Source organism: Pseudomonas sp. NY11955 (assembly GCF_048068035.1).
Classification (GTDB): domain Bacteria; phylum Pseudomonadota; class Gammaproteobacteria; order Pseudomonadales; family Pseudomonadaceae; genus Aquipseudomonas.
Genome location: NZ_JBLUPS010000001.1, coordinates 401,950 through 459,620 on the forward strand (window position 1 = coordinate 401,950; position 57,671 = coordinate 459,620).

49 protein-coding genes and 1 pseudogene (2 of these 50 only partly in view) are annotated in these 57,671 nt (G+C 63.0%); 22 read left to right on the forward strand and 28 right to left on the reverse strand.

Translation table 11 applies throughout. The features are described from left to right. Positions 1-1,738: the 3' end of a hypothetical protein gene (locus ACNFBR_RS01780; protein WP_416733432.1), read on the forward strand. The gene continues 2,936 nt to the left of window position 1, outside the view; the window shows 1,738 of its 4,674 coding nt (coding positions 2,937-4,674); its start codon lies beyond the left edge, outside the window; its stop codon occupies positions 1,736-1,738. Between the two features lie 12 nt (positions 1,739-1,750). On the opposite strand, the gene ACNFBR_RS01785 is transcribed toward ACNFBR_RS01780, so the two are convergent. Next, positions 1,751-2,026 (reverse strand): polyhydroxyalkanoic acid system family protein, encoded by a 276-nt coding sequence (locus ACNFBR_RS01785; RefSeq protein ID WP_060509752.1) that lies wholly within the window; start codon positions 2,024-2,026, stop codon positions 1,751-1,753. Positions 2,027-2,150: 124 nt separating this feature from the next. Between ACNFBR_RS01785 and ubiE the strand changes: the two genes are divergently transcribed. The 11 genes and pseudogenes from ubiE to ACNFBR_RS01840 all read left to right on the forward strand — a co-directional run bounded on the left by ubiE (position 2,151) and on the right by ACNFBR_RS01840 (position 10,166). Then, positions 2,151-2,921, forward strand: a complete 771-nt coding sequence (gene ubiE, locus ACNFBR_RS01790) for a bifunctional demethylmenaquinone methyltransferase/2-methoxy-6-polyprenyl-1,4-benzoquinol methylase UbiE (protein WP_346645069.1) — start codon at positions 2,151-2,153, stop codon at positions 2,919-2,921. Continuing rightward, complete coding sequence (locus tag ACNFBR_RS01795) at positions 2,921-3,544, forward strand: ubiquinone biosynthesis accessory factor UbiJ (protein WP_416733433.1); 624 nt, start codon at positions 2,921-2,923, stop codon at positions 3,542-3,544. Before ubiE ends, ACNFBR_RS01795 begins: the two co-directional genes overlap by 1 nt. Next, positions 3,541-5,163: a ubiquinone biosynthesis regulatory protein kinase UbiB gene (gene ubiB / locus ACNFBR_RS01800; RefSeq protein WP_416733434.1), complete on the forward strand. Its 1,623-nt coding sequence runs from the start codon at positions 3,541-3,543 to the stop codon at positions 5,161-5,163. Before ACNFBR_RS01795 ends, ubiB begins: the two co-directional genes overlap by 4 nt. A 72-nt stretch (positions 5,164-5,235) precedes the next feature. Then, the gene (gene hisI / locus ACNFBR_RS01805) at positions 5,236-5,628 is read left to right on the forward strand and encodes a phosphoribosyl-AMP cyclohydrolase (protein ID WP_416733435.1); all 393 of its coding nucleotides are present in this window, start codon (positions 5,236-5,238) and stop codon (positions 5,626-5,628) included. Position 5,629: 1 nt separating this feature from the next. Further along, complete coding sequence (locus tag ACNFBR_RS01810; RefSeq protein ID WP_416733436.1) at positions 5,630-5,965, forward strand: phosphoribosyl-ATP diphosphatase; 336 nt, start codon at positions 5,630-5,632, stop codon at positions 5,963-5,965. Between the two features lie 25 nt (positions 5,966-5,990). Continuing rightward, positions 5,991-6,278: a twin-arginine translocase TatA/TatE family subunit gene (locus ACNFBR_RS01815; protein ID WP_416733437.1), complete on the forward strand. Its 288-nt coding sequence runs from the start codon at positions 5,991-5,993 to the stop codon at positions 6,276-6,278. A gap of 3 nt (positions 6,279-6,281) precedes the next feature. After that, positions 6,282-6,659 carry a Sec-independent protein translocase protein TatB gene (gene tatB, locus ACNFBR_RS01820; RefSeq protein WP_416733438.1) on the forward strand — a complete coding sequence of 126 codons (378 nt, stop codon included), beginning with the start codon at positions 6,282-6,284 and terminating at the stop codon, positions 6,657-6,659. Further along, positions 6,656-7,444: a twin-arginine translocase subunit TatC gene (gene tatC / locus ACNFBR_RS01825; protein WP_416733439.1), complete on the forward strand. Its 789-nt coding sequence runs from the start codon at positions 6,656-6,658 to the stop codon at positions 7,442-7,444. Before tatB ends, tatC begins: the two co-directional genes overlap by 4 nt. Next, entirely contained in the window at positions 7,441-8,148 is a 708-nt protein-coding gene (locus ACNFBR_RS01830; RefSeq protein WP_416733440.1) for a 16S rRNA (uracil(1498)-N(3))-methyltransferase, read from the forward strand. Before tatC ends, ACNFBR_RS01830 begins: the two co-directional genes overlap by 4 nt. Before the next feature lie 101 nt (positions 8,149-8,249). Beyond that, a pseudogene (locus ACNFBR_RS01835) lies at positions 8,250-9,311 on the forward strand (methyl-accepting chemotaxis protein); the annotation flags it as partial. 141 nt (positions 9,312-9,452) lie between these two features. After that, entirely contained in the window at positions 9,453-10,166 is a 714-nt protein-coding gene (locus ACNFBR_RS01840; protein WP_416733608.1) for a methyl-accepting chemotaxis protein, read from the forward strand. A 171-nt stretch (positions 10,167-10,337) separates the two neighbouring features. On the opposite strand, the gene ACNFBR_RS01845 is transcribed toward ACNFBR_RS01840, so the two are convergent. The 14 genes from ACNFBR_RS01845 to hutC form a co-directional block, all read right to left on the reverse strand. Continuing rightward, positions 10,338-11,072: an amino acid ABC transporter ATP-binding protein gene (locus ACNFBR_RS01845; RefSeq protein WP_416733609.1), complete on the reverse strand. Its 735-nt coding sequence runs from the start codon at positions 11,070-11,072 to the stop codon at positions 10,338-10,340. Then, entirely contained in the window at positions 11,065-12,027 is a 963-nt protein-coding gene (locus ACNFBR_RS01850) for an amino acid ABC transporter permease (protein WP_416733441.1), read from the reverse strand. The genes ACNFBR_RS01845 and ACNFBR_RS01850 overlap by 8 nt, the downstream gene beginning before the upstream one ends. A gap of 79 nt (positions 12,028-12,106) precedes the next feature. After that, complete coding sequence (locus tag ACNFBR_RS01855) at positions 12,107-12,904, reverse strand: transporter substrate-binding domain-containing protein (protein WP_025752328.1); 798 nt, start codon at positions 12,902-12,904, stop codon at positions 12,107-12,109. A 238-nt stretch (positions 12,905-13,142) separates the two neighbouring features. Continuing rightward, positions 13,143-15,716: a glucans biosynthesis glucosyltransferase MdoH gene (gene mdoH / locus ACNFBR_RS01860; protein WP_416733442.1), complete on the reverse strand. Its 2,574-nt coding sequence runs from the start codon at positions 15,714-15,716 to the stop codon at positions 13,143-13,145. Beyond that, positions 15,709-17,430: a glucan biosynthesis protein G gene (locus ACNFBR_RS01865; RefSeq protein ID WP_416733443.1), complete on the reverse strand. Its 1,722-nt coding sequence runs from the start codon at positions 17,428-17,430 to the stop codon at positions 15,709-15,711. The genes mdoH and ACNFBR_RS01865 overlap by 8 nt, the downstream gene beginning before the upstream one ends. Positions 17,431-17,693: 263 nt before the next feature. After that, entirely contained in the window at positions 17,694-18,131 is a 438-nt protein-coding gene (gene dtd / locus ACNFBR_RS01870; RefSeq protein ID WP_416733444.1) for a D-aminoacyl-tRNA deacylase, read from the reverse strand. Further along, on the reverse strand, positions 18,128-19,099 hold the full coding sequence (gene pip / locus ACNFBR_RS01875; protein WP_416733445.1) for a prolyl aminopeptidase: 972 nt from the start codon (positions 19,097-19,099) through the stop codon (positions 18,128-18,130). Before pip ends, dtd begins: the two co-directional genes overlap by 4 nt. 77 nt (positions 19,100-19,176) lie before the next feature. Then, positions 19,177-19,980, reverse strand: a complete 804-nt coding sequence (gene hutG, locus ACNFBR_RS01880) for an N-formylglutamate deformylase (protein WP_416733446.1) — start codon at positions 19,978-19,980, stop codon at positions 19,177-19,179. Between the two features lie 10 nt (positions 19,981-19,990). Continuing rightward, positions 19,991-21,196, reverse strand: coding sequence for an imidazolonepropionase (gene hutI / locus ACNFBR_RS01885; protein ID WP_416733447.1), 1,206 nt, complete (start codon positions 21,194-21,196; stop codon positions 19,991-19,993). Positions 21,197-21,211: 15 nt separating this feature from the next. Beyond that, positions 21,212-22,615 (reverse strand): amino acid permease, encoded by a 1,404-nt coding sequence (locus ACNFBR_RS01890; RefSeq protein WP_416733448.1) that lies wholly within the window; start codon positions 22,613-22,615, stop codon positions 21,212-21,214. Positions 22,616-22,762: 147 nt separating this feature from the next. Further along, entirely contained in the window at positions 22,763-24,295 is a 1,533-nt protein-coding gene (hutH, locus tag ACNFBR_RS01895; RefSeq protein ID WP_416733449.1) for a histidine ammonia-lyase, read from the reverse strand. A gap of 107 nt (positions 24,296-24,402) precedes the next feature. Continuing rightward, a complete protein-coding gene (gene hutU / locus ACNFBR_RS01900; RefSeq protein ID WP_416733450.1) occupies positions 24,403-26,076 on the reverse strand; it encodes a urocanate hydratase in 1,674 nt (557 codons plus the stop codon). A gap of 391 nt (positions 26,077-26,467) precedes the next feature. After that, on the reverse strand, positions 26,468-27,040 hold the full coding sequence (locus tag ACNFBR_RS01905; protein WP_416733451.1) for a HutD family protein: 573 nt from the start codon (positions 27,038-27,040) through the stop codon (positions 26,468-26,470). Further along, positions 27,037-27,747: a histidine utilization repressor gene (gene hutC, locus ACNFBR_RS01910; protein WP_416733610.1), complete on the reverse strand. Its 711-nt coding sequence runs from the start codon at positions 27,745-27,747 to the stop codon at positions 27,037-27,039. Before hutC ends, ACNFBR_RS01905 begins: the two co-directional genes overlap by 4 nt. 144 nt (positions 27,748-27,891) lie before the next feature. Between hutC and ACNFBR_RS01915 the strand changes: the two genes are divergently transcribed. After that, on the forward strand, positions 27,892-29,256 hold the full coding sequence (locus ACNFBR_RS01915) for a formimidoylglutamate deiminase (RefSeq protein WP_416733452.1): 1,365 nt from the start codon (positions 27,892-27,894) through the stop codon (positions 29,254-29,256). 70 nt (positions 29,257-29,326) lie between these two features. Here ACNFBR_RS01915 and ACNFBR_RS01920 read toward each other — a convergent pair whose 3' ends face one another. From ACNFBR_RS01920 to ACNFBR_RS01940, 5 genes are all read right to left on the reverse strand, one after another. Continuing rightward, positions 29,327-29,899, reverse strand: coding sequence for a lipocalin family protein (locus tag ACNFBR_RS01920; protein WP_416733453.1), 573 nt, complete (start codon positions 29,897-29,899; stop codon positions 29,327-29,329). Beyond that, the gene (gene bamE / locus ACNFBR_RS01925; RefSeq protein WP_003249234.1) at positions 29,896-30,150 is read right to left on the reverse strand and encodes an outer membrane protein assembly factor BamE domain-containing protein; all 255 of its coding nucleotides are present in this window, start codon (positions 30,148-30,150) and stop codon (positions 29,896-29,898) included. Before bamE ends, ACNFBR_RS01920 begins: the two co-directional genes overlap by 4 nt. A gap of 284 nt (positions 30,151-30,434) precedes the next feature. Beyond that, positions 30,435-31,031, reverse strand: a complete 597-nt coding sequence (locus tag ACNFBR_RS01930) for a DUF924 family protein (protein WP_416733454.1) — start codon at positions 31,029-31,031, stop codon at positions 30,435-30,437. A gap of 3 nt (positions 31,032-31,034) precedes the next feature. Continuing rightward, positions 31,035-32,045, reverse strand: a complete 1,011-nt coding sequence (locus ACNFBR_RS01935) for a class 1 fructose-bisphosphatase (protein WP_011536096.1) — start codon at positions 32,043-32,045, stop codon at positions 31,035-31,037. A 183-nt stretch (positions 32,046-32,228) separates the two neighbouring features. Further along, positions 32,229-34,679, reverse strand: coding sequence for a glycogen/starch/alpha-glucan phosphorylase (locus tag ACNFBR_RS01940; protein ID WP_416733455.1), 2,451 nt, complete (start codon positions 34,677-34,679; stop codon positions 32,229-32,231). A 184-nt stretch (positions 34,680-34,863) separates the two neighbouring features. On the opposite strand from ACNFBR_RS01940, the gene ACNFBR_RS01945 reads away from it, so the two are divergent. Further along, complete coding sequence (locus tag ACNFBR_RS01945; protein WP_003249225.1) at positions 34,864-35,268, forward strand: YkgJ family cysteine cluster protein; 405 nt, start codon at positions 34,864-34,866, stop codon at positions 35,266-35,268. A 198-nt stretch (positions 35,269-35,466) separates the two neighbouring features. Here ACNFBR_RS01945 and typA read toward each other — a convergent pair whose 3' ends face one another. Together typA and thiI are read right to left on the reverse strand one after the other, a co-directional pair. Beyond that, positions 35,467-37,287: a translational GTPase TypA gene (typA, locus tag ACNFBR_RS01950; RefSeq protein ID WP_016712460.1), complete on the reverse strand. Its 1,821-nt coding sequence runs from the start codon at positions 37,285-37,287 to the stop codon at positions 35,467-35,469. Between the two features lie 128 nt (positions 37,288-37,415). After that, a complete protein-coding gene (gene thiI / locus ACNFBR_RS01955) occupies positions 37,416-38,870 on the reverse strand; it encodes a tRNA uracil 4-sulfurtransferase ThiI (RefSeq protein WP_416733456.1) in 1,455 nt (484 codons plus the stop codon). A 613-nt stretch (positions 38,871-39,483) separates the two neighbouring features. Between thiI and glnA the strand changes: the two genes are divergently transcribed. The 3 genes from glnA (at position 39,484) to ntrC (ending at position 43,774) form a co-directional block, all read left to right on the forward strand. Further along, positions 39,484-40,890, forward strand: a complete 1,407-nt coding sequence (glnA, locus tag ACNFBR_RS01960) for a type I glutamate--ammonia ligase (protein WP_012274602.1) — start codon at positions 39,484-39,486, stop codon at positions 40,888-40,890. 365 nt (positions 40,891-41,255) lie between these two features. Next, positions 41,256-42,341 (forward strand): nitrogen regulation protein NR(II), encoded by a 1,086-nt coding sequence (gene glnL / locus ACNFBR_RS01965; protein ID WP_025340937.1) that lies wholly within the window; start codon positions 41,256-41,258, stop codon positions 42,339-42,341. Continuing rightward, positions 42,338-43,774 carry a nitrogen regulation protein NR(I) gene (gene ntrC, locus ACNFBR_RS01970; RefSeq protein ID WP_416733457.1) on the forward strand — a complete coding sequence of 479 codons (1,437 nt, stop codon included), beginning with the start codon at positions 42,338-42,340 and terminating at the stop codon, positions 43,772-43,774. Before glnL ends, ntrC begins: the two co-directional genes overlap by 4 nt. A gap of 441 nt (positions 43,775-44,215) precedes the next feature. On the opposite strand, the gene ACNFBR_RS01975 is transcribed toward ntrC, so the two are convergent. Beyond that, positions 44,216-44,653, reverse strand: a complete 438-nt coding sequence (locus tag ACNFBR_RS01975) for a hypothetical protein (protein WP_416733458.1) — start codon at positions 44,651-44,653, stop codon at positions 44,216-44,218. Between ACNFBR_RS01975 and trmL the strand changes: the two genes are divergently transcribed. Then, positions 44,652-45,113 (forward strand): tRNA (uridine(34)/cytosine(34)/5-carboxymethylaminomethyluridine(34)-2'-O)-methyltransferase TrmL, encoded by a 462-nt coding sequence (gene trmL, locus ACNFBR_RS01980; RefSeq protein WP_012274606.1) that lies wholly within the window; start codon positions 44,652-44,654, stop codon positions 45,111-45,113. The two genes, ACNFBR_RS01975 and trmL, sit on opposite strands and share 2 nt — an antisense overlap. Positions 45,114-45,214: 101 nt before the next feature. On the opposite strand, the gene secB is transcribed toward trmL, so the two are convergent. Genes secB through ACNFBR_RS01995 form a run of 3 tightly spaced genes read right to left on the reverse strand, consistent with a single transcriptional unit; the run spans position 45,215 to position 46,409 of the window. Beyond that, positions 45,215-45,700, reverse strand: a complete 486-nt coding sequence (gene secB / locus ACNFBR_RS01985) for a protein-export chaperone SecB (RefSeq protein WP_416733459.1) — start codon at positions 45,698-45,700, stop codon at positions 45,215-45,217. Positions 45,701-45,739: 39 nt separating this feature from the next. Further along, a complete protein-coding gene (gene grxC / locus ACNFBR_RS01990; RefSeq protein ID WP_003249204.1) occupies positions 45,740-45,994 on the reverse strand; it encodes a glutaredoxin 3 in 255 nt (84 codons plus the stop codon). Position 45,995: 1 nt separating this feature from the next. Then, a complete protein-coding gene (locus ACNFBR_RS01995; RefSeq protein WP_416733460.1) occupies positions 45,996-46,409 on the reverse strand; it encodes a rhodanese-like domain-containing protein in 414 nt (137 codons plus the stop codon). A 207-nt stretch (positions 46,410-46,616) separates the two neighbouring features. On the opposite strand from ACNFBR_RS01995, the gene gpmI reads away from it, so the two are divergent. The 4 genes from gpmI (at position 46,617) to ACNFBR_RS02015 (ending at position 51,865) form a co-directional block, all read left to right on the forward strand. After that, entirely contained in the window at positions 46,617-48,152 is a 1,536-nt protein-coding gene (gene gpmI, locus ACNFBR_RS02000; RefSeq protein WP_416733461.1) for a 2,3-bisphosphoglycerate-independent phosphoglycerate mutase, read from the forward strand. Positions 48,153-48,379: 227 nt separating this feature from the next. After that, a complete protein-coding gene (locus ACNFBR_RS02005; RefSeq protein WP_416733462.1) occupies positions 48,380-49,696 on the forward strand; it encodes a murein hydrolase activator EnvC family protein in 1,317 nt (438 codons plus the stop codon). Between the two features lie 78 nt (positions 49,697-49,774). Then, on the forward strand, positions 49,775-51,091 hold the full coding sequence (locus ACNFBR_RS02010) for a S41 family peptidase (protein ID WP_416733463.1): 1,317 nt from the start codon (positions 49,775-49,777) through the stop codon (positions 51,089-51,091). A gap of 9 nt (positions 51,092-51,100) precedes the next feature. Continuing rightward, positions 51,101-51,865 (forward strand): divergent polysaccharide deacetylase family protein, encoded by a 765-nt coding sequence (locus ACNFBR_RS02015; protein WP_416733464.1) that lies wholly within the window; start codon positions 51,101-51,103, stop codon positions 51,863-51,865. A 5-nt stretch (positions 51,866-51,870) separates the two neighbouring features. Here ACNFBR_RS02015 and ACNFBR_RS02020 read toward each other — a convergent pair whose 3' ends face one another. Both ACNFBR_RS02020 and ACNFBR_RS02025 read right to left on the reverse strand, forming a co-directional pair. After that, on the reverse strand, positions 51,871-56,508 hold the full coding sequence (locus tag ACNFBR_RS02020; protein ID WP_416733465.1) for a dermonecrotic toxin domain-containing protein: 4,638 nt from the start codon (positions 56,506-56,508) through the stop codon (positions 51,871-51,873). 145 nt (positions 56,509-56,653) lie between these two features. Beyond that, positions 56,654-57,671, reverse strand: partial view of a BCCT family transporter gene (locus ACNFBR_RS02025; protein ID WP_416733466.1) — the 3' portion only. Its footprint extends 986 nt past the window's final position; 1,018 of the gene's 2,004 nt are visible here — the last part of the coding sequence; its start codon lies beyond the right edge, outside the window — the gene reads right to left on this strand; it ends in the stop codon at positions 56,654-56,656.

Consider the following 57,671-nt stretch of genomic DNA (forward strand, 5'->3'; position numbering starts at 1 on the left):
GGCCTTCGAGAAGTCCCTGATCGATCACCCCGGCGTCGTCTACGAAGACTTGCCAGAGGAACTGAAGCTGCAGCGGCAAGCACTGCGGGCCCTACGCAACGAGGCAAGGGCGAACTTTGATATGTTGGCACTCAGTTACGAAAAGCAGGCCTGTTTGATCAGGGAGCAAACGCAGTTGTTCGCCAGCCTGAGCGACCCCAAATACGCCAGGCTCGACCCCAAGGCCGGCGCCTCGTTTGCCCGTGGGCAGTGGTGGGAACAGTTGCTCTTTTCCGACCTGCAGCAAGTCCGCCGCCTGCTCGACATGAATGACTACGAAACGCTCAAGAGCCAGTCTCGCAGGCTGGTGCAACTGCCTTTCGACCGGGAGCAGGCACAACTGTACCTGGAGTACAGCAAGAACATCGAAGCAGCACTGGCTGTCCATCGACGCCTCTTCAAAGTCAGCCAGCGCCTTGACCAGAACCTGAGTGAGGCACTGGCGGATGGGCAGATCCAGTTCCCAGGCAAGCGCAAGAAGCTCGATACCATCATCAACAAACGGCAGTATTCGACGCTGATCACCCGCGCCCAGATTCTGAGCGACCTGTATCAGTTGATCGTTAAGCGGGACCTGCTCACCGCAGAGGATTTCGAAAGCATCCAGCTTGCGCAGAAAACCCTGCGCGGCAAGCGCCTGCACGAAGCGCTGCTGAGCCATGACAGCCTGGCTGCAGCCCACCTTGAACCCGAAGAGCAGAAAGCGCCGCTGGAGAGCGCGCTGCGTGAATACAAACTGTCACTGGGCAATGCCGAGTATCTGCTTTCGCGCAACCTCTCGGCGGTGGACAGCGGCAAGCTCAGCGAATACATCGCGGAGCTGAACGCACTGATAAGCCTGACCGAGCATGACCTTGCCTGCATTTCGGCTGCGGCCGACACGCAGCATGCAGAACCCGAACACCCTCTGACCCATAAGGTACGCCCCGTGAGGCGCAAGGTGATCCACACGGCCCAGGGCAGGTCCCTGGTTGTCGAGGAGGCTGAAGAAGGCAGCGAAACCGTGCAGGTCGACCCGTTGACCGAACAAACGGTAGCCCGCTATCAGCAGCAAGGGGATCACTGGGAAGCGGTGCCACACCGGGAGCCAGCCCCGGACTACGCGCGGCTACGCCGTACCGGCAATGACCTCATGGCCGAGAAAAACGCCAGGATCAGCCACGCCGCCCGCCACCTGGACGGCCCCAACAGCCTGGCGGACCTGCTTGATTTCTACATTCAGGACATGGCGGACATCGCAGCGCAGCTGCAGGCAGGCCCAGGCCAAGGGCATTCACTGGCCAGCCGGCTGGAGCAGGTGATTGCCGAGGTACAGGCTGAAAAACAGCGCCTCCTGACCACGGCCTACCTTGGCACCCAGCACCCGGACAGCAAAGCCTTGCGCTACCTGCTGGAAGCGGGCGAGATCGAGGTGACACTGGCCAGAAGCCGCAAGAAGCTCAAGGCCAATGATTTTCTGGATGTGTATGACGTTTATCGCCTGCAACCCAGGCAGAAGCTCTGGGAAGCGCATTTCCACTACACCAGTGCCAGTACCAACGCCCGCCGCTTTGCCAAAGGCCATTTGAAGTTCGCGGACGCCATGAGCCGTGACGAGCGCTTGCAACGCGCACTGGCGCCGGCAGAGCGATATGACATCTACCGGGGTGACCTGCGCCTCGAACAGATCGAGGACCTTATCCCGTTCCCCGACAACTGAAAACCGCGGGCGTCAGGCCAGCGCCTTGTCCAGCGCCCGCTCGATTTCACCCTTGATGGTGCCGCTCATCATCGACAGCATCATGCCCAGCTTCAGCTCCACGCGGATGCTGTCGTCAAAGATGTGCACGCTGCCATTGGCGCCGCTGCGGGCCACATCGACCCGGTCACCGTTCCAGGTGGCCTTGAGGTCATATTCGCGGCTGAGCTTGTCGACCAGCGCTTCGGCCTTGGCGCGGGCGGCATCGCGGCCGAGGGAGTGTTTGCGTTCGACGCTGATCTGGGTCATGCGGGCATTCCTGAAGATGTAGACATAATGGCCATTATGCCCGCCCCTGCCCACTGGCACACCCCGCCAAGACAAATCCGCCCGTTCGCCCTAGAATGGCGGTAATTTTTTCCGGTGAAGCGATATGAACGACCAGCGCAAAGGCGACCACGCCGAACCCACCACCCATTTCGGCTACCAGGACGTGCCTGAAAGCCAGAAGGCGAAGAAAGTCGCCGAAGTGTTCCACTCCGTCGCCGCCAAGTACGACCTGATGAACGACGTGCTGTCTGGCGGCATGCACCGCCTGTGGAAGCGCTTCACCATCGAGCTGTCGGGCGTGCGCAGCGGCAACCGCGTGCTGGATATCGCCGGCGGTACCGGTGACCTGGCGGCCAAGTTCTCGCGCCTTGTTGGCCCGACCGGGCAGGTGGTGCTGGCCGATATCAACGATTCGATGCTCAAGGTTGGCCGTGATCGCCTGCTTGACCGTGGTGTGGCCGGCAACATCGAGTTCGTCCAGGCCGACGCTGAAAAGCTGCCGTTCCCGGACAACCACTTCGACTGCGTGACCATCGCCTTCGGCCTGCGCAACGTCACCCACAAGGACGAAGCCATCCGTTCGATGCTGCGCGTGCTCAAGCCCGGTGGCCGCCTGTTGATCCTGGAGTTCTCCAAGCCGACCAACAAGCTGATGTCCAAGGCCTACGACGCCTACTCGTTCGCCTTCATGCCGCTGGCCGGCAAGCTGATCACCAACGATTCGGAAAGCTACCGTTACCTCGCCGAGTCGATCCGCATGCACCCTGACCAGGAAACCCTGAAGAGCATGATGGTCGAGGCCGGTTTCGACCGCGTCACCTACCACAACATGACCAGCGGCATCGTTGCCGTGCACCGGGGAATCAAGCCCTGATGCTGCTGGCCGGGTTGCTCGCCAGCGTCGAACATGGCCTGAACCGCGTCCTGCGCATGGACAGCACGGCACTGCCGCGGCTGGCCGCGCTGGAAGGCAAGGTCATCGAGATCGACTGCCGCCAACCGGCCCTGCAGGTGTTCATCCTGCCCGATGAAGAGGGCCTGATGCTCGCCGCGCACTGGCAGGGCGAAGTCGACTGCAGCCTGCGCGCGCCGGCCGGTAGCCTGGCGCAACTGGCCCTGGCCAAGGACAAGACCGCCGTATTGCATAGCCCGCAGGTCGAGTTGCATGGCGACAGCGCCGTGCTGCTCGACCTGTTCGGCGTGCTGCAAGACCTGGAGCTGGACTGGGAGCACGAGCTGCAACGCTGGCTTGGCCCAGTCGCCACGGCCCTGCTGGCCGGCCATATTCGTCTGCGTGCTCGCTGGACCCGTCAGGGCCTGGCGCGCTTCAGCCAGAACCTGTCCGAGTACCTGGCCGAAGAGTCTCGCACCCTGGTCGGCAAGCGCGAAGCCGAAGCCGCCTTCAGCGAGCTCGATGCCCTGAAGCTCGATACAGAACGCCTCGAGGCGCGCCTCAAGCGCCTCTCCCGATCCCTTGATACCAGCGATAACGCATGAAGCTGCTCGCCGTCCGCCGTCTTTTTCGCATCCAGCGTGTGGTGATCCGCTACCGTCTCGATGACCTGCTGTTCGAACAACCACTGCTGCCCTGGTGGCTGGCCAGCTTGCGCCTGTTGATGCCGTGGCGCTGGCTGCCACGCAAACCCAGCGAACTCAGCCGTGGCGCGCGCTTGCGCCTGGCGCTGCAGGACCTGGGGCCGATCTTCATCAAGTTCGGCCAGTTGCTGTCCACCCGCCGCGACCTACTGCCCACCGATATCGCCGACGAGCTGATGCTGTTGCAGGACCGCGTACCACCGTTCGACCCGCAAAAAGCCGTAGCGTTGATCGAAGAACAGCTCGGTGCCAAGGTCGGCGAAGTGTTCAGCCGTTTCGACGTCGAGCCACTGGCTTCGGCCTCGGTAGCCCAAGTACATGCCGCACGCCTCAAAACCGGCGAAGAAGTGGTGGTCAAGGTGGTGCGCCCGGGCTTGAAACCGGTCATCGCCCAGGACCTGGCCTGGCTGTTCCTGATTGCCAAGGCCGCCGAACGCGCCTCCGCCGATGCCCGTCGTCTGCACCCGGTGGAAATCGTCGGCGACTACGAAAAAACCATCTACGACGAACTCGACCTGCTGCGCGAGGCGGCCAACGCCAGCCAGTTGCGCCGCAATTTCGAAGGTTCCGAGCTGATGTACGTGCCCCAGGTGTACTGGGACCTGTGCCGCCCCAAGGTGCTGGTGATGGAGCGCATCTACGGCGTGCCGGTGACCGACATGGCCACCTTGGCCGACCAGCGCACCGACATGAAGCTGCTGGCCGAGCGTGGCGTTGAGGTGTTCTTCACCCAAGTGTTCCGCGACAGCTTCTTCCATGCCGACATGCACCCCGGCAACATTTTCGTCAGCACGGTAAAACCGTGGAGCCCGCAGTACATTGCCATCGACTGCGGCATCGTCGGCAGCCTGACCGCCGAGGACCAGGACTACCTGGCGCGCAACCTGATCGCCTTCTTCAAGCGTGACTACCGCCGCGTCGCCCAGTTGCACATCGACTCGGGCTGGGTGCCGGCGCACACCAAAGTCAACGAATTCGAAGCGGCAATCCGCACCGTGTGCGAGCCGATCTTCGAAAAACCGTTAAAGGATATTTCCTTCGGCCAGGTGCTGATGCGCCTGTTCCAGACTGCCCGGCGCTTCAACATGGAAGTGCAGCCGCAGTTGGTGCTGCTGCAAAAGACCCTGCTCAATATCGAGGGCCTGGGCCGCCAGCTGTACCCTGACCTGGACCTGTGGAGCACCGCCAAGCCCTACCTGGAACGCTGGATGCGCGACCGCTACAGCCCCAAGGCCGTGCTCGGCAATATTCATGGCCAGGTCGAGCAGTTGCCGCACCTGGCCAACATGGCCCGCGACCTGCTTGAACGCCTGTCGCAACCGCACCTGAACGATCCGCAACTGCCGGAACGCCGTCGCCAGGGCGACCGCTGGGCGCTGCGCCTGCTGGGTGCCGGCCTGCTCGGTGGTGGCGCAGTATTGGCCGCGGGTGCCGCCGAGGCCGCCAGCCTGGCCGCCCCTGCCGCCTGGCCGGCCTGGCTGATGCTGGCCGCTGGCCTTTACCTGATCGTGCGCCAATAGCCAGCCGCGCCTGCGGCTGGCACACTAGCGCAAAGGGCCCGGTACAGGAGCGGGCCTGCCTTGGAGTCGACGATGAAAGACTGGCTGGACGAGATCAAGTGGAACAGCGATGGCCTGGTACCGGCGATCGCCCAGGACCACAAGACCGGACGCGTACTGATGATGGCCTGGATGAACCGTGAATCGCTGGCCCTGACCGCCACCGAGCAACGTGCCATCTACTGGTCGCGTTCGCGTGGCAAGTTGTGGCGCAAAGGCGAGGAATCCGGGCACGTGCAGAAGCTGCATGAGCTGCGCCTGGACTGCGACGCCGACGTGATCATCCTGATGGTCGAGCAACTGGGCCATATCGCCTGCCATACCGGCCGTGAAAGCTGCTTCTACCGTGTGTATGAAGACGGCCAGTGGAAAATCGTCGATCCGGTCCTCAAGGACCCGGATGCCATCTACAGGGCAGGACACTGACATGAGCGACACCCTCAACCGCCTGGCCGAAGTGCTTGAAGAACGCAAGCAAGCAGCGCCTGACAGCTCCTACGTGGCCAGCCTGTACCACAAGGGCCTGAACAAGATCCTCGAAAAGCTCGGCGAAGAGTCGGTCGAAACGATCATTGCCGCCAAGGATGCCGAGCACAGCAAGGATTACAGCGATGTCATCTACGAAACCGCCGACCTGTGGTTTCATAGCCTGGTGATGCTCAGCGCGCTGGGCCAGCACCCCCAAGCCGTGCTCGATGAGCTGGAGCGCCGTTTCGGGCTTTCCGGGCACGATGAAAAGGCCGCGCGTCAGCCCTCGGCTTGAGCACAAAGCATTCTAGGAGAGCACCATGGGTATTTTTGACTGGAAACACTGGATCGTCCTGCTGGTCGTCGTGGTACTGGTGTTCGGCACCAAGAAGCTGAAAAACTTCGGCAGCGACCTGGGCGAGTCGATCAAGGGCTTCCGCAAGGCCATGAACGACGAAGAGAACAAGCCGGCCGAGCAAACGCCGCCGCCTGCCCAGCCCGTGCCGCCGGTGCAGGCGCCTCACCAGCAGAGCAGCGCGCAGCCGCAGCAAGGCCACACCATCGAAGGCCAGGCCCAACCGGTCCAAGAGCCGCAGCGGAAAGACTGACCCATGTTCGGCATCAGTTTCAGCGAGCTGCTGCTCGTAGGCCTGGTCGCCCTGCTGGTGCTCGGCCCCGAGCGCCTGCCAGGTGCCGCACGCACGGCAGGCCTGTGGATCGGCCGGCTCAAGCGCAGCTTCAACAGCATCAAGATGGAAGTGGAGCGCGAGATCGGCGCTGACGACATCCGTCGCCAGTTGCACAACGAGCACATCCTGCAAATGGAAGAGGAAGCCAAGCGCATCCTCAACCCGCTGACGCCACCCGCGCAGCCGCCGGTTACCACGGCCAGCGTGCAGCCACCTGCCGGGCTCGAAGCCAGGCCAGGCGAAGCACCTGCCACCCCGGCCGCCCCCTCTGAACCGCCTCAACCGCCGCGAGCCCCATGAGCGAGAATCCGGAACACGACCAGCCGATGCCGCTGGTTTCGCACCTGACCGAACTGCGCACCCGCCTGCTGCGCTGCGTTGCCGTCATTTTCCTGATCTTTGCCGGGCTGTTCTCCTTTGCCCAGCAGATCTACACCCTGGTCTCGGCGCCGCTGCGCGATCATTTGCCGGCCAACGCGACGATGATCGCCACCGATGTGGCCTCGCCGTTCCTCACGCCGTTCAAGCTGACCATGATCGTGTCGCTGTTCCTGGCCATCCCGTTCATCCTCCAACAGATCTGGGGCTTTATCGCGCCTGGGCTGTATCGCCATGAAAAGCGCATTGCCATTCCACTGCTGGTGTCGAGCATCCTGTTGTTCTACGCCGGTATGGCCTTTGCCTATTTCCTGGTGTTCCCGCTGATGTTCAAGTTCTTTGCCGCCGCCACCCCGGCAGGCGTGGCAATGATGACCGACATCGCCAACTACCTCGACTTCGTGATGACGCTGTTCTTCGCCTTTGGCGTCGCCTTCGAAATCCCGGTGGCGGTGGTGTTGCTGGTGTGGATCGGCGTGGTCGACGTGAAGTACCTGAAAAAGATCCGTCCCTACGTGATCATCGGCTGCTTCGTGGTCGGCATGGTCCTGACACCGCCGGACATCTTCTCCCAGACCTTGCTGGCCGTGCCCATGTGGCTGCTGTTCGAGGTGGGTGTGCTGTGCGGCAGCCTGATCCGCAGGCGCAGCGCCCACGACGAAACCGCCGACGACCATAACGACCAGCCACCAGCGACCCAACCGTGAATCTGTTGCTTCTAGAAGAGGCCGACTTCGTCTCGGCCGACCGCGTCGTTCTCGCTGATCGGCGCTTCACCCACATGCAGGAAATCCACCGCGTGGCGGTGGGCGATAACCTGCGCGTGGGCCGTATCAACGGCCTGATGGGCAAGGCCACGGTGCTGCGCCTGGAAAAGCACGAAGCCGAACTTGAAGTGGCCTTCGACCAGCCGCCGCCGGCCAAGCTGCCGTTGACCCTGATACTGGCAGTGCCGCGGCCGAAAATGCTGCGCCGGTTGTTTCAGACCGTGGCCACCCTCGGCGTGTCGCGGCTGATCCTGGTGAACAGCTACAAAGTCGAGAAAAGCTTCTGGCAAACGCCTTTCCTGCAGCCCGACAGCATTCGCGAGAACCTGATCCTGGGCCTTGAGCAGGCACGCGACACCGTGCTGCCGGAAGTCATCATCGAAAAGCGCTTCAAGCCCTTTGTCGAAGACCGTCTGCCCGCCATCGCCGCCGGCACCCTCGGCCTGGCCGGCCACCCCGGCCCCTACCCCGCCTGCCCCCGCGCCGTCGAGCAAGACGTGACACTGGCCATCGGCCCCGAAGGCGGCTGGATCCCCTACGAAGTCGAGCTGCTGGGCAAGGCTGGCCTGGCGCCGGTGCAACTGGGTGATCGCATCTTGCGGGTAGAGACTGCCGTCACCGCGCTGCTTTCGCGTATTTTCTGACGCAAACGCCACTTTTCCGCCCATCAAGTTTCCCTCTCCCTGGCCGATGGCCTTGGCAATACAACAACTATTTGTACTGCCAAGTCGCCAGGGAGTCGTACATGTATCAATGGTTAGCCCAATCGCTGGGCAATGTGAGCGTCAACCGCAAACTGGGGCTGGGCTTCGGCCTGGTACTGCTGCTGACCCTGGCCATCACCCTGACCGGTTGGCACGGCCTGGACAGCATCATCGAGCGTGGTGACAAGCTGGGAAACATCTCGGTTATCCAGCAGTACACCCAGGACCTGCGCATTGCCCGCCAGCATTACGAGCGCCGCAGTGACGAAGCATCGGTAGCAGAGCTGGAAAAAGCCCTGGGCAACCTCGACCGCCAGGTACAGCTGATGCTCGGGCAGATCGATCAGCCCGCCGACCACCAGCGCCTGGAGCAGCAACGCGAGGCCGTACGCGCCTACCAGCAGGCATTCAATGAGCTGAAGCAGGCCGGCCAGCGCCGCGAGGCCAGCCGCGGCGTGCTGGGCGACAGCGCCGACAAGGCAGCGGACCTGATTGGCCACGTGCAGCGCGGCTTGCTGCAAGGCGGCGATATCACCCAGTACCAGCATGCGGTAGAGGTCAGTGCCCTGCTGCAACAAGCGCGTTTCCAGGTGCGTGGCTACACCTACAGCGGCAATGCCGACTTCCAGCAGACGGCGCTGAAGGCCATCGACCAGGCCCTGGCAGACCTGCGTGCATTGCCGGCCAAAGTACCGGCTGAACATGCTGCCAGCCTGGACGATGCGGCCACCGCCATGGGCGGCTACCGCGATGCGGTCACCCAGTTCGGCAATGCCCAGGCAGCCAGTGAGCAAGCCCTGCAACGCATGGCTGAACAAGGCACCCTGCTGCTGCAGACCAGCCAGGCAATGACCACCTCACAAACCGCCGTGCGTGACGACAGCGCGGCCCAGGCCAAGACTTTGCTCGCCGTTGCCACCGCACTGGCCCTGGCCCTTGGCCTGCTCGCAGCCTGGGCCATCACCCGGCAGATCATCATCCCGCTGCGCCACACCCTGCGCGCCGCCGAGCGCGTGGCCAATGGCGACCTGACGCAGAATCTGCCGGTACAGCGCCGCGACGAACTGGGTCAGTTGCAGGCCAGCATGCAGCGCATGACCCAGGGCCTGCGCGAGCTTATCGGCGGTATCGGCGACGGCGTCACACAGATCGCCAGCGCTGCCGAGCAGTTGTCGGCCGTCACCGAGCAGACCAGTGCCGGGGTCAACAACCAGAAGGTCGAAACCGACCAGGTGGCGACTGCCATGAACCAGATGACAGCCACCGTGCACGAAGTGGCACGCAATGCCGAGCAGGCCTCAGAAGCCGCCTTGATGGCCGACCAGCAGGCCCGCGAAGGCGACCGCGTGGTGGGCGAGGCGGTGGCGCAGATCGAGCGCCTGGCCGGCGAAGTGGTCAATTCCAGCGAAGCGATGAACCAGCTCAAGGCCGAAAGCGACAAGATCGGCAGCGTGCTCGATGTGATCAAGTCAGTGGCCCAGCAAACCAACCTGCTGGCCCTCAACGCAGCGATCGAAGCTGCCCGCGCCGGTGAGGCCGGGCGTGGCTTTGCCGTGGTGGCCGACGAAGTGCGCAGCCTGGCCCAACGCACCCAGCAGTCGACCGAAGAGATCGAAGAGCTGATTGCCGGCCTGCAAAGCGGCACCCAACGGGTGGCCAGCGTGATGGACAACAGCCGCCAGCTGACCGACAGCAGCGTCGAGCTCACCCGCCGCGCCGGCAGTTCGCTGGAAACCATCACCCGCACCGTGTCGTCGATTCAGGCGATGAACCAGCAGATTGCCACGGCGGCAGAGGAACAGACGGCCGTGGCCGAGGAGATCAACCGCAGCGTGATGAATGTGCGGGATATTTCTGATCAGACTTCGGCGGCCAGTGAAGAGACCGCCAGTTCCAGCGTGGAGCTGGCGCGGCTGGGCACCCACCTGCAGGGGTTGGTGGGACGGTTCAAGCTTTAAGCGGCTTTTTGGGCTAGAGCAGGCCAACTGCCGGACCTCTTGTAGGAGCAGCCTTGTGCTGCGAAGAGGCCGGCAGGGCTAAAGATCATCTTCGCCTGCAATGGCCTCTTCGCAGCACAAGGCTGCTCCTACACGCTCACCGCTCTCCGGAAGGGAGGTGATATCCCTCGCTTACAGCACCTGGCGCAGGAACGCCTGCGCGCGCGGGTCCTTCGGTGCATCGAAGAACGTTTTTGGCGAGGAATCTTCCAGCAGCTTGCCATGATCGAAGAACAGCACACGGTCGGCCACTTCACGGGCAAAGCCCATTTCGTGGGTGACGCAAACCATGGTCATGCCTTCCTGGGCCAGGGTCTTCATCACGTCCAGCACCTCGCCGACCATTTCCGGGTCCAGCGCCGAGGTCGGTTCGTCGAACAGCATCACTTTCGGGTCCATCGCCAGGGCACGGGCAATCGCTACCCGTTGCTGCTGGCCGCCAGAAAGCCGTGACGGGAACTCGTTGGCCTTCTGCGCAATACCGACCTTTTCCAGCAGCGCCCGGGCCTTGGCCTCGCGGTCAGCCTTGTTGCGCTTGCGCACGACCTTCTGCGCCAGGCACAGGTTTTCCAGCACGGTCATGTGCGGGAACAGGTTGAAGTGCTGGAACACCATGCCGACTTCGCGGCGGTAGGCGTTGATATCGGTCTTCGGGTCCGCCAGTTGCAGGCCGTCGATGGCCACATGGCCTTGGTCGAAATGCTCAAGGCCATTGAGGCAGCGCAGGAAGGTCGATTTACCCGAACCCGATGGGCCGAGCACCACCACCACTTCGCCCTTGGCGACCTGGGTGGTGACGTTATCCACAGCCCGTACCACCTGGCCACGGGTGTCGAAGACTTTCAGCAGGTCACGGACTTCAATCACTTTGCGCAAGCCTCCGCTCGAGCCGGCTGGCAATGTGCGACAGCGGCAGGTTGATCAGCAGGTACAGGCCTGCCACGCAGAACCAGATCTCGAAGGTAGAGAACGAGGTGGTGATGGCCTCGCGGCCACTCTTGGTCAGTTCGGTGATGGCGATCACCGACACCAGCGAAGTGTCCTTGACCAGGCTGATGAACTGGCCAGCCAGCGGTGGCAGCACGCGTTTGAACGCCTGCGGCAAGATGACGTGGCGCATCGACTGGCCGGCATTCAAGCCTAGCGAGCGAGCCGCTTCGTTCTGGCCCTTGGCGATCGACTGCACACCAGCCCGGACGATTTCGGCCACGTAGGCACCGGTGAACAGCGCCAGCGCAGCCACCCCGGCGAACTCGCGGGACAGGTTGAGCACGGTGCCGATGAAGAAGTAGAAGATGAAGATCTGCACCAGCAGCGGCGTGCCGCGCACCAGCTCGACATAAACGGTCGACAGGTCGCGCAGGGTGGGGTTGTTCGACAACCGGCACAAGCCGGCGAACAGGCCGATCACCAGGCCTAGCGCCCCGGACACCACCGAGATCCACAAGGTGGTCCACAGGCCCCAGGCCAGCGGGCCCGCTGCCCAATGCCGGGTTACACCAATCGGGTCGCCTTCGGCGACATCGTCGCCACGGCTCAATTGCAGGCTGTCCTTGGCTACATCGAGCACTTGCTCGGCACCGCTCTCGTCCTTCAGCGTGACGCGGGCGTTATCGCCAGAAATGACGATTTCCTGCACGGTGCCGTAATTGGCAGCGCGCTGAGTTTCCTCGGCCTTGTAGGCGAAGTACTGCGGTACGCGGTTCCAGCGCCACTCGTAGGAAATCATCGAGGTGGCCATGTACAGGCTGAACGCCAGGCCCACCAGGACCAGGGCGGTCAGCCCGTGCCAGGGCCACTGGGCTTTCTTGTGTTTGATCACGTGGGGTACTTCCGTAAATGCGAACGCGCAGGGTTTGCCTGCGCGTCGGGGTCATAAAGCCGGGCTTTTGGCCTGGGCCTTATTCCATTTCCTTCAGCCAGTCCTTGTTCTTGAACCACTTGTCGTGGATACGATCGTAGGTCCCGTCGTGCTTGATCTGGTGCAGGAAGTTGTTGATGAAGTTGATGCTGTCGTAGTCGCCTTTCTTCAGGCCGAAGGCCAGCGGCTCGTAGGTGAAGGGTTCTTCGAGGAACAGCAGCTTGCCGGCGCCGGCTTTCTCCACGGCCACCACGTTGTATGGGGCGTCATAGACGAAGGCGTCGGCCTTGCCGTTGACCACGTCCATCACCGCTTCCTGTTCGTTGTCGTAGCCGTGGTACTTGGCTTTGCCGATCAGCTTCTTGGAAACCATTTCGCCGGTGGTGCCCAGCTTCGACGTCAGGCGGTACTTCTCGTTGTTCAGGTCCTTGTACGACTTGATCTCGCCAGCCAGCTCCTTGCGGATCAGCAGGGTCTGGCCAACCACGATGAAGGGCTCGCTGAAGTTCAGACGCAGGTTGCGTTCCTGGGTCAGGGTCATGCCGCTGCCGATCATGTCGAACTTGTCGGTCAACAGGGCTGGGATGATGCCGTCATAGGCGGTGGACACTGCCTCGAACTTGACGCCCATCGACTTGGCCATGGCTTTGAGGATATCGACTTCGAAGCCGATGATCTCGCCACGCTTGTTGGTCATCTGGAACGGCATGTAGGTGGGGTCCATGCCCACCCGCAGGGTGCCGCGCTTGACCGCGTCATCGATGGCGCCCGCCTGGGCCGCTGTCACGGCGACCAGGGCGGTCACACCGACCAGCAGTCGCGAAAGGTATTTCTTGATCATCACCAAGTCCCCTAGCAAGAAAAGTAGCGAATCTTATTGTGTTGGCACGGCCGTACTGGCCGAGGCGTCGTATCGGAGAGGGATGCTAACGCATGGCGGCCCGGGGACCTAGAGCTGGGGGGGACTTTGTTGGCCAAAATCGGCCTGGGGCGCTAAAAGCTTCGCGGCACAAGGCCGCTCCTACAGGGGAACGCGATCTCCTGTAGGAGCGGCCTTGTGCCGCGAAGAGGCCCGGTCAGGCGCCGACGAGTGCCGGTTGGCCTTCGTTTTCCGGGTGCAGCGGCAACAGCGGCGAATGCGGGTCGTTCTTGATGGAAGCGCGCCACACATCGATCCACGCCGCATTGTGCTCGGCCCACACCTGCTCGTGCAGACGGGTCAGTGCCACCGGGTCGCTGAGCAGGGCCAGGCGGGTGTTGAGGTCCAGCCCTTTCGGCCCGACTTCAATGGCCTTGGCCACACGCTCGGCACGCAGCGCCTCGATTGGCGCAGCCTGCCCGTGACGGGCAGTGGCCATGGCGCAAGCCAGGGCATTCTGCCGCGGGTCGACCACGGCGCGCACGAAGCCATCATGCAGGGCGTGCCAGCGGTTTTCGTGGGTGTACTGGTCGGTAGCCAGCAGCTCTTGCGGGGTGGCGTACTCCTCGGGGATCAGGAACAGCTTCTCGTCCTTGGCCGCCAGGCCCAGGCGGGTACGGCTGGAAATCACCGATACCGGAATCGACAGCACCAGCGAACCAACGATAGGCGCCAACCACCACAGGAAACTCGGGTTCAACCACGCCACCAGCGCGGCCCACGCTACGCCCAGCAGGGTTTGCGGGCCATGGCGGCGCACCGCTTCACCCCACGGCGTGGAGTCGTCGTCACGCTGCGGCGAGTTCCAGGTCGCGGCCCAGCCGAGGAACGCGGCCAGCACGAAGCGGGTGTGGAAGATCATGCGCACCGGCGCCAACAGCATGGAGAACAGCATCTCCATCAGCATCGACAAGGTGACCTTGATCCGCCCACCGAACTCGACCGCACCCTTGGCCCAGATCAGGATGACGCTGAGCAGCTTGGGCAGGAACAGCAGCACGATGGTGGTGGAGAACAACGCCACAGCCTTCTCCGGGTGCCACTGCGGCCACAGCGGATAGAGCTGATACGGCTCGATGAAATACTGCGGCTCCATCAGCGTGTTGGTTGCCAGCAGCGCGGTCGACAGCACCAGGAACAGGAACCACAACGGTGCCGACAGGTACGACATGACCCCGGTGAGGAACACCGCACGGTGTACCGGGTGCATGCCCTTGACCAGGAACAGGCGGAAGTTCATCAGGTTGCCGTGGCACCAGCGACGATCGCGCTTGAGCTCGTCCAGCAGGTTCGGCGGCAATTCTTCGTAGCTGCCCGGCAGGTCATAGGCGATCCACACGCCCCAACCGGCGCGGCGCATCAGCGCGGCTTCGACGAAGTCGTGGGAAAGGATGGCACCGGCGAACGCGCCCTTGCCCGGCAACGGCGCCAGGGCGCAGTGCTCGATGAACGGCTTCATGCGGATGATCGCGTTGTGGCCCCAGTAGTGCGACTCGCCCAACTGCCAGAAGTGCAGGCCGGCGGTGAACAGCGGGCCATACACGCGGGTGGCGAACTGCTGCATGCGGGCATACAGGGTGTCCATGCCCGAGGCTTTCGGCCCGGTCTGGATGATGCCGGCGTCCGGGTTGGCCTCCATCAGGCGCACCAGGCTGCTCAGGCACTCGCCGCTCATGACGCTGTCGGCGTCGAGCACGACCATGTACTTGTACTCGCCACCCCAGCGACGGCAGAAGTCGTCGAGGTTGCCGCTCTTGCGCTTCACCCGGCGCCGACGGCGGCGGTAGAAGATGCGGCCGAAGCCTTTGGTTTCGCGGCACACATCCAGCCAGGCCTGCTGCTCGGCAACGGCGATGTCGGTGTCGTTGGTATCGCTGAGCACGAAGAAGTCGAAGCGGTCGAGGTTGCCGCTGGCGGCCACCGACTCGAACGTCGCGCGCAGGCCGGCGAACACCCGTGGCACGTCTTCGTTGCAGATCGGCATTACCAGCGCGGTACGCGCCTCGGGTGCAATCGGCTCATTGCCGGCGCTGCTGCCCGAAATCCTGTATTTGTCGCGGCCGGTGAGCAGCTCGAGGAAGCCCATCAGTGCGGTCCAGAAACCCGCCGACACCCAGCAGAACAGGATGCCGAAGAGGATCAGGATGGAAGTTTGCAGGGCATACGGCCACACCTGCACCACCGTGTCCCACAGCGACTGGCTGAGGATTTCGTCGAGGTCGACGAACGACCAGCCCTGGTACGGCAGGATGCCCTTCATGTACCAGCCGGCAACGATGGTCTGGCCAATCATCAGGGTCAGCAGGATGTAGCGGCGAATCGACCCGACCGTGCGCCAACGCGCCGGTGGCAGCTCGCGCTTGGGCGGCTGCGGGGCGTTGGTACGGCCGGTCATGCGCCGCCACATGCGGATCAGCACGTTGGTGCGCCATGGCTCGGGCACGACCTTGGTGCGCTTGATCGGCGGAGCGATCTTCAGGCACAGCCGGCCGCTGCCATCGACGCCGAGCATTTCGGCGTCTTCCAGCTCGGCAGCGCTGCCCACGGTCAGGCGTGGACCGACCGAGGCCTGCACGGCCTCGGCGGAGCTGGCGGCCGGGTTGGCCGCCAGACGTTGGTGCAGCTCGCTGAACGACGTGCAACTGGCCAATTCCGCCCGTTGCTCGTCACTCAGTGGTAGGTGAGCCAGGTACTCGCCAAGCGATACTGGCCTTGCGTTTGAGTTACTCATCGGCAGGCAACTGATAGCTCCAGGTCTCGGTCAGCACCTTCTCGGTGGTGGCCGGGGCCCCGTTGGTGGGCGCCGCATCGGCGGCAGGTTGTTCGGCCTTCACGGCCTTCTCGGCCTTGGCATGCTTGGCTGCGGCCTTGTCCTGCTTGGCGTCCTGGGCAGGTTTGGCGGGTTCGACCGGCACGTCACGCACCAGCGCGGCGCGCATTTCGGTCGACTTGTTGGCTTCCTTGACCTTCAGTCGCAGGGTCAGGCGCCAGCCCTTGGTCTCAGGGTTATAGCGCAGATTGTTCTCGACCACCTCGGCGTTGTCGTCAACGCTGATCTGGCTACGCACGGCGGTGTCTTCCGGCAGGGCGGCCAGGGCGGGGCCCGCGAAATCGACCAGGAAGGCCACGCTGCCGTCTGGCTGGCGGATCAGGTTGGACTGCTTGACGTCACCGGTGGAACGCAGGGTCTGCTTGACCCAGCCCAGCTCAGGTGCCTGGAACTTCGGCTCGTCGATGGTCCAGTGCAGGCGATAGGCGTATTCGAACGGTTTGCCTGGCTCCGGCAGCTTTTCCGGGCTCCAGAAGGCCACGATGTTGTCGTTGGTCTCGTCGGCGGTGGGGATTTCGACCAGATCGACAGTGCCCTTGCCCCAGTCACCTTTCGGCTCGATCCAGGCGCTTGGGCGCTTCTGGTAGTTGTCGTCGAGGTCTTCGTAGTCGCTGAAGGCGCGCTGACGCTGCATCAGGCCGAAACCACGCGGGTTCTCGACGCTGAAGTTGCTCACGGCCAGGTGTTTCGGGTTGTTCAACGGGCGCCACAGCCACTCGCCATTGCCGGCGTGAATCGACAGGCCTTCGGAGTCATGCAGGGCTGGGCGGTAGTTGAGGACCTTGGACGGCTGGTTGGGGCCGAACAGGTACATGCTGGTCAACGGCGCGATGCCCAGGCGACTGACCTGATCACGCAGGAATACGCGGGACTGCACGTCGACCACGGTGTCGTTGCCCGGACGCAGGGTCAGCTTGTAGGCACCGGTGGAGCGCGGCGAATCCAGCAGGGCGTAGATCACCAGGTGCTTGTCGGCCGGCTTGGGTTTCTCGACCCAGAACTCGGTGAAGCGCGGGAACTCTTCGCCCGATGGCAGAGCGGTGTCGATGGCCAGGCCACGGGCCGACAGGCCGTACACATGGCCCTTGCCGACCACGCGGAAATAGCTGGCGCCAAGCAGGGTCATGATCTCGTCCTGCTTGTCGGCCTTGTTGATCGGGTACAGCACGCGGAAACCGGCGTAGCCGAGGTTCTTGGTGGTTTCCGGGTCGTGCGGCACGTCACCGAACTCGAAGCGGCTCGGGTCGTACTTGATTTCCTCGACCTTGGTGGCGGTGACTTCGTTGATTTTCACCGGGGTGTCGAAGTGCATGCCCTGGTGATAGAACGACAGTTTGAACGGGGTCTTGTCCTTGGCCCACTCGGCCTTTTCCTGCAGGAAATGAATTTTCTGGTAGTCCGCGAACTTCATGTCGCGGAACACGGCAGGCAGGTTGCTTTTTGGTGCGTCGTACTTCTGGCCGGCCAGATCCTTTGCCTTGGCTGCAACATCGTCAAGATTGAATGCCCACAGCTGGCCCGCGCTCATCAGGCCGACCAGTGCCACGCTGGCCATCAGGGCCTTGCGAAGCCGCACGCCGGGGATTCTTGATGCTTTTTGGGGACTAACAATCACGAGCAACCCTCGCCGAAAACAGATCATGAAACCAACGGCCAGCGACAAATGCCGGGTTGGCGAGCACTGTTCGGACCCCGTGAGGGCGTAATGATTCCCCAAACGGATCCAGACAATGCTCGAGTCAGAGTGAAACGAACCTGCGAACGCAGGTCCATGCAGCGCGCGATTATCCAGCAGGTCGCGTGACAACGCATCAGGCTGGAACAACTATTTATCGTACAAAACCCCTTGTTTTCCTATAAACAAAGGGTTTTTTGACCTCACATTTGTAACATAAATGTTACGGGGCCATCATTCACCAGGTGCACCTGCATATCTGCACCGAAACGGCCACTGGCCACGTCGGCATGCTGGGCTTTTGCCTGCTGCAAAAGATAGTCGAACAATTCAGCGCCGAGGGCCGGTGGCGCCGCCGTCGAGAAGCTCGGGCGCATGCCGTTGCGGGTGTCGGCCGCCAAGGTGAACTGCGACACCAGCAACAAACCACCCCCGACATCCTTGAGCGACAGGTTCATCTTGCCCTGCTCGTCGCTGAACACACGGTAGTTCAACAACTTGTGCAACAGCTTATCGGCCTGCTCACGGGAATCTTCAGGCTCGACCGCCACCAGCACCAGCAAACCCTGATCGATGGCGCCAACCACCTCCCCCGCTACTTCCACGCGCGCACCGCGCACGCGCTGCAGCAGGCCCTTCATGCTTCTTCCAGTGGCAGGTCGAGCAGGCGCCGGGCCATCTGGTCGGCGGCACGCACCAGGGCATCGGTGATGCCAGGCTCGGACGCCGCGTGACCGGCGTCACGGATCACTTTCAGCTCGCTGTTCGGCCAGGCCTGGTGCAGTGCCCAGGCGTTGTCCAGCGGGCAGATCACGTCATAGCGGCCGTGCACGATCACCGCCGGCAAGTGGGCGATCTTCGGCAGGTCGCGGATCAGCTGGTCCGGCTCCAGGAAGGCATTGTTCATGAAATAGTGGCATTCGATACGGGCGATCGACAGCGCACGCTGCGGCTCGGAGAAACGGTCGACGACCAGCGGGTTCGGACGCAGGGTGGCGGTACGCCCCTCCCAGGTGGACCAGGCCTTGGCCGCGTGCATCTGGGCGATCTGGTCGTTACCGGTCAGGCGCTTGTGGAAAGCCCTGACCAGGTCGCCGCGCTCTTCCGGCGGAATAGGCGCGATGTAGTCCTGCCAGTAGTCCGGGAACATGCGGCTGGCGCCTTCCTGGTAGAACCACTCGATCTCCTGCGGCCGGCACAGGAAGATGCCGCGCAGGATCAGGCCATGCACGCGCTCGGGGTGGGTCTGGGCGTAGGCCAGGGCCAGGGTCGAGCCCCAAGAGCCGCCAAACAGCACCCATTTGTCGATACCCAAGTGCTCGCGAATGCGCTCCAGGTCTTCGACCAGGTGCCAGGTGGTGTTGTTCTCCAGGCTCGCATGGGGCGTGGAGCGACCACAGCCACGCTGGTCGAAGGTGATGATGCGATACAGCGTGGGGTCGAAGTAGCAACGGCTCTGGGCGTCGCAACCGGCGCCCGGGCCACCGTGGATGAACACCACCGGCAGACCTTCTGGCGAGCCGCTTTCGTCGACATACAGCACATGCGGCGCTTCCACGGCCAGATCGTGCCGGGCGTAGGGTTTGATCTGCGGGTAGAGGGTCTGCATTGCGCACTCCGTGTGAGGATTATTCGGCCGTGGGCCATCATAAACCTGAATTGCGCTTTGAGCACCGCCTCTTCCACTCAACGCCGGTAACGCGCCTCGCCCCAGGCCAGCAGCGCTTGCAAAAGCTGCCTCAACACCGCTTGCGTCGGCTGCGCCAAGTCGTCCCGATAGGCAAACGGCTCGGTTTCCTCCATGTAGGTGCTTTGCGCCAGCTCCAGTTGCACCGCATGGATATGGTTGGCCGGGTCGCCGTAATGCCGGGTGATGTGCCCGCCTTTGAAGCGGCCATTGAGCACATGGCTGTAACCTTGCGCCTCGGCGCACACGGCCTGCAGCCGCTCAGCCAGTGCAGGGTCGCAACTGGCACCGTTGAACGTACCGAGGTTGAAGTCCGGCAGTTTGCCGTCGAACAGGTGCGGGATGTGCGAGCGGATCGAATGGGCATCCCACAGCAGCGCATAGCCAAACTGTTCACGCAAGCGGTCCAGCTCGCGACGAATCGTGCCGTGATACGGGCGCCAGATCTGTTCCAGGTAGTCTTTACGCTCTGCGTCAGACGGCGCCAACCCCTCCTTGAACAGCGCTTCGCCTTCGAACAACGTGGCCGGGTACAGACCTGTGGTGGCGCCGGCGTACAGCGGCTTGTCGTCGTCAGGACGGTTCAGGTCGATGACGAAGCGCGAATACTCCGCGGCCACCACGCTGGCGCCCAGGTCACGGGCAAAGTCGTACAGCTGTGGGATGTGCCAGTCGGTGTCCGGCAAGCTGCGCGCCTGGTCGACCAGGCCGTCGCGCACGGCATCGCTCAGGCGCAGGCCGGCGTGCGGCATGCTGATCAGCAGCGGCAGGCGGCCTTGGTGAAAACTCAGTACCTTGTCCATCGTGCCTCGCTCAGTTGGAAATTTCGTGGCCCTTGCGCACCACGCGCTTGGGCAGGTCGCCACCCAGCCAGTAGGCCAGGTCGGCGGGGCGTTCGATTTGCCAGGCGACGAAGTCGGCCACCTTGCCCACTTCCAGCGAGCCGTGGCTGTCGCCCAGGCCCAAGGCCGTGGCGGCGTGCACGGTGACGCCGGCCAAGGCTTCTTCCGGCGTCATGCGGAAACAGGTGCAACCCATGTTCAGCATCAACCGCAGCGACAACCCTGGCGAAGTGCCGGGGTTGAGGTCGCTGGCCAGGGCAATCTTCACCCCGTGGCGGCGCAATGCGTCCATGGGCGGCAACTGGGTTTCGCGCAGGAAGTAGAAGGCGCCGGGCAGCAGCACGGCGACCGTGCCAGCTTCTGCCATGGCGATGGCGTCTTCCTCGGTCATGAACTCCAGGTGGTCGGCCGACAGTGCCTGGTAGCGTGCTGCCAGGCTGGAACCATGCAGCGACGACAACTGTTCGGCGTGCAACTTGACCGGCAGGCCCAGCTCGCGTGCTTTGATGAACAAGCGCTCGACCTGGGCCGGGGAGAACGCCAGGTGCTCGCAGAAGGCATCCACCGCATCCACCAGGCCTTCGGCGGCCAGGGCCGGCAGCATCTCGTCACAGATGTGCGCGATGTAGTCGTCGGCCCGGCCGGCGTATTCCGGCGGCAAGGCATGCGCCGCCAGGCAGGTGGCCCGCACCGCCAGCGGCAGCTCATCGGCCAGGCGCCGGGCCACACGCAGCATCTTGCGCTCGTTGGCCAGGTCCAGGCCGTAGCCGGACTTGATCTCGATCGTGGTCACGCCATCGCGCATCAGCGCCTGGACCCGCTGGCGAGCACTGGCGAACAGCTGGTCTTCGCTGGCCGCGCGGGTGGCCCGCACGGTGCTGGCGATACCACCGCCTTGCGCCGCGATTTCGGCATAGCTCACGCCTTGCAGGCGCTGCTCGAACTCGCCGCTGCGGTTGCCGCCGAACACCGCGTGGGTGTGGCAGTCGATCAACCCTGGGGTGACCCAGGCGCCGCCCAGGTCCACCGTGCGGTCAGCGTCGACCGGGGCCAGCTCGGCGCGTGGGCCGATCCATTCGATCAGCCCGGCGCTGGTAACGATGGCCGCGTCTTCGATGGCCGAGTAACGGCCGTCGACCATGGTTGCCACATGGCAATGCTGCCAGAGGGTTCTCATGCACAATCTCCTTAACTAGCGATGCAGCTCGGCCGGTTCCGCCGCTGGCTTGCCCTGCCCTGCGCGCGGCTTGCACCACAGCAGGTAGGACGCCACCAGGAACACCACCCAGATCACGCCGACGATCAATGCCGCCTGGGTGTCCGGGAAGTAGCCGAGCACGCCAAAGATGAACACCATGAACGCAATGGCCATGGCCGGGCCGTATGGCCAGAACGGTACCGGGAACTTGAGCTGGGCCACTTCCTCACGGCTCATGCTGCGACGCATGGCCACCTGGGTGAGCAGGATCATCAGCCACACCCACACCGTGGCGAAGGTGGCGATCGAGGCAATCAGCAGGAACACGTTTTCCGGGATCAGGTAGTTGAGCAGCACGCCGATCAGCAGCGCAGCGCCCATCACCACCACGGTCATCCATGGCACACCGTGCTTCGACAGCTTGCCGAAGCTGCGTGGCGCATGGCCTTGCTGGGCCAGGCCGTACATCATGCGACCGGCGCCGAAGATGTCGCTGTTGATGGCCGAGATGGCGGCGGAGATCACCACGATGTTCAGCACGGCGGCGGCAGAACCAATGCCCAGGTTGCTAAAGATCTGCACGAACGGGCTGCCCTGGCTGCCGATCTGCGGCCATGGGTACAGGCACATCAGCACGAACAGGGTGAGCACGTAGAACAGCAGGATGCGCAGCGGCACTGCGTTGATCGCTTTGGGGATGACGCGCTGCGGGTCCTTGGCCTCACCGGCGGTGACGCCGATGATCTCGATACCACCGAAGGCGAACATCACCACGGCAAACGAGGCGATCAGGCCGCCCACGCCATTGGGCATGAAGCCGCCATGGTCGAACAGGTTGCTAACGCCCACGGCATGCCCGGTACCTACCTGGCTGAAACCGAAGGCCATGATGCCGAGGCCGGCCAGGATCATCGCAACGATGGCGCCGACCTTGAGCAGCGACAGCCAGAACTCCATTTCGCCGAACACTTTGACGTTGCACAGGTTGAGGCCGCCGATGATGAAGACGATGCCCAGCACCCAGATCCAGCGGGCGACCTCGGGGAACCAGAAGCCCATGTAGATACCGAAGGCGGTGACGTCGGCGATGGCGACGATGACCATCTCGAAGGCGTAGGTCCAGCCGAGGATGAAGCCGGCCATGGGGCCGAGGTAGGTGCTGGCGTAGTGGCCGAAGGAGCCGGCCACCGGGTTGTGCACGGCCATTTCGCCAAGGGCGCGCATGACCATGAACACGGCGGCGCCGCCGATCAGGTAAGCCAGCAGTACGGCCGGGCCGGCCATCTGGATGGCGGAGGCGGAGCCATAGAACAGGCCGGTACCAATGGCGGAACCAAGGGCCATGAAACGGATGTGGCGGGCACTTAGCCCGCGCTTGAGACCTTGAGCTTGTTGCATGTCACGTCCTTAAATTGTTTTTGTGGTCGTGAGATCAGGGGCTGCCATGCAACCCAATCGCGAGCAAGCTCGCTCCTACAAGGGAACGCGTTGCCTTTGTAGGAGCGAGCTTGCTCGCGATGGGCCGCAAAGCGGCCCCAGGGGGCATTACAGGCTTGGCAGCATGCCCGCCGGCAGCAAACCGGTCAGGCTACCCTTGGCCAACAGTTCCACGGCCTTTTCGATGTCCGGCGCGAAGAAACGGTCACGGTCGTAGTGCGGCACTTCGCTGCGCAGCGCCTGGCGCGCTTTTTCCAGCTTGGCCGAAGTCTTCAGGCCCTTGCGCAGGTCCAGGCCCTGGCACGCGCCCAGCCATTCGATGGCCAGCACGCCACGGGTGTTTTCGGCCATTTCCCACAGACGCTTGCCGGCAGCCGGGGCCATCGACACGTGGTCTTCCTGGTTGGCCGAGGTCGGCAGGCTGTCGACGCTGTGCGGGTGCGACAGGGCCTTGTTCTCGCTGGCCAGGGCGGCAGCGGTGACCTGGGCGATCATGAAGCCGGAGTTGACCCCACCGTTTTCCACCAGGAACGGCGGCAGCTGGGACATGTGCTTGTCCATCATCAGCGAGATGCGGCGCTCGCTCAGCGAACCGATTTCGGCAATGGCCAGGGCAATGTTGTCGGCGGCCATGGCCACCGGTTCGGCGTGGAAGTTGCCACCGGAGATCACGTCACCTTCGGCAGCGAACACCAGCGGGTTGTCGGACACGGCGTTGGCTTCGATGCCCAGCACCTCGGCGGCCTGGCGCAGCTGAGTCAGGCAAGCGCCCATGACCTGTGGCTGGCAACGCAGCGAGTACGGGTCCTGGACCTTGTCGCAGTTCTTGTGCGACAGCGACACTTCGCTGGAATCGCCCAGCAGGTCGCGGAAGCAGGCAGCGGTGTCGATCTGGCCGCGCTGGCCACGCACTTCGTGGATGCGCGCATCGAACGGCGAGCGCGAACCCAGTGCGGCTTCAACGCTCAGGCCGCCACAGGCGATAGCCGCGGCGTACAGGTCTTCGCCTTGGAACAGGCCACGCAGGGCATAGGCGGTGGATGCCTGGGTGCCGTTGAGCAGGGCCAGGCCCTCTTTGGCCGCCAGGGTCAGCGGTTCGAGGCCGGCAACGGCCAGGGCTTCGGTGGCCGACAGCCACTGGCCCTTGTAGCGAGCCTTGCCTTCGCCCAGCAGCACCAGCGACATGTGCGCCAGCGGTGCCAGGTCGCCGGATGCACCCACGGAGCCTTTCAGCGGGATGTGCGGGTAGACTTCTGCGTTGACCAGGGCAATCAGCGCGTCGATGACTTTGCGGCGAATGCCGGAGAAGCCACGGCTGAGGCTGTTGATCTTCAGCACCATGATCAACCGCACCAGGTCGTCATCCAGCGGCGCGCCGACACCGGCGGCGTGGGACAGCACCAGCGAACGCTGCAGGTTTTCCAGGTCGTGGCTGGCGATGCGGGTCGAGGCCAGCAGGCCGAAACCGGTGTTGATGCCGTAGGCGGTACGGTCTTCGGCAATGATCTGCTCGACACAGGCGACGCTGGCGTCGATGGCCGGCGCAGCGCTGGCATCCAGCTGCAGGCGCACGGGCGCGGCGTGGATAGCGCGCAGTTGGGCCAGGGTCAGGGTGCCGGGCTTGAGGGTGAGTTCGGTCACTTTGCTACTCCAATCGCATGGAGCCGCAGGCCCGTTCGTGGGTGCCTGCGCGCTCCTTCTTGTTGTTCAGTATCACCCCTTGCGGGGTGCGATCCAAAGCGTGGCGATCAGCCAGTGATCATCGGCAGGTCCAGGCCCTGCTCCTTGGCGCAGTCGATGGCGATGTCATAACCGGCATCGGCGTGGCGCATGACGCCAGTCCCTGGGTCGTTGGTCAGGACGCGGGCGATGCGCTCGGCGGCTTCATCGGTACCGTCACAGACGATGACCATGCCCGAGTGCTGCGAGAAGCCCATGCCCACGCCACCGCCATGGTGCAGCGACACCCAGGTGGCGCCGCCCGCGGTATTCAGCAGGGCGTTGAGCAGCGGCCAATCGGAAACAGCGTCCGAGCCATCGCGCATGGCTTCGGTTTCGCGGTTGGGGCTGGACACCGAGCCCGAGTCCAGGTGGTCACGACCGATCACCACCGGTGCCGACAGCTCGCCGCTGCGGACCATTTCGTTGAAGGCCAGGCCCAGCTTGGCGCGAAGGCCCAGGCCAACCCAGCAGATACGCGCCGGCAGGCCCTGGAAGCTGATGCGCTCGCGGGCCATGTCCAGCCAGCGGTGCAGGTGGGCGTCGTCGGGGATCAGTTCCTTGACCTTGGCGTCGGTCTTGTAGATGTCCTCGGCCTCGCCAGACAGCGCCGCCCAGCGGAACGGGCCGATGCCACGGCAGAACAGTGGGCGGATGTAGGCTGGGACGAAGCCCGGGAAGTCGAAGGCATTGGCCACGCCTTCTTCCTTGGCCATCTGGCGGATGTTGTTGCCGTAGTCGAAGGTCGGGATGCCCTGCTTCTGGAAGTCCAGCATGGCCTGCACGTGCACGGCCATCGACTGCTTGGCAGCCTTGACCACCGCAGCCGGCTCGGTCTGCGCACGGTCGCGGTACTGTTCCCAGGTCCAGCCGGCAGGCAGGTAGCCGTTCAGTGGGTCGTGGGCGCTGGTCTGGTCGGTGACCATGTCCGGGCGCACGCCACGCTTGACCAGCTCTGGCAGGATTTCGGCAGCGTTGCCGTGCAGGGCGATGGAAATGGCCTTGCCTTCGGCGGTGTACTTGGCGATGCGCGACAGGGCGTCGTCGAGGTCAGTGGCTTGCTCGTCGACGTAGCGGGTTTCCAGGCGGAAGTCGATGCGGCTCTGCTGGCATTCGATGTTCAGCGAGCAGGCCCCGGCCAGGGTCGCGGCCAATGGCTGCGCGCCGCCCATGCCGCCGAGACCTGCGGTGAGCACCCACTTGCCTTTCAGGCTGCCGCCGTAGTGCTGGCGACCGGCTTCGACGAAGGTTTCATAGGTGCCCTGAACGATGCCCTGGCTGCCGATGTAGATCCAGCTGCCGGCGGTCATCTGGCCGTACATGGCCAGGCCCTTGGCGTCCAGTTCGTTGAAGTGTTCCCAGTTGGCCCAGTGCGGCACCAGGTTGGAGTTGGCGATGAGCACGCGCGGGGCGTTGCTGTGGGTCTTGAACACGCCGACCGGCTTGCCCGACTGCACCAGCAGGGTTTCGTCGTCTTCCAGGCGGGTCAGGGTTTCGACGATCTTGTCGTAGCAGGCCCAGTTGCGCGCAGCGCGGCCGATACCGCCGTAAACCACCAGTTCTTTCGGGTTTTCCGCGACCTGGGGATCGAGGTTGTTCATCAGCATGCGCAGTGGCGCTTCGGTCAGCCAGCTTTTGGCGGTCAGCTTGTTGCCACGTGGGGCACGGATTTCAACGTCACGGTATTTGTTGTTGTCGGTCACGGGAAAGGTCCTCTGCGGTCATCCGCGGGCGGTTGTGTCGTGGTCAATATACAAACACACCTTTACTTGTATGTACAAGCATGGACAACCAAAATAATTGGACCTGTGCGTTCCTGGCTTGGGTTTTGTGGTGGTGCATAGATCGAGCGCCGCCCGCGCGGCGCATCGCGAGCAAGCTCGCTCCTACATTTGTTTCGGGCCAGTTCTTCCTGAGGCAGAGGCGCGCGGCCCCTGGGTGTTCACCTCGATATCGTGTCGCGCAAACAAGGCGGTCGCGCGCGCTGGCGCAGGCGTTACTGGCCCGAAACAAATGTAGGAGCGAGCTTGCTCGCGATGCGCCGCGCGGGCGGCGCTCGATCTCACAGGCAATGAAAATGTATTGCCAAGCCCATCAGCGCAAAATGAGCTCTATCAAGCAAAACCGCCCCTGAACCTCCAGCCCAAGCAACTCGTCATTGCCCTCCAGCCGCAGGCAGTCATACAACCCCAACCGCTGCGTCTCACGCCCGGCAATGCCAACCTCGACCTGGCTACCGGCCGCAAACAACAGCACCGTCGCCGCCGAGCTGTACACCCGGGTGGTGCCATCGAACCACTGCAACCGCGCCCGATACCGCTGCGGCGCATAGATCAGGTTGAAATCGCGGATCGCCCCACCCAGCAGCTTGCAACTGACCTGGCTTTCACCGCTGAAGGCAAAGGCATCGAACGGCAGCAACGGCCGGCTGGCCTGGCCGTCGACCATCAAGCGCATGCCGTCGCCCTGCAGCACGGTGATGATCCGCTGGTAACCGGCGAAGGTGGAAAAACCACCCGATTCTTCGATATCGGCAATCGACAGGCGCCAGCCAAAGCCGTCCAGGCCCTCGCCACTGTCGCGGGTAATTTCTTCGGTGAAACCACCACCGTTCTTCCACGGCATGCGCGGGTAATCCTGCGCACGCAACAACTGCAGCTGGCTCATTTACTGAAACGTCCTTCCAGGCGATGACGGGAACCGGGGTGGATCAACCGCGCAGCGGTCACTGGCTGGCGGCCGGACCAGGTGCGACGGCGGATCAGCAGGCAAGGCTCGCCCCGCTCGATCTGCAACAGGGTGCATTCTTGCGGCTCGGCCAGGATGGCCTCGACCACGTGCTCGCCCTCGGTCAGCGGTGCCACCTGGGACAAGTAGGCGTAAGGCGTCTGCCGCGTGAAATCCTGCTTGAGGTAATCGGGGGCAATGGCCGCGTTGACGTAGCGGTCCTCGATCTGCACCGGTACGCCGTTCTCGAAATGCACGATCAGCGAGTGGAACACCCGCTGGCCTTCGCGCATGTCCAGGGCCAGGGCCCGTTCGGAGCCGGCTGCTTCCTCGGCGAGAGTGATCACCTGGCAGCTATGCTGGTGGCCGCGTGCAGCAATTTCGTCGGCAATGTTGTTGACCTCGAACAGCGCCGAACGGCCCTTAGGCTCGGCCACGAAGGTACCGACCCCTTGCATGCGTACCAGCAGGCCTTCGGCGGTGAGCTCGCGCAAAGCGCGGTTGATGGTCATGCGGCTGAAGCCCAGCTCGCTGACCAGTTCGCTCTCGGAAGGTACTCGGTGATGCGGCGGCCAGCTGCCATTGTCGATCTGCTGGATGATCATCTGTTTGACCCGGGCGTACAGCGGCGCCGGGCCCTCGCCCATCTGGGCAACCAGCGCGGAGACAGGAGGTGTCGGCACGGCGTTGGATCCTTGTGCATAGGGAATGAGCGGTAGCTTGCCGCAGTTTACCCGGCAGGCAAACGCCTGTATATGTATATACAAGTTAACAATAACAGGATTTCACCGATGTCCGCCTATTTCGCCGAACGCGCCCTGCTACCTACAGGCTGGGCCAGCCATGTCCGTATCGAGGTCGCCAGCGATGGCCACGTGGCCCGCATCGAGCCCGGCGCTTCGGCCGAAGGCGCCGAGCGCCTGGCCGGCCCGCTGCTGCCCGGCATGCCCAACCTGCACTCGCACGCCTTCCAGCGCGCCATGGCGGGCCTGGCCGAAGTTGCCGGCAACCCTAACGACAGCTTCTGGACCTGGCGCGACCTGATGTACCGCCTGGTTGGGCAGATCACGCCGGAGCAGTTGCAGGTCATCGCTCGTCAGCTGTACATCGAGATGCTCAAGGCCGGCTACACCTCGGTGGCCGAATTCCATTATGTGCACCATGACCAGGCCGGCAAGGCCTACGCCGACCCGGCTGAGCTGTCCCGGCGCATCAGCGCGGCGGCGACCGACAGTGGCATTGGCCTGACCTTGCTGCCGGTGCTGTACAGCCACGCAGGCTTCGGCGGCCAGGCACCGAACGACGGGCAGCGGCGCTTCATCAACTCCACCGAACACTACCTGCGGCTGCAAGCGCAACTGGCCCCGCTGCTGGCCGCGCAACCCGCGCAGCAACTGGGCCTGTGCTTCCATTCGCTGCGGGCGGTGACACCCGGGCAAATCGCCGAGGTGCTGACGGCCAGCGACCCGCATTGCCCGGTGCATATCCATATTGCCGAACAGCAGAAGGAAGTGGACGACTGCCTGGCCTGGAGCGGCCTGCGCCCGTTGCAGTGGCTGTACGAACATGTGGACGTAGACCCACGCTGGTGCCTGGTGCACGCCACCCATGCCGAGCCGGACGAAGTCACCGCCATGGCCCGCAGTGGTGCGGTGGCCGGGCTGTGCCTGACCACCGAGGCCAACCTGGGCGATGGGATTTTCCCGGCGGTGGACTTCCTGGCCCAAGGCGGGCGCATGGGCATTGGTTCGGACAGCCATGTGTCGCTGAGCGTGGTGGAGGAATTGCGCTGGCTGGAGTATGGCCAGCGGCTGCGTGACCAGCGGCGCAACCGCTTGTATCGCGGCGACCAGCCAATGGTCGGGCGCACGCTGTATGACGCCGCGCTGGCGGGCGGTGCACAGGCACTGGGGCAAGCGGTCGGGGAGCTGGCCGTGGGCAAGCGCGCTGACTGGCTGGTGCTCGATGGGCAGGACCCTTACATCGCCATGGCCGATGGCGATGCCATTCTCAACCGCTGGCTGTTCGCTGGCGGCGACCGCCAGGTGCGGGATGTGATGGTGAATGGGCAGTGGGTGGTGCGCCAGGGGCGGCATGCGCAGGAGGAGGAAAGCGCGCGGGCGTTTGCCGGGGTGTTGCGGCAGCTCTTGGGCTGAGTGTAACGGGGCTGCTTTGCAGCCCTTCGCGGCGGTTCGGCGCGAAGGGTTGCAAAGCAACCCCGGAAAATCAGTGCATTTTTACTATTTGCTGATCGGACGCCCGCCAGATCAGCCTGCTGGTGTCATACCCCTGCTGCCGTGCCTTGGACAGCAGGCTCTCACGCTGCCAGGCCGGTAGCGTCGGCGTACGCGACAGTATCCACAGGTGCTTGCGGTCCGGGCTACCGACTACTGCCGTCTGGTAGCGATCGTCCACGTACAGAATCCAGTACTCGCCCCGAGCCACGCCCGGTACCAGCTTGGTGAACCAGTTATCGAACTCTACCCACAGCTTGTCGGTATGCCCCGGCTCCTGAATGCTCGCGTGCCCTTCGGCGCGCAGCCACTCGTCACCCATGGTGCGGCAGCGGTTGAGTACGCCAAAGGTGCCATCTGGTTTGAGGTTGTAGTGCGCCTCGGACTGTTCGCAGCCGGTCTGGTAGCGCATGGGCAGGCGCGCCAGTTCGTACCACTTGCCTTGGTAGCGCTTGAGGTCGACGTTGCCGGCGGTTTTCGGCGCCAGCGGGTCGTGCACGGAGCCTGCGCAACCGCCCAGCAGCAACGCCAGGCATACCCCCATCAGCAGGTACAGACGCCTCATTTGAGGCCCTGCCCTGAATACATCAGCACCTTGTCAGCCGCGTACTGCACGCTGATGAAGCTCTTCTCGTCCCCCCAGGTGCAGCTGCTCATGCCCAGCGCGCCCGAACACTCGGTAGGCGTGCCGAGCAACTGCTCGACCTCGGCCTTGTTCATACCGGCCTTGATCTTGGAATAGTTTTCCTGGTTGATCTTGCTGCAGGCAGTCAGGACGACGCACAGCGACAACAGGGCGAGGGAACGCAACGACATGAAGGACACTCCTGGAAGGTGATACAGGCGAGTGGCCTGCAGTGACCTTCGACGGGAAAATCCCTCCCGGGTTCCCTGCCCCACCCCCTTTGCGCCTACACCATTGGTCGGATGGCCACTACTGTGCGATTAATCACAAACCCCAATATACAAAAGGCCGCCCCTACGCACTGTAGGAGCAGCCTTGTGCTGCGAAAGGGCCCGTACGGCCAATCGAGTTGTGTTGCCGGCAATGGCCTCTTCGCAGCACAAGGCTGCTCCTACAAAGGCCAATGCGTGCCGGTTCAGAACCTGGAGCCAGGCTCCAGCAAAAAGTCCATCTCGTCGCTGGTGCTTGGCCGCTCCAGCACCAGGTTACGGTGCGGGAAGCGTCCGAACCGGGCAATCACTCGCTGGTGCTGCTCGGCATAGTCGAGGAAGCCTTCGAACAGCCGGCGGCTGGCCTCGGGCTGCTCGTCGAGCAATACCTGGTAGCGCTCGACGCACAGGTTCTGCCAGTCCAGCACCTCGGCGTGCTCCAGCACCAGCAGGACGAACACACGCTGAATGGGCAACAGTTGATAGTCCCAGCCCTTCTGCAGCCCCTGCATGGCCACCACCTGGGCACGCCGGTCGCCCTCGAAGGCGCGCGGCGTGTCGCGGTAGATCATGCGCGGTAGCTGGTCCAGCAGGATCAGCAGGCCCAGCCAGCCCTGCGGGCTTTGCTGCCACTCGTCGAGCCCGCCCGCCAGGGCCTGCTCGACCAGGTCGCCAAACAGCGCCTGGGCGTCGGCATCGTGATGCTTGCCGAACCACAGCGTGCTCTTCTCGTCAGCCACGGCCTGGGGACTGGTGCCCCAACCGAACCACCACTCCAGCAACGGCTGCCAAGGTGCGAGCATGACTTACTCCTTGTGGTAGGCGGTGACGCGCTCAACCTCTTCCTTCGAGCCAAGGATCACCGACACGCGCTGGTGCAGGCTTTCTGGCTTGATGTCGAGGATACGATCGTAACCGTTGGTGGAAGCGCCACCGGCCTGCTCGATGATGAACGACATCGGGTTGGCTTCGTACATCAGGCGCAGCTTGCCCGGCTTGCTTGGCTCGCGGGCGTCACGTGGGTACATGAACAGGCCGCCACGGGTCAGGATGCGGTGCACGTCGGCCACCATCGAGGCGATCCAGCGCATGTTGTAGTTCTTCTTCAGCGGGCCGGTCTCGCCTGCCAGCAGTTCGCCCACGTAGCGTTGTACCGGGGCTTCCCAGTGGCGCTGGTTGGACATGTTGATGGCGAACTCGGCGGTGGTTTCCGGTACGCGGATGTTTTCGTGAGTCAGCACGAAGCTGCCCAGCTCGCGGTCCAGGGTGAAGCCCTTGACGCCGTTGCCCAGGGTCAGGATCAGCATGGTCTGCGGACCGTAGATGGCATAACCGGCGGCAACCTGCTCGGTGCCAGGCTGCAGGAAGGCCGCTTCGTTGAGGCTTTCGTTCTGGCTCAGGTACTGGTTAGGGCAACGCAGCACCGAGAAGATGGTACCGACCGAGACGTTGACGTCGATGTTCGACGAGCCATCCAGCGGGTCGAAGACCAGCAGGTAGGCGCCTTTCGGGTATTTACCCGGGATCTGGTAGGCGTTGTCCATTTCTTCGGAGGCCATGCCGGCCAGGTGGCCGCCCCACTCGTTGGCTTCGAGCAGGATATCGTTGGAAATCACGTCCAGTTTCTTCTGGACTTCGCCCTGCACGTTTTCAGTGCCCATGCTACCCAACACACCGCCGAGGGCGCCTTTGGACACGTGATGGCTGATTTCCTTGCACGCACGCGCCACCACTTCGATCAGGAAGCGCAGATCGGCAGGGGTATTGTTGCTGCGGGTCTGCTCAATCAGATAGCGACTCAGGGTAACGCGGGACATGTATGGCTCCGAACGGATTGGGGGATTTAAAAACCCCCGCAGTTTACAGGGAGAGTGGCGGGCTAGCGAGTGATGAGACTCGCCACGGCTCTCAGACGGCACAATAGGTCGGTAGTTCAGCTTGCGCCAGGCCGGTGGTCGGAGTGAGGCCCATTCGCGGGCACGCCCGCGAATGGCCTTATATCAATCCAGCGCCTTCCAGATCTCGGTGGCGTATTCCCTGATAGTCCGGTCCGACGAGAACCAGCCCATCCGCGCCGTGTTCAGCACCGCCATGCGCCACCATTCCTGCGGCGTGTGCCACAGCTCTTCGACCCGCCGCTGGGCATCCCAGTAGGCATCGAAGTCGGCGCATACCAGGAAACGGTCGTAGGCCACCAGGCCATCGATCAACCCGGTGTAGCGTGAAGGGTCATCTGGCGAGAACACCCCACTGCGAATCGCCTGCAGCACATCGTTCAAGCGGCTGGAGGCGGCGATGGCGGCACTGGCACCAAAGTCACCAGCCCGCTTGCGCGCTTCGACTTGCTGCGCGGTCAGGCCGAAGATGAACATGTTGTCGGCACCCACCTGTTCGCACATCTCCACATTGGCGCCATCCAGGGTGCCGATAGTCAGCGCGCCATTGAGGCCGAACTTCATGTTGCTGGTGCCGGAGGCTTCGTAACCGGCGGTGGAAATCTGCTCGGAAAGGTCCGCCGCCGGGATGATGCTTTCGGCCAGGCTGACGTTGTAATTGGGCAGGAACACCACCTTCAGCAGGCCGCGCACGGTCGGGTCGTTGTTCACCACCCGGGCGATGTCGTTGGCCAGTTTGATGATCAGCTTGGCCTGATGGTAACTGGCCGCCGCCTTGCCAGCGAAGATCTTCACCCGCGGCACCCAGTTGCTGCCTGGGTCATTGCGCATGGCCTGGTACAGCGCCACGGTGTGCAGCAGGTTGAGCAACTGGCGCTTGTACTCGTGAATGCGTTTGACCTGCACGTCGAACAGCGCCTCGGGGTTGACCGTGACGCCGATACGGTCCTGGATGATGCTGGCCAGGGCGCGCTTGCTGTGCAGGCGCTGAGCCGCGAACTGCTTGCGGAAACCGGCCTTGTCGGCGAACGGCACCAGGCCGGCCAGAAGCGCCTGCGGATCGTCCTTGAGCTCCGGACCAAGCGCCTCGACCAGCATCTCGGTCAGTTGCGGGTTGGACTGGTACAACCAGCGGCGGAAGGTAATGCCGTTGGTCTTGTTGTTGATGCGTTGCGGGTAGAGCTTGTGCAGCTCGGAGAACACCGTGCTTTTCATCAGCTTGCTGTGCAGCGCCGACACGCCGTTGACGCTGTGCGAGCCAAGGAACGCCAGGTTGCCCATGCGCACCCGGCGGCCGTTGTCTTCCTCGATCAACGACACCGCGCGCAGCACGTCGAAATCGTGCAGGCCTTTGGCCCGCAACGCATCGATATGGTAGGCATTGATCAGGTAGATGATCTGCATGTGCCGTGGCAGCATGCGCTCCATCAGCGCTACCGGCCAGGTTTCCAGGGCTTCGGGCAACAAGGTGTGGTTGGTGTAGGCGAGCGTGCCGACGGTCAGCTCCCAGGCCTTTTCCCAAGGCACTTCGTGCTGGTCCACCAGCAACCGCATCAGCTCCGCCACGGCAATCGAAGGGTGCGTGTCGTTGAGCTGGATGGCCGCCGCATCAGGCAGGTTGAGCAGGTCCTTGTGCATGTTCAGGTGACGGCGAAGCAAATCCTGCAGCGACGCCGACACGAAGAAATACTCCTGGCGCAGCCGCAATTCCTGCCCTGCTTCAGTGCTGTCGGCAGGGTAAAGCACCCGTGAAATACTCTCGGCACGCGCCACTTCAGCCACGGCGCCCAAGTGGTCACCGGCATTGAAACGCTCCAAGTGCAGCTCTTCCAACGCCCGCGCACGCCATAGGCGCAGGGTGTTGACGCTGGCACCCCGCCAGCCGACCACCGGCGTGTCGTAGGCCACCGCCCGCACCGTTTCGCCAGGCGACCATACCTGGCGCTGGGTACCGCTGGCATCGTGCACGGTTTCGACGCTGCCGCCGAAGCTGATCGGGTAGATCACCTCGGCGCGCTCGAACTCCCAGGGGTTGCCGAAGTCCAGCCAGTTTTCGGTCTGTTCCTGTTGCCAGCCATCGACCACAGCCTGACGGAACAGCCCGTGCTCGTAGCGGATACCGTAGCCATGGGCAGCGATACCGAGGGTAGACATGCTCTCCATGAAACAGGCCGCCAGACGGCCCAGGCCACCATTGCCCAGCGCGGCGTCCGGCTCGAGCAGGCGAATGCGCTCAAGGTCCACATCCAGCCCTTCCAGGGCTTCGCGCGCGATGTCCAGCAGGCCCAGGTTGCTCAGGCTGTCGTACAGCAGGCGGCCGATGAGGAATTCCAGGGAAAGGTAATAGACCCGCTTCTGGCTGCGCCGATAGGCCCGGCGCGTATGGTCCATCCAGTGGTCGACCATGTGATCGCGCGCAGCCAGGGCAATGGCTTCGAACCAGTCATGGTCGAAGGCGTGCTCTGGGTCCTTGCCGACCGCGTAGGTCAGCTTGTTCAGTACAGCGGCGCGAAAATCCGCGACTTCGGCGTCACGAGCTTCAGGTTCCTGGGACATGCGGCATCCTCGGGCAAGTTGACGAAAGCGGAGGGAGATTGATGAGACTAGACCCTTCGACCGGGAGTGACAGTTACGGTTCGCAGTTTTCATGCCTACTCTGCGAATCCGGCAAAAGGTTGTTCATAAATTGAACGATTCCGGTATGATCGCGCGCCCCAAGACCGTGATCCACCCTATAAAGATGAAAACGACCCTGATCGCCGCGGCCGAAGTCGACCGCCTGGAGACCTGGCAGCGCTACACCAGCAACATGTGCCATGGCTGCCATTCGACCTGCTGCACCCTGCCGGTGGAGGTGAAGATCAAGGATCTGATCCGTATCGGCGTGGTCGACGAGTTCGAAAAAGACGAACCGCCGAAGAACGTGGCTAAACGCTTGCAGAAGGAAGGCATCATCGAGCGCTTCAACCAGAAGTCGGGGATTTTCACCCTGACCCGGATGAGCAACGATGACTGCATGTACCTGGATCGTAAAAGCCGCCTGTGCACCATTTATGACAAGCGCCCGGATACCTGCCGCAACCACCCCAAGGTCGGGCCGCGGCCAGGGTACTGTGCCTACAAGCCCAAGGTGGTTGGGCGCTGATTCTGCTGGGCAGTTGAAATTCCCGGGGCTGCTTTGCAGCCCTTTCGCGGCACAAGGCCGCTCCTACAGGAGACCGCATCCCCTTGTAGGAGCGGCCTTGTGCCGCGAAAGGGCCGCAAGGCGGCCCCAAAATCCCAAGGCATAAAAAAACGCCCCCGGCCTTTCGACCGGGGGCGTTTTCATTCAGCCTGAGCTAACTCAGTTCTTGGCTTTCTTGGCAGCGCGGGTACGCTCGCCTTCGTCCAGGATCTTCTTGCGCAGACGGATCGACTTCGGCGTCACTTCGCACAGCTCGTCGTCCTGGATGAATTCCAGGGCCTGCTCGAGGGTGTGGCGAACTGGCGGTACCAGGGCGATGACTTCGTCTTTGCCCGAAGCACGCATGTTGTCGAGCTTCTTGCCTTTGGTCGGGTTCACGCCCAGGTCGTTGTCACGGCTGTTCAGGCCGATGATCTGACCGTTGTAGATCTCCTGGCCGTGTTCAACGAACAGCTTGCCACGCGCCTGCAGGGTTTCCAGCGAGTAGGTCAGCGCCTTGCCGGTCTCGACCGAAACCAGTACGCCGTTGAGGCGACCGGACATCTGGCCCGACTTCATGGTGTCGTAGCGGTCGAAGATCGAGGTCAGGATGCCTGCACCGTTGGTCAGGGTCAGGAACTGGTTACGGAAACCGATCAGACCACGGGCTGGAATGTTGTACTCCAGACGTACACGGCCCTTGCCATCCGGAACCATGTTGGTCAGGTCGCCTTTACGCAGACCCATCTCTTCCATGACCTTGCCCTGGGATTCTTCAGGGATGTCGATGGTGACGTTCTCGAACGGTTCCTGCTTCACGCCGTCAACTTCACGGATGATTACTTCAGGACGGCCCACGGCCATCTCGAAGCCTTCACGACGCATGGTTTCGATCAGTACCGACAGGTGCAGCTCACCACGGCCCGATACCTTGAACTTGTCTGGGGAATCAGTTTCCTGAACGCGCAGGGCAACGTTGTACAGCAGCTCTTTGTCCAGACGGTCCTTGATGTTACGGCTGGTGACGAACTTGCCTTCTTTACCGCAGAACGGCGAGTCGTTGACCTGGAAGGTCATCGAAACGGTCGGCTCGTCAACGGTCAGCGGCTTCATCGCTTCTACCGCATCCGGGGCGCACAGGGTGTCGGAAATGAACAGCTCGTCGAAACCGCTGATGCAGACGATGTCGCCAGCCTGGGCTTCTTCGACGTCGACGCGGTGCAGGCCGTGGTGGCCCATCAGCTTCAGGATACGGCCGTTACGCTTCTTGCCGTTGGTGTCGATGGCGACCACCGGGGTGTTCGGCTTGACGCGACCACGGGCGATACGGCCAACACCGATAACGCCGAGGAAGCTGTTGTAGTCCAGTGCGGAGATTTGCATCTGGAACGGGCCGTCACGGTCAACGGACGGTGCTGGTACGTTGTCGACGATCGACTGGTACAGCGCGGTCATGTCTTCGCCCATCTCGGTGTGGTCCAGACCGGCAATGCCGTTCAGGGCCGAGGCGTAGACCACTTTGAAGTCCAGCTGCTCGTCGGTGGCGCCGAGGTTGTCGAACAGGTCGAAGATCTGGTCCAGAACCCAGTCAGGACGCGCGCCCGGGCGGTCAACCTTGTTGATCACGACGATTGGCTTCAGACCGGCTTCGAAAGCCTTCTTGGTCACGAAGCGGGTTTGCGGCATAGGGCCGTCCTGGGCGTCGACCAGCAGCAGCACGGAGTCGACCATCGACATTACACGCTCAACCTCGCCACCGAAGTCGGCGTGGCCGGGGGTGTCGACGATGTTGATGTGGTAGCCGTTCCAGTTGATGGCGGTGTTTTTCGCCAGAATGGTAATACCGCGCTCTTTTTCCTGGTCGTTGGAGTCCATGACGCGCTCGTCGTTGAGCTCGTTACGCTCCAGAGTGCCGGACTGACGCAGGAGTTTGTCGACCAGAGTGGTTTTACCATGGTCAACGTGGGCGATGATGGCGATGTTACGCAGATTTTCGATCACAAGTGTATCTCGATCAGAGGATTCGGTTGCCGCCCAGTGTAGGCGGCCAATATGTACTGTTTAAGGCTCAGCGGGCCCGGCGGTCGGGAGGGCGATGGCGGATACTGCCGCCATACAGCCCCGGCGTCTTATGTCGGACGATAAACACGCACATTGGCATGTCCCTCACTGAGCAGGTGGTGTGCGTGCAAACGGCTCATCACACCCTTGTCGCAATACAGCAAGTACTGGCGCGTCGGGTCCAGGTGCTTGAACTTGCTGTTGATGGCGTAGAACGGCATGGCCTGGACTTCGATACCGTCCAGCACCAGAGGTTCGTCTTCCTGGGCATCGGGGTGACGGATGTCGATGATGATCTGGCCCGGCAGCGCCTCGACCACTTCCTCGATTTCCACATCCTTGCCCAGCTCGTCGATCACATGGTCGATGGAGATCAGCTTGGCGCGTTCCAGGGCGCTCTCCAGCACGGCCATGTCGAACTGCTTCTCTTCATGCTCCATGCGGTGGCGCTTGGCGTGGGTGGTCGGGTTTACCGAGATCACGCCGCAATATTCTGGCATGTGCTTGGCGAAGTCGGCGGTGCCGATTTCGTTGGCCTGGTCGATGATGTCCTGCTTGTGGCTGGCCAGCAGCGGGCGCAGCACCAGCTTGTCGGTGGCCGAGTCGATGATCGACAGGTTCGGCAAGGTCTGGCTGGACACCTGGGAAATCGCCTCGCCGGTCACCAGCGCGTCGATTTCCAGGCGGTCGGCCATGTGCGCGGCGCCACGCAGCATCATGCGCTTGAGGGTCACGCCCATGTAGCTGTTATCGACCTTGTTGAGGATCTCGCCGACCACTTCTTCGAACGGCACGCTGATGAACAGCACGCGCTGGCTGCTGCCGTACTTTTTCCACAGGTAGTGGGCCACTTCCATCACACCCAGCTCGTGGGCGCGGCCGCCGAGGTTGAAGAAGCAGAAGTGGGTCATCAGGCCGCGGCGCATCATCTGGTAGGCCGCCACGGTGGAGTCGAAACCACCGGACATCAGCACCAGGGTCTGCTCCAGGGCGCCCAGCGGGTAGCCGCCGATGCCCTGGTGCTGGTTGTGGATCACGTACAGGCGCTGGTCGCGGATTTCGATGCGCACCAGCACTTCGGGCTTCTTCAGTTCGATGCCGGCGGCGCCGCACTGCTGGCGCAGTTGGCTGCCGACGTAACGGTCGACGTCCATCGAGGTGAAGTCATGATGGCCGCCGCGCTTGCAGCGCACGGCGAAATGCTTGCCGGCCAGCAGGTGGCCGAAGTGGTGCTTGCACTTGGCGACGATGTCGTCGAAGTCACCCAGTGGGTATTCCTCTACCTGCAGGAAATGGGTGATACCCGGTGTGCAGGTGAGGCGCTCGATCATCTCGCGCTGGACTTTTTCGTCTTCGACGCGGGTGACCACTTCGAGGTTGTCCCAGACACCATCGACCGCGAGCTCAGGGTCGAGGTCCTTGAGCACGTTGCGGATGTTCTTGGCGAGCTGACGGATGAAGCGCTTGCGCACTGGCCGGCTCTTGATGGTGATTTCTGGGAAGACTTTGACGATAAGTTTCATTGGTTAACAGCGCGCGCAGGGCCTGCCGAAAATGAGGGGCGCGAATTATAGCGGAAATTGCTCAGGATTTGACCAACTTTTGATCAGAAGCTTTCAGATAAATGCAGGAGGCGGGTTTTGCGGTGCCTGTGAGATCGAGCGCCGCCCGCGCGGCGCATCGCGAGCAAGCTCGCTCCTACATTTGTTTCGGGCCAGTAACGCCTGCGCCAACGCACGCGACCGCCTTGTTTGTTCCACATATTATCGAGGCGGACACTAAAGGGCCGCGCGCCTGCGCCTCAGGAATAATTGGCCCGCAACAGATGTAGGAGCGAGCTTGCTCGCGATGCGCCGCGCGGGCGGCGCTCGATCGCCCAGGCGCCACACAAATCAACCAAAGCACCAATTTGGTGCATAACAACTTAAACTCGCATCCTAAAGGTGCAATTTTGGCCGCCAGCCCTCCCCCAAATGCCCGCAAACGCCCCCTTTTATCCCACCCTCGCCATTTTCGGGCACTGGCATGCAATTTGCTCCCTTGTGAGGCAGGTAAGCTTGGCCGACTATCCGCGCCCGGCAACACCCTTTTTCCAGGGCAGCGGCCCACCGCGCTCTAGACCATCCGGAGGACAACATGTCGAAGTCGGTTCAACTCATCAAAGATCATGACGTCAAGTGGATTGATCTGCGTTTCACGGACACCAAAGGCATTCAGCACCACGTGACCATGCCGTCGCGTGATGCGCTGGACGAAGACTTCTTCGAAGTCGGCAAGATGTTCGACGGTTCCTCCATCGCTGGCTGGAAAGGCATCGAAGCCTCCGACATGATCCTGATGCCGGTCGACGACACTGCCGTACTGGACCCGTTCACCGAAGAGCCAACCCTGATCATCACCTGCGACATCGTCGACCCGTCGAGCATGCAGGGCTACGATCGCGACCCACGCGCCATCGCCAAGCGCGCCGAAGAGTACCTGAAGAGCACCGGCATCGGTGACACCGTATTCGCCGGCCCAGAGCCTGAGTTCTTCATCTTCGACGAAGTGAAGTTCAAGTCGGACATTTCCGGCTCGATGTTCAAGATCTTCTCCGAGCAAGGCTCGTGGATGACCGACGCTGACGTGGAAGGCGGCAACAAGGGCCACCGTCCAGGCGTGAAAGGCGGCTACTTCCCGGTTCCGCCGTTCGACCACGACCACGAAATCCGTACTGCCATGTGCAACGCACTGGAAGAAATGGGCCAGACCGTCGAAGTTCACCACCACGAAGTGGCGACCGCCGGCCAGAACGAAATCGGCGTCAAGTTCAACACCCTGGTGAAGAAGGCTGACGAAGTACAGGCGCTGAAATACGTCGTGCACAACGTTGCCGACGCCTACGGCCGTACCGCCACCTTCATGCCGAAGCCACTGTACGGCGACAACGGCTCGGGCATGCACGTGCACATGTCGATCTGGAAAGACGGCAAGAACACCTTCTCGGGTGAAGGCTATGCCGGCCTGTCCGACACCGCCCTGTACTTCATCGGCGGTATCATCAAGCACGGTAAGGCCCTGAACGGCTTCACCAACCCGTCGACCAACTCCTACAAGCGTCTGGTCCCAGGCTTCGAAGCTCCGGTAATGCTGGCCTACTCGGCTCGCAACCGTTCCGCCTCGATCCGTATTCCTTACGTCGGCAGCCCGAAAGCCCGCCGTATCGAAGCCCGCTTCCCGGACCCATCGGCCAACCCGTACCTGGCCTTCGCGGCCCTGCTGATGGCTGGCCTGGACGGCATCCAGAACAAGATCCACCCAGGCGACGCGGCCGACAAGAACCTGTACGACCTGCCACCAGAAGAAGCCAAGAACATCCCGCAAGTGTGCGGCAGCCTGAAAGAAGCTCTGGAAGAGCTGGATAAAGGCCGCGCGTTCCTGACCAAGGGCGGCGTGTTCTCCGACGACTTCATCGATGCCTTCATCGAGCTGAAGAGCGAAGAAGAAATCAAAGTGCGCACCTTCGTACACCCGCTGGAATACGAGCTGTACTACAGCTGCTGATCTGATCGGCGCCTAGCGCCGACGGCATGATCATGACGGCCTCCCTCGGGAGGCCGTTTTCGTTTCTGCACGCCTTGCAGAAGCACTGCAACCCCACCTGTCACGCTATGCTCTATCTTGGTGCACAAATTGGCAGCGTGCCCTCATTTGCTCCCCAATCTGGTTCACATTAAACGTTTCATCAGGTCTTTCTGATCCGAATTTGCGCAGATCCAGGCCTTTATCGGCAAATTCCGCTTCTTTTCGGAGCTTTGGTTTGTTTCTTGCATTTTCTTGTCGAGAGTCTCGCATCAGCGGATCCACCCCGCGTCCGGCCCCGGCCAAAGCAGTGCCGGGCAAGCGCCAAAAGAGGTCAACGACGCCTTATGACCATCAGCGATGCACAGCACCGTCTGCTTCTGGACAACCTGACTACCGCCACGTTGCTGCTCAACGCCGAGCTGCGCCTGGAGTACATGAACCCGGCCGCGGAAATGCTGCTGGCCGTCAGTGGCCAGCGCAGCCATGGGCAGTTCATCAGCGAGCTGTTCACCGAATCGACCGAGGCGCTCAGTTCGCTGCGCCAGGCGGTCGAGCAGGCACACCCGTTCACCAAGCGTGAAGCACAGCTCACTTCGCTGACCGGGCAGACCATCACCGTCGATTACGCGGTAACGCCGATCCTGCACCAGGGCCAGACCCTGCTGTTGCTCGAAGTGCACCCGCGTGACCGGCTGCTGCGCATCACCAAGGAAGAGGCCCAGCTGAGCAAGCAGGAAACCACCAAGATGCTGGTGCGCGGCCTGGCCCACGAAATCAAGAACCCGCTTGGCGGCATCCGCGGCGCGGCCCAGTTGCTGGCCCGCGAACTGCCCGAGGAAGGCCTGCGCGACTACACCAACGTGATCATCGAAGAAGCCGACCGCCTGCGTAACCTGGTCGACCGCATGCTTGGCTCGAACAAGCTGCCCTCGCTGGCCATGACCAACATTCACGAAGTGCTGGAACGGGTCTGTAGCCTGGTCGAAGCTGAAAGCCAGGGCTGCATCACTTTGGTGCGCGATTACGACCCAAGCCTGCCGGACGTGCTGATCGACCGTGAGCAGATGATCCAGGCCGTACTCAATATCGTGCGCAACGCCATGCAGGCGATCAGCTCGCAGAATGAACTGCGCCTGGGCCGCATCACCTTGCGCAGCCGCGCCCTGCGCCAGTTCACCATCGGCCACGTGCGCCATCGCCTGGTGGCGCGGGTAGAGATCATCGACAACGGCCCGGGCATCCCGCCGGAACTGCAGGACACCCTCTTCTATCCCATGGTCAGTGGCCGCCCGGACGGTACCGGGCTGGGCCTGGCCATTACCCAGAACATCATCAGCCAGCACCAGGGCTTGATCGAGTGTGAAAGCCACGCAGGCCACACCGCCTTCTCGATCTATCTGCCCCTGGAACAAGGAGCCACCGCCTCATGAGCCGAAGTGAAACCGTATGGATCGTCGACGATGATCGCTCCATCCGCTGGGTCCTGGAAAAAGCCCTGCAACAAGAAGGCATGACCACCCAGAGCTTCGACAGCGCAGACGGTGTGATGGGGCGCCTGGCACGTCAGCAACCGGACGTGATCATTTCCGACATTCGCATGCCTGGCGCCAGCGGCCTCGACCTGCTGGCCCAGATCCGCGAGCAGCACCCGCGCCTGCCGGTCATCATCATGACCGCACACTCCGACCTGGACAGCGCCGTGGCCTCGTACCAGGGCGGTGCCTTCGAATACCTGCCCAAGCCATTCGACGTCGACGAAGCGGTCTCGCTGGTCAAGCGCGCCAACCAGCACGCCCAGGAGCAGCAAGGCCTGGATGTGCCGCAAAACCTGGCGCGCACCCCGGAAATCATCGGTGAAGCCCCGGCGATGCAGGAGGTGTTCCGCGCCATCGGCCGCCTCAGCCACTCCAACATCACCGTGCTGATCAACGGCGAGTCCGGTACCGGCAAAGAGTTGGTGGCCCATGCCCTGCACCGGCACAGCCCGCGCGCGGCGTCGCCGTTCATTGCCCTGAACATGGCCGCCATCCCCAAGGACTTGATGGAGTCGGAGCTGTTCGGCCATGAAAAGGGGGCCTTCACCGGCGCTGCCAACCTGCGCCGCGGCCGCTTCGAGCAGGCCGATGGCGGTACGCTGTTCCTCGACGAAATCGGTGACATGCCTGCCGACACCCAGACCCGCCTGCTGCGGGTACTGGCCGATGGCGAGTTCTACCGCGTGGGCGGCCATGTGCCAGTCAAGGTCGACGTGCGCATCATCGCCGCCACCCACCAGAACCTGGAATCACTGGTGCAGGCTGGCAAGTTCCGTGAGGACTTGTTCCACCGCCTGAACGTGATCCGCATCCATATCCCGCGCCTGGCCGACCGCCGCGAAGACATCCCTGCCCTCGCCCGCCACTTCCTTGCCCGGGCCGCTCAAGAGCTGGCAGTCGAGCCGAAAGTCCTCAAGCCGGAGACCGAAGAGTTCATCCGCAACCTGCCCTGGCCAGGCAACGTGCGGCAGATGGAGAACACCTGCCGCTGGATCACCGTGATGGCCTCCAGCCGCGAAGTGCTGATCGGCGACCTGCCGCCCGAGCTGCTGAACCTGCCACAAGACGCGGCGCCGGTGACCAACTGGGAGCAGGCCCTGCGCCAGTGGGCCGACCAGGCACTGGCACGCGGGCAGAGCAACCTGCTGGACAGCGCAGTGCCGAGCTTTGAGCGGATCATGATCGAGACGGCGCTCAAGCACACCGCCGGGCGACGCCGCGATGCCGCCCTGTTGCTGGGTTGGGGCCGCAACACCCTGACGCGCAAGATCAAGGAGCTGGGGATGAATGTGGCGGGTGGGGACGACGAGGACGGTGACGAGCACTGATTCATCGATAGACCCATAATACCCTGGGGCTGCTTTGCAGCCCTTTCGCGGCACAAGGCCGCTCCTACAGGAGAACGCGACCCCCTTGTAGGAGCGGCCTTGTGCCGCGAAAGGGCCGCAAGGCGGCCCCAGCCATTTCAGCCCCGATGCACCGATCCTGTGCCCCATGCACCGCTCAAAGGCACAAATCCCCTCAAAAGCCGACCAATTCCCCCTCAAAGCCCAATATCCACGGGCTTTGCAAAACTGGCACGCCCCCTGCAATAGCCAATACATCCACAGTTTCGGGGGCCCTGGTACAGGCAGGCCGGGTGAACCCCTCTTTTATTCGCAGCACCGCCCGTTTTGGGGACCTCGGTACAGGCAGGCCGGGCCATCCCCCCTTTATACGCAGTACCCCTTTTGGGGACCCTGGTACAGGCAGGCCGGGAAATCCCCTTTTTATTCGTGCAGTGTCACTTGCACCCGCCAGCGCCCAGCGTCCTCTGCACCGGCCCATTCGCCTTGCAGCGGGCGCGCGGCCACCACCGTCAGCAACAAACCTTTCTTGCTGTTCTGCACCCGCCAGCTCACCGGTTTGCCCTGCAGGCTCAACTGCCCCTGCTGGGCCTTGCCTTGGGCCTGAAACAGCAACGCCAGCGTGCCCTCGACGTTCTCGCCGTGCAGCTTGGGCTCTTCGTTGAACCATAGCGCCAGGCCATCCTGCAGCACTTGCACCTGCTGCAGTTCGCGCTCGTCGGGTGTAGTCAGGCGACCGATCATCAGCCCCACCATCATGCCGACGATCGCCAAGGACAGCATCACCCGTGGGAAGGCCTTCGAACGCACGTCCGGTTCAGGGGTAGAATGCCCGTCATCTTCACGCTTGGAGCCGTGCATGTTTCACGTCATCCTTTTTCAACCAGAAATTCCGCCGAATACCGGCAACATCATTCGCCTGTGCGCCAACAGCGGCTGCCACCTGCACCTGATCGAACCCATCAGTTTCGAGCTGGATGACAAGCGCCTGCGCCGCGCGGGGCTGGATTACCACGAGTATGCCACGCTCAAGCGCCATGAGAGCCTGGCCGGATGCCTGGAAAGCCTGGGCAACCCACGGCTGTTCGCCTTTACCACCAAGGGCTCGCACCCCTTCCACGAAGTGGCCTACCAGCCGGGCGATGCCTTCCTGTTCGGGCCAGAGAGCCGCGGGTTGCCGGCCGAGGTGCTGGACAGCCTACCGGCCGAACAACGCCTGCGCCTGCCGATGCGGCCGGGGTGCCGCAGCCTGAACTTGTCCAATACCGTGGCGGTGACGGTGTACGAGGCGTGGCGGCAGAACGGGTTTGCCGGCAGCTGATCTGTAGCCTGTCCCGTCCTCTTCGCGGGCACGCCCGCGAAGAGGCCGGAACAGGCAACAAAAAAGCGCCCCGAGAGGCGCTTTCTTGAAACCGGCAGTTGTTACTGCACGGTCGGCACTTCACCCGCTTCCTGCATGCGCTGCATTTCTTGCGCGTACAGGGCGTCGAAGTTGACCGGCGACAGCATCAGCGCCGGGAACGAACCACGAGTCACCAGGCTGTCCAGGGTCTCACGGGCGTACGGGAACAGGATGTTCGGGCAGAACGCGCCCAGGGTGTGGCTCATCGACGGCGCATCGAGGTTGGCGATCAGGAAGATACCAGCCTGCTGCACTTCAGCGATGAAGGCCACTTCGTCACCGTTCTTCACGGTTACCGACAGGGTCAGCACCACCTCGTGGAAGTCGCCTTCCAGGGATTTCTGCTTGGTGTTCAGGTCCAGGGCAACGCTCGGCTCCCAGGTCTGACGGAAGATCTGCGGGCTCTTCGGGGCCTCGAACGACAGGTCGCGCACATAGATGCGCTGCAGGGAAAACTGAGGGCTGTTGTCTTCTGCAGCAGCGCCGTTGGTCTGTTGGTCAGTCATGGCAGATCCTTATCCTAATGTTTTTGAATGCAGTGCAAATCAGGCCGCCAGCAGCGCGTCGAGCTTGCCGGCGCGCTCCAGGGCATAGAGGTCATCGCATCCACCGACATGGGTGCTGCCGATCCAGATCTGCGGCACCGATGTACGGCCGGCCTTCTGGCTCATCTCGGCGCGAACCTGCGGCTTGCCGTCCACCTTGATTTCCTCGAAGGCCACGCCCTTGCTCTCGAGCAGGTACTTGGCGCGCATGCAGTAGGGGCAGTAGTCGCTGGAATAGACGATGACGGGCTTCATATCACTTCACCAGGGGCAGGTTATCGGCTTTCCAGCTGGAAACGCCACCGCTCAGTTTGGCGGCGGTGTAACCAGCCTTGAGCAGCTCGCGGCAATGGGTGCCGGACTGCTGGCCCATTGCGTCGACGACGATCAGGGTCTTCTCTTTGTGTTTTTCCAGCTCGCTCATGCGGGCGGCCAGCTTGTCCTGCGGAATGTTGATCGCACCGACGATGTGACCGGCCGAATACTCCTTGGACGGGCGAATGTCGATCACCAAGGCCTTCTCGGCGTTGACCAGGGCTGTCAGCTGGCCATTGCTCAGGCTCTGGCCGCCGCGACGGATTTCATTGATGAGCAGCAGGACCAGCAAAATGAGGAAGATCGCAACCAGGATGTAGTGATCTGTCGCGAATTGAATCAGGTGAGCAACCATCAGCGGTGTTCCAGGCGATTGAAAATGCCGGCCAGTATACACAGCCCCTGGGTGCCACCAAAGCCCGACGGGCCGGCCACAAAACCACCTTCATGTTGCCACCACGGGTGCGCTGGTCGGGGGAACAGGACGAATATTCGCCGCAGGTGGCGGATTTGCCCTAAAATGCGTGTCTTTATCATCTTTGAACAACCGTGAGTTTGATTGATGACGAGTACGCCCAAACCCCTGGTCCTGATCATCCTGGATGGCTTCGGCCACAGCGAAATCCCCGAACACAACGCCATCTTCGCCGCCAATACACCGGTCTATGATCGCCTGCGCGCTACCCTGCCGCATGGGCTCATTTCCGGCTCGGGCATGGATGTCGGCCTGCCGGACGGGCAGATGGGCAACTCCGAAGTCGGTCATATGAACCTGGGCGCGGGTCGCGTCGTCTACCAGGACTTCACTCGGGTGACCAAGGCCATCCGCGACGGCGAGTTCTTCGAGAACCCGGTGCTGACGGGTGCGGTGGACAAGGCCGCCAGTGCCGGCAAGGCCGTGCACATCCTCGGCCTGCTGTCCGATGGCGGCGTACACAGCCACCAGGACCACCTGGTGGCCATGGCCGAACTGGCCGTGCGGCGCGGTGCCGAAAAGGTCTACTTGCACGCCTTCCTCGATGGCCGCGACACCCCGCCACGCAGCGCGCAATCGTCCATCGAACTGCTCGACGCCACGTTCGCCAAACTGGGCAAGGGCCGCATCGCCAGCCTGATCGGCCGCTACTACGCCATGGACCGCGACAACCGCTGGGACCGCGTCAGTGCCGCCTACAACCTGATCGTCGACAGTGCCGCCGAATACACCGCCGACACCGCCCAGGCCGGCCTGGAAGCAGCCTACGCCCGTGACGAAAGCGACGAGTTCGTCAAAGCCACGCGCATCGGCGAAGCGGTGAAGGTCGAAGACGGCGATGCCGTGATCTTCATGAACTTCCGCGCCGACCGCGCCCGCGAGCTGTCGCGCGCGTTCGTCGAGCCAGACTTCACTGAGTTCGCCCGTGCGCGCCTGCCGAAGATGGCGGCCTACATCGGCCTGACCCAGTACTCGGCGAAGATCGCCGCGCCGGCAGCCTTTGCCCCGTCCAGCCTGAACAACGTGCTGGGCGAATACCTGGCCAAGAACGGCAAGACCCAGCTGCGCATCGCTGAAACAGAGAAATACGCCCATGTCACCTTCTTCTTCTCCGGCGGCCGCGAAGAGCCGTTCGAGGGCGAAGAGCGCATCCTGATCCCTTCGCCTAAGGTCGCCACCTACGACCTGCAGCCGGAAATGAGCGCACCGGAAGTTACCGACCGCATCGTCGAGGCCATCGAGCAGCAGCGTTATGACGTGATCGTGGTCAACTACGCCAACGGCGACATGGTCGGCCATACCGGCGTGTTCGAAGCTGCGGTGAAAGCCGTCGAAGCCCTGGATGGCTGCGTCGGGCGCATCGTCGAAGCTCTGGACAAGGTCGGCGGCGAAGCGCTGATCACCGCCGACCACGGCAACGTCGAGCAGATGGAAGACGAATGCACCGGCCAGGCGCACACCGCGCACACCACCGAGCCGGTGCCGTTCATCTATGTGGGCAAGCGCAACGTGAAAGTGCGCGACGGCGGCGTGCTGGCTGACGTGGCGCCGACCATGCTCAAGCTGCTGGGGCTGGAGAAGCCGGTGGAAATGACCGGCACCTCGATCCTGGTTGACGCCTGATTCAGTGTATTGGGGCCGCTTTGCGGCCCATTCGCAGCACAAGGCTGCTCCTACAAAGGCTTGCGTGATATTTGTAGGAGCAGCCTTGTGCTGCGAATGGGCTGCAAAGCAGCCCCTTTGCACATGAATTCCAGACAAACGCCCCCCTGCACCCGCAGCGAGGCGTTTTTTTTGCCCGCCCAGGCGGGCATACTAGGCCAGTCTCCATCCTTGGTACGCCAAACCCCATGCTTCGCGCCCTGATCCTCCTAGCCCTGTCTTGCCTGCTCAGCCCGGCCTTCGCCGATGAGCGTGCGCAGACCCAGCAGCAACTGGACGCCACCCGCCAGGACATTGCCGAGCTCAAGAAGACGCTGGGCAAGCTCCAGGAAGAAAAGGCCGGTGTGCAAAAAGACCTCAAAGCCACCGAGACCGACATCGGCAACCTGGAAAAGCAGGTGGAGGCCCTGCAGCAAGAACTAAAAAAGACTGAAGGCGAGCTGGAGCGCCTTGATACCGAGAAAAAAAAACTCCAGAGCGCCCGCGTTGAACAACAGCGGCTGATTGCCATTCAGGCCCGTTCGGCCTACCAGAACAACGGTCGCGAGGAATACCTCAAGCTGCTGCTCAACCAGCAGAACCCTGAGAAGTTCGCCCGCACCCTCACCTATTACGACTACCTGAGCAAGGCGCGCCTCGAGCAATTGCGCACCTTCAACGAAACCCTGCGCCAGCTGGCCAACGTCGAGCAGGACATTTCCAGCCAGCAACAGCAGCAGCTGGCCCAGCGCGCCGACCTCGACAGCCGTCGCCAGGCCCTGGAAACCGAGCGCGGCAAGCGCCAGCAGGTGCTGGCCAAGCTCAACAGCGATGTGAAGGACCGCGACCAGAAGCTGCAGGCACGCGAGCAGGACCAGGCCGACCTGGCCAAAGTGCTCAAGACCATCGAAGAAACCCTCGCCCGCCAGGCCCGCGAGGCTGAAGAAGCCCGCAAAAAAGCCCTGCTGGCCCAACAGGAAGCGGAAAAACGCCGCCAGCAGGAAGCGCTGGCCGCCGCTGCCGCCCGCGACCGGGCCCGTGAGCCTGCAGAGCCTGTGGAGCCGCCGAAAAAGGCGCGCACCACCCTCGGCCCACTGGTTTCCAGCGATGGCGCGAACTACGGCGGCGCATTTTCTGCCGCGCGGGGCAAACTTCCATGGCCCGTCAATGGTCGACTACTGGCACGCTTCGGCGATGCCCGCGGCAGCGATGCCCGTGCCAAGTGGGACGGGGTGATGATCAGCGCCAACCCGGGCACCCAGGTACGTGCGGTGCACGGTGGGCGCGTGGTGTTCGCCGACTGGTTGCGCGGCGCCGGGCTTCTGGTCATTCTCGACCATGGCAACGGTTACCTGAGCCTGTACGGCCACAACCAAAGTCTGCTCAAGAGCGCCGGTGATATCGTCAAGGCCGGTGAAGCCATTTCCACGGTTGGCGACAGCGGTGGCCAGGACGCGGCAGGCTTGTACTTCGCGATCCGCCAGCAGGGCCGGCCTACCGACCCTTCGCAGTGGTGCCGGGGCTAGTCAAATTTCTACGGCGTAGCCCAAGTGCTGCGCCGATGCTCCCCAGGGAGCGCTTACAGGATCAGGAGTTCGTTCGACATGCTGCACTCGCCTCGTCTCACCCAGCTGGCCCTGTCCATCGCCCTGGCGGTCGGCGCGCCCCTGGCCACTGCCGCGGAGCCGACCAAGGCCGCCGCAGTACCCGCCACCGAGGTGACCGCCAAAGCGCCACTACCGCTGGAAGAGCTGCGCACCTTCGCCGAGGTCATGGACCGCATCAAGGCCGCCTACGTCGAACCGGTAGACGACAAGACCCTGCTGGAAAACGCCATCAAGGGCATGCTCAGCAACCTTGACCCGCACTCGGCCTACCTTGGCCCCGAGGACTTCCAGGAACTGCAGGAAAGCACCAGCGGCGAGTTCGGCGGGCTGGGCATCGAAGTGGGCCAGGAAGACGGCTTCATCAAGGTCGTGTCGCCGATCGACGACACCCCAGCCTCGCGTGCCGGCGTGCAGGCGGGCGACCTGATCGTCAAGATCAACGGCGCCCCGACCCGGGGCCAGACCATGACCGAAGCGGTCGACAAGATGCGCGGCAAGGTCGGCGAAAAAATCACCCTGACCCTGGTGCGCGACGGCGGCAACCCGTTCGACGTGACCCTCGCTCGCGCTGTCATCCAGGTCAAGAGCGTGAAGAGCCAGCTGCTGGAGAACGACTACGGCTACATCCGTATCACTCAGTTCCAGGTCAAGACCGGCGACGAAGTGGGCAAAGCCCTGGCCAAGCTGCGCAAGGACAACGGCAAGAAGCTGCGCGGGGTAGTGCTGGACCTGCGCAACAACCCAGGCGGCGTGCTGCAATCGGCGGTGGAAGTGGCCGACCACTTCCTGACCAAGGGCCTGATCGTCTACACCAAGGGCCGCATCGCCAACTCCGAGCTGCGCTTCTCCGCCGACCCGGCCGACGCCAGCGAAGGCGTGCCGCTGGTGGTGCTGATCAACGGCGGCAGTGCGTCGGCGTCGGAAATCGTCGCCGGCGCCTTGCAGGACCAGAAGCGCGCCGTGCTGATGGGTACCGACAGTTTCGGCAAAGGCTCGGTGCAGACCGTGCTGCCGCTGGCCAACGACCGTGCCCTGAAGCTGACCACCGCGCTGTACTTCACCCCCAACGGCCGCTCGATTCAGGCCCAGGGCATTGTCCCCGATATCGAAGTGCGCCCGGCCAAGCTCACCGCCGAAGCCGACACCGACAACTTCAAGGAAGCCGACCTGCAGGGCCACCTGGGCAACGGCAACGGCGGCGCCGACCGCCCGACCGGCAGCAGCAAGCGCAAGGAACGCCCGCAGGATGACGACTTCCAGCTGAGCCAGGCCCTGAGCCTGCTCAAGGGCCTGAACATCACCAAAGGCGACTGACCACACCCCATGCGTTATCTGCTGTTCACGCTGTTCTGGCTCATGGCCGGCGTCGCTCAGGCGGCGCCGGCAAAGGCCTACATGAGCATCATCATCGACGACCTGGGCCAAAGCAGCGAACGCGACAGCCGCACGCTCGCCCTGCCCGGCCCGGTGACCATGGCGATCATGCCCGACACTCCGCACGCCAGCGACTTCGCCCGCCAGGCCCATAAGGCCGGCAAGACGGTGATCCTGCACATGCCCATGGACCCCGCCACCGGGCCCTATGCCTGGCACCCTGGTACGCCATTGACGGAACTGGCCAGCCGCTTGCAGGCCGCTCTGGCCAAAGTCCCCTATGCAGCGGGTATCAACAACCACATGGGTAGCCGCATGACGGCGCAGCGCGAACCCATGGCCTGGCTGATGGGCGAACTGCAGCAACGCCACCTGTTCTTCGTCGACAGCCGCACCAGCGCCGCCACGGTAGCTGCCGCCGAGGCCCAGCGCCTTGGCCTGGCCCATGTATCGCGCGATGTGTTCCTGGACGACATACGTACACCCGAGGCCATCGCGGCTCAGTTGCAGCAAGGCGTGACCCTGGCCCGCAAGCAGGGCTCCGCCGTGCTGATTGGCCACCCCTACCCGCAAACCCTGCAAGTGCTGGAACGCGAGATACCCCGGCTCAGGGGCCAGGGTATCGAGGTGATCCCGCTGCGCCAGATGATCGCCGAACGCGGTAACCAGGCCATGCCCGCCCACGGCAAGGGCGGGCATTACAGTAACCGCTGAACCGCTCAGCGGAACGGAATGATGCCGCGGGCCTGCGCATACGTAAGCGGGCCACGGTGGATCCGCTCCCCTCGCAACGCCAGCTTCTGCGCATCGGCGCTACCGTAAAAGCGCTGTCGCCAGGTTTTCAGATGCCCTCGGGTGAAATCCGTGGCGCTGTCAGTCAGGTTGGCAAAATGGAAATGGGCCACCCACAGCGTGCGCCCCTTGCTGTCGCCCGGGTGTGGCAGCCGCCTGATCAGGTACTCATCCACCGCGCTGCCGTCCCTGAGCTGCTTGCGAGGCCCTTGATAGTCGACCCGGACGAGCCCTTGCTGGTGCATGAACGATAGCGCCTCGGCATCCGGGTGCTGGGTCCTGTCGTAAAGCGCCAAAAGCAGCTCGGTCCTGCGACTGGACCACAGCTCGATCAGCTTCCTTGCCTGTTCAGCCAGCCCTTCGTCGACACCCTGCAAGTCACTGGCGACCTGCCGCAGCCGTGTCAGGTGGTCATCGACCAACCCCGACAGAATATGCCCTCGCACGTCACCCTCGATGTACTCGCTTGCCTTGCGCTCGACCAGCGCCTGATCAGCCAGCAACTGCTCGGCCTGCGCCTGCAATTGCAGCACCTCACCCGTGAATGGCTGCGGCCCGGCGGTCTCGCCCGCAACAACCTCAACCCAGCCGCCGTGCCCATCAGCCTCGAAACGGTGCAGCATGTCGTGAGTGAAGGCGTCACGCACTTCCAACCGCTCGTCGTCCAGCCAACTGGCCACCACCAATTCACCCTTGCGCGTGCGTACCGGCAACTGCCGGGCCAGGCTTTTGACATACACCGGATACCGCGCAGGTAAAGCTACCCCATCCTGCTCGGCAACAGCTTCTTGCAACTGCTCGCCGACCATGAGCTTGAGAGCATTCAACTCGGCGGCGTAGCACTTGAGCATGTCTGCATCGACCAGCGCCGCACTGTGGCTGGCAATGTCGATGCTGTTGATGATCGCAGTGGAATACTCATCCCAAGCATTCTGCAGAATTTCGATACGGTCACCGGCAGACACGTTGCCGGTGAGCAGTTGGGAATGCGCACTGGCCGCGCTGGTCAAGGAGGGTGGCGCCAGCTCCTGGCTATAGCGATACGATGCTCGCCATTCGGAGGGATGATTCAAATCGACCACCAGGTCGCGGTAGTTCATCGCCTGATGGAAGCGGATATCCACGGTGGTCATCTGTCGGCTTGTGAGCAACTTGCTTTTCGTGATCGCTGGCGTACCCGCGACCATGACTGCCTCCGGCGGGAGCTCGGCCATGAATGCATCCAGATCGATGCTGGCCTGGATCATGCGTGCTTGCACGCCCACTGTTTCACGTAACAGGTTGCGGTATACCTGATACTCCGCGTGTACCGAGGTGATCGGCTCACCCTTGAGGAGCTGCGAGATTCGATGGAGCTCGGGATAGCCGGCTTGCAGCTTGAGCTCGCCCAGGATATTGCAGCTGTACACCACCACGTTGCGCCTCGCTGTCTCCAGAAAGCGTTGAGCGGCATCAGCATTGAAACCGCCTCTGATGCCAGGTTTACGCTGCAACTCCAGCAACCTGGGCATCTGCGTGAGGATCGTCCTGTCATGCGCGACGGCTTGCTCCATCATTCGGGTCAAGGCCTTACGCTCATCGCTCAAATGCGCCTGCTTGCTGGCGATACCGGCCTTGTGGTGAGTGACCAGCTTGTCGAGCTGTTCGGCTGTCAGGGTGCCAGCACCTTGCTGCAACTGCGCCAGGCTCTTCTCCTGCAGGTTCAGCTTGCCCTCCAGCGCGATCACATTCAGGGTCTTCTCGGTGATCTGCGGCCTGATCGCGTCGCCGTCGGTCATGCTCGCACTCACCTGTTGGTCGATACGGTCGAGCTCTGCCTGCATTTTACTGGTGCGTCCGGGCTTGGGCATTCCGCCCAGGAAGCCGGTGCGGATCTTCCACTGCTCACCACGCCACAGCCATGGCCCCAATTGGCCGCCAGGGCCGACCATGCGCACATCATGGTTGAACTGCCGCACCTCGAAACGCTCACCCAGTAGTTCGACATAACGCTGACCGTCCTTGCGGTAGAAGCCATCGCTATCCTCGCCAACCCCACTCAAATCAACCGTCGCAACCAGCTCCTGCAATGCCCGCAACTGGGCCGCAGGCCCCGGTCCCCAACCCGTCGGAAACATCAATGGGCTCGCTTGCGCAGGCGCCAGCGCGCGCTTCACGACAGGTGCTTGAACCGCCTGGCGCCCAGCAACCGCATCGATAAGCGCAGGTATCGGTACGGCAGACTGAGCCGGTGTGACCTGAGGGAGCCGAGAGTGCGCCAGCAATATGGACAGATTGCCCACGATATCCATCAGCGCCATAGACCTTTGCGCCTCGCTCTCGCCCAACCGCTGCAAGTCATTACCTAGCGCCACGAGTGTCGATACCAGCCAGGCGACCACGGCGACCGGCCCTCGCAGCACAGGCGTCAGAACGTTGAATAGCAAGCCGCCGGCTTCGAGCAAGGCGCTCCAGCGCCTTTGTGCATTGGAAACGCTTTGCCGGTCGGCCAGTTCGATCAGCATCTGTTGCTTGGCGCCGAACAGGTGGGCGTCCACGTCCACCAGCCAGGGCCGGAACTTCAGCTCGGCCGGCTTGGCGCTTGCCAGTTCGACCACTTCATACAGGGGCACCAACAGCCCAGCCGCTGTATGCGTCCAGCCCGTTATGCGGCGCGGCCGGAGAAAGCCGCCGTCCTGATAGATCCCTCTGGCAGCCTCGCCTAGCCAGCTCAGCACGCGCTGCTGCAGAGTTGCATCGCCGCGCACGCCAGCAACCAGCGCGCCGGGCTCGGCGAAGGCGCGCAGCGGGTTGCTCCGCTCGTACGGGCAGTAGAGCAGCCAGGCATTCGGCCGGTGCAGGCGAATCACGAACATGCCCCTGACCGTATCGCCGGGTCTGTGGCCAGGTACCTTGAAGGCCAGCGGCGCGATGTCGACGTTCACCTTCAGATCCCTGCCGCTTCGGCAGAACTCCGCAAGGGCTTGCCATGCCTCGCGCCAGAGGCCACCTTCGACTTTCAATCGCAAGGCATCGAACAGCAGTTGCATTCGCCACTCACGGGCGTGACAGCGAATGCGCTCACGGCGTGCAAGCGGATCGTCAAGCAGCGCGCTGACATGCTGGGGGTAATGGCCGCCAATATCCACCTTGGCGACCAGCGCCTTGAGGTAGTCGGCGTTCATCCAGCCCATGATCAGTTGGTTTTCCCGATGGCGGATCGCGACGATGCTGCCATGCCCCAACGCACCGAGATTGCCAATGGCCAGATCGGTCAGGCTCAGGTTGCGCTGGCTGACCACGCCATCACCGGCGCCGATCGCCGCGCCGCCGGGGACGCCGAGGGCGTCCTGCACGGTAAGGATAAGATCATCCGCGAAATAGTTGGCCTCTTGCGGGTAGTCGGCGAGCATCTGTTCGCGCAGCCGTTGACTGGCGTAGGTATGCAGATCGGGCACACCATCGAGCGAGGTTGCCCCCTTGGACTGGGCCTGCTCGACGGCCATGTCCAGCATAGCCACCTGATACTCAAAGCGATCTTGGCTGCTGGCCTGCGCCAGCCAGCCGGGCAAGACCGGTGCGGGCCCCTCGAAAAATACCTGCTCGAAAAACACGGCTGATGGGTCGCTCGCCTGGGCGAACCAGGCTTCCATCTGCTCCAGCGATGCTATCGCCTGCCAGGGTGGGCTCTCGATCTGCTGCAACAGCCAGCCGAGCAGCAGGCCCGACTGCTGCAGAAACGGGTCACCCGACAGTGGATGAAGGCTCCAGATCAGCCGGTCGAAGTCATGACGCAGCGCCAACCGGTCGCGCAGATCGAGCGAAAAGTCCTCGAACGAAGCGTAGACATCCACCCGACCAGAAGGCGAGCACCACAGCAGCAGGTGCCGCTCATCGCGCTCCAGCGACACCAGCAGGTCTGCAAGGACTTCGAGCCGCTCCTGCCCCGCCAGCGAAAGCGTCACCTCGATCGCACTGACTTGCATGGAGTCCGTTCGCCCACTCAGCAAATCGTACAGGCACATGCGGGCGTCATCGCTCAACTCCGGCGACCGAACGTTACCCAGCAACGCCGTACGCAGCGCTTGCTGCATCCAGCGATGCTGGCTGACGCCGCAGTCGTCGGTTGCAGCGCACGGCTGTGAATTCCAGTAATCGATCTGCGCCTGGCGAAAATGCTCGGGCAGCGCCAGCAGCAATGCATTGAAGGCATCGCTCGCCTCATTGAGCGACAGCGTATCGAACGTGCTGTCGGAGCCGCGAAAACGATAAGGGTCGGCCAAGCCCAGGAAGTGGCCGCGAGGCTCGGCGCCGCGCAGATCGAGCGGCGTACCGTCGAGCAGAGCCTGGAGCACAACATCCACCAACGGCTGGGTCTGCCAACTGGGACTGTGCTGCGCCGGACGTATCAAGCGCAATGGGTTGGCATCCGTCAGCATTGGCTGCACGCCCGCGAGGCTTGGCAGCCGTGCCAGCAGCAGTGCGAAGACCTGCTGGCTGGTCACCTGGCGTAACGTGGGGCGATCGGCGAACTGGCGGGCACAGGCCTGCTTGAGATCGGTGATTGAAGCATTTGCACTGGCCATGGCATGGGTCCTTTTGTACGAAAGACAGAAGGATGCGCAGACACCTACCGGCATCTGGCAGTGCATATGGCTATGTTCACCGCGCCACAATGCAAAGGGCCCGGTTCTCGCGAACCGGGCCCTTTGCCTTTCAACCAGCTCTGGCTCAGCTGTACACACGCCCCAGCAACTGGCGGTGGCTTTCGAACTGGTCCAGCACGTCACGCACGATCTGCTCGGGCGCGAAGCCCATCAGGTCGTACTCCTGGCTGCCATCGTGCAGGTACACCTCGGCACGGTAGAAGCGCTGGCGTACTTCCGGTTCGCCCTCCACCGGTGCTTCGCTAGGTGCGGCCATGTAGCCGTCCAGGCTCACTTCGTAAACGAAGGGGTTGCCCTCCTCCATCATCACTCGCAGGCCCATCATGTTGCGCGACTGGCCAACGCGGGTTTCCACCTCGAAGCCCAGGGTCTGCAGCTGCGCGGCAGCTTCCTTGAGCGCCGGGGTAACCTGCTTGTCCATGAAGCGCTGCACCACGGCCTGGGTCGGCTGCAGCTCCAGCTGGGTCAGGCGTTCGCTGAAGCCGCGGCGGCCACGGGCGGCCAGCTCGGCGCGCTCCTGCTCGACTGCCACGTCCTGCTTCATGGCCTTGTACAGGCCGAACATGAACAGCACCAGCACCACCGAGAACGGCAGGCCCGCCAGCACCACCATGGTCTGCATGGCTTCGAAGTTGCCGGCAAACAACAGGCCGATGGTGACCAGGGTGATGACCACCGACCAGAACACCACCATCCAGTGCGGGGCGTCTTCGTCGACCTTGCCGCCTTTGCACGACAGGTTGGCCATCATCACCGCACCGGAGTCGGCCGGGGTGAGGAACAGCACGAAGCCGACGAACACTGCCACACCGATCACGACCTTGGCCGCCGGGAAGTATTCCAGCAACTGGTAGATCGACATCGACGGCTGTTCCAGCGCGGTCTTGCCCAGTTCCACGGCGCCCTGGTTGATCACCAAGTCCAGTGCGGTGTTGCCGAAGATCGACAGCCAGGCCAGGGTGAAGCCCAGCGGGATCAGCAGTACGCCCATCACCAATTGGCGCACGGTGCGGCCCTTGGAGATGCGGGCAATGAACATGCCGACGAACGGGCCCCAGGAGATCCACCAGGCCCAGTAGAAC

What these genes read in the sequence shown, in the direction of transcription:
- gpmI (WP_416733461.1), top strand. Translation starts at nt 46,617, where the DNA reads ATGACGAGTACGCCCAAACCCCTGGTCCTGATCATCCTGGATGGCTTC.
- ntrC (WP_416733457.1), top strand. Translation starts at nt 42,338, where the DNA reads ATGAGCCGAAGTGAAACCGTATGGATCGTCGACGATGATCGCTCCATC.
- ACNFBR_RS02020 (WP_416733465.1), bottom strand. Translation starts at nt 56,508, where the DNA reads ATGGCCAGTGCAAATGCTTCAATCACCGATCTCAAGCAGGCCTGTGCC.
- pip (WP_416733445.1), bottom strand. Translation starts at nt 19,099, where the DNA reads ATGCAGACCCTCTACCCGCAGATCAAACCCTACGCCCGGCACGATCTG.
- ACNFBR_RS01945 (WP_003249225.1), top strand. Translation starts at nt 34,864, where the DNA reads ATGAAAACGACCCTGATCGCCGCGGCCGAAGTCGACCGCCTGGAGACC.
- bamE (WP_003249234.1), bottom strand. Translation starts at nt 30,150, where the DNA reads ATGTCGTTGCGTTCCCTCGCCCTGTTGTCGCTGTGCGTCGTCCTGACT.
- trmL (WP_012274606.1), top strand. Translation starts at nt 44,652, where the DNA reads ATGTTTCACGTCATCCTTTTTCAACCAGAAATTCCGCCGAATACCGGC.
- ACNFBR_RS02005 (WP_416733462.1), top strand. Translation starts at nt 48,380, where the DNA reads ATGCTTCGCGCCCTGATCCTCCTAGCCCTGTCTTGCCTGCTCAGCCCG.
- ACNFBR_RS01995 (WP_416733460.1), bottom strand. Translation starts at nt 46,409, where the DNA reads ATGGTTGCTCACCTGATTCAATTCGCGACAGATCACTACATCCTGGTT.
- dtd (WP_416733444.1), bottom strand. Translation starts at nt 18,131, where the DNA reads ATGAAGGGCCTGCTGCAGCGCGTGCGCGGTGCGCGCGTGGAAGTAGCG.
- hisI (WP_416733435.1), top strand. Translation starts at nt 5,236, where the DNA reads ATGAAAGACTGGCTGGACGAGATCAAGTGGAACAGCGATGGCCTGGTA.
- tatB (WP_416733438.1), top strand. Translation starts at nt 6,282, where the DNA reads ATGTTCGGCATCAGTTTCAGCGAGCTGCTGCTCGTAGGCCTGGTCGCC.
- ACNFBR_RS01940 (WP_416733455.1), bottom strand. Translation starts at nt 34,679, where the DNA reads ATGTCCCAGGAACCTGAAGCTCGTGACGCCGAAGTCGCGGATTTTCGC.
- ACNFBR_RS01920 (WP_416733453.1), bottom strand. Translation starts at nt 29,899, where the DNA reads ATGAGGCGTCTGTACCTGCTGATGGGGGTATGCCTGGCGTTGCTGCTG.
- ACNFBR_RS01935 (WP_011536096.1), bottom strand. Translation starts at nt 32,045, where the DNA reads ATGTCCCGCGTTACCCTGAGTCGCTATCTGATTGAGCAGACCCGCAGC.
- ACNFBR_RS02010 (WP_416733463.1), top strand. Translation starts at nt 49,775, where the DNA reads ATGCTGCACTCGCCTCGTCTCACCCAGCTGGCCCTGTCCATCGCCCTG.
- tatC (WP_416733439.1), top strand. Translation starts at nt 6,656, where the DNA reads ATGAGCGAGAATCCGGAACACGACCAGCCGATGCCGCTGGTTTCGCAC.
- ACNFBR_RS01890 (WP_416733448.1), bottom strand. Translation starts at nt 22,615, where the DNA reads ATGCAACAAGCTCAAGGTCTCAAGCGCGGGCTAAGTGCCCGCCACATC.
- hutG (WP_416733446.1), bottom strand. Translation starts at nt 19,980, where the DNA reads ATGGACAAGGTACTGAGTTTTCACCAAGGCCGCCTGCCGCTGCTGATC.
- ubiE (WP_346645069.1), top strand. Translation starts at nt 2,151, where the DNA reads ATGAACGACCAGCGCAAAGGCGACCACGCCGAACCCACCACCCATTTC.
- thiI (WP_416733456.1), bottom strand. Translation starts at nt 38,870, where the DNA reads ATGAAACTTATCGTCAAAGTCTTCCCAGAAATCACCATCAAGAGCCGG.
- grxC (WP_003249204.1), bottom strand. Translation starts at nt 45,994, where the DNA reads ATGAAGCCCGTCATCGTCTATTCCAGCGACTACTGCCCCTACTGCATG.
- ACNFBR_RS01975 (WP_416733458.1), bottom strand. Translation starts at nt 44,653, where the DNA reads ATGCACGGCTCCAAGCGTGAAGATGACGGGCATTCTACCCCTGAACCG.
- ACNFBR_RS02015 (WP_416733464.1), top strand. Translation starts at nt 51,101, where the DNA reads ATGCGTTATCTGCTGTTCACGCTGTTCTGGCTCATGGCCGGCGTCGCT.
- ACNFBR_RS01915 (WP_416733452.1), top strand. Translation starts at nt 27,892, where the DNA reads ATGTCCGCCTATTTCGCCGAACGCGCCCTGCTACCTACAGGCTGGGCC.
- glnA (WP_012274602.1), top strand. Translation starts at nt 39,484, where the DNA reads ATGTCGAAGTCGGTTCAACTCATCAAAGATCATGACGTCAAGTGGATT.
- hutI (WP_416733447.1), bottom strand. Translation starts at nt 21,196, where the DNA reads ATGAGAACCCTCTGGCAGCATTGCCATGTGGCAACCATGGTCGACGGC.
- glnL (WP_025340937.1), top strand. Translation starts at nt 41,256, where the DNA reads ATGACCATCAGCGATGCACAGCACCGTCTGCTTCTGGACAACCTGACT.
- hutC (WP_416733610.1), bottom strand. Translation starts at nt 27,747, where the DNA reads ATGGGCGAGGGCCCGGCGCCGCTGTACGCCCGGGTCAAACAGATGATC.
- ACNFBR_RS01815 (WP_416733437.1), top strand. Translation starts at nt 5,991, where the DNA reads ATGGGTATTTTTGACTGGAAACACTGGATCGTCCTGCTGGTCGTCGTG.
- ACNFBR_RS01795 (WP_416733433.1), top strand. Translation starts at nt 2,921, where the DNA reads ATGCTGCTGGCCGGGTTGCTCGCCAGCGTCGAACATGGCCTGAACCGC.
- secB (WP_416733459.1), bottom strand. Translation starts at nt 45,700, where the DNA reads ATGACTGACCAACAGACCAACGGCGCTGCTGCAGAAGACAACAGCCCT.
- ACNFBR_RS01785 (WP_060509752.1), bottom strand. Translation starts at nt 2,026, where the DNA reads ATGACCCAGATCAGCGTCGAACGCAAACACTCCCTCGGCCGCGATGCC.
- ACNFBR_RS01930 (WP_416733454.1), bottom strand. Translation starts at nt 31,031, where the DNA reads ATGCTCGCACCTTGGCAGCCGTTGCTGGAGTGGTGGTTCGGTTGGGGC.
- ACNFBR_RS01905 (WP_416733451.1), bottom strand. Translation starts at nt 27,040, where the DNA reads ATGAGCCAGCTGCAGTTGTTGCGTGCGCAGGATTACCCGCGCATGCCG.
- ACNFBR_RS01840 (WP_416733608.1), top strand. Translation starts at nt 9,453, where the DNA reads ATGAACCAGATGACAGCCACCGTGCACGAAGTGGCACGCAATGCCGAG.
- ubiB (WP_416733434.1), top strand. Translation starts at nt 3,541, where the DNA reads ATGAAGCTGCTCGCCGTCCGCCGTCTTTTTCGCATCCAGCGTGTGGTG.
- mdoH (WP_416733442.1), bottom strand. Translation starts at nt 15,716, where the DNA reads ATGAGTAACTCAAACGCAAGGCCAGTATCGCTTGGCGAGTACCTGGCT.
- ACNFBR_RS01810 (WP_416733436.1), top strand. Translation starts at nt 5,630, where the DNA reads ATGAGCGACACCCTCAACCGCCTGGCCGAAGTGCTTGAAGAACGCAAG.